Source organism: Pseudomonas sp. AU12215 (assembly GCF_001675465.2).
In the GTDB taxonomy this organism is placed as follows: domain Bacteria; phylum Pseudomonadota; class Gammaproteobacteria; order Pseudomonadales; family Pseudomonadaceae; genus Pseudomonas; species Pseudomonas nitroreducens.
The window spans coordinates 1-55,537 of the sequence record NZ_MACM02000165.1; the positions used below are offsets into that span (position 1 = coordinate 1).

The 55,537-nt window shown below is 64.5% G+C and carries 53 protein-coding genes and 5 tRNA genes (1 of these 58 cut by a window edge); 21 read left to right on the forward strand and 37 right to left on the reverse strand.

Annotation, left to right across the window (positions count from 1 at the left end; translation table 11 throughout):
* The 8 genes from A9513_RS26430 to leuC form a co-directional block, all read right to left on the reverse strand.
* A partial coding sequence (locus A9513_RS26430; protein ID WP_369690188.1) for a FimV family protein occupies nt 1-392 on the reverse strand: 392 nt, incomplete at its 3' end.
* Between the two features lie 167 nt (nt 393-559).
* The gene (locus A9513_RS26435; protein ID WP_065086050.1) at nt 560-1,570 is read right to left on the reverse strand and encodes an aspartate-semialdehyde dehydrogenase; all 1,011 of its coding nucleotides are present in this window, start codon (nt 1,568-1,570) and stop codon (nt 560-562) included.
* Between the two features lie 94 nt (nt 1,571-1,664).
* Nucleotides 1,665-2,852 carry a FimV family protein gene (locus A9513_RS26440; RefSeq protein ID WP_255302900.1) on the reverse strand — a complete coding sequence of 396 codons (1,188 nt, stop codon included), beginning with the start codon at nt 2,850-2,852 and terminating at the stop codon, nt 1,665-1,667.
* Nucleotides 2,853-3,109: 257 nt separating this feature from the next.
* A complete protein-coding gene (asd, locus tag A9513_RS26445) occupies nt 3,110-4,222 on the reverse strand; it encodes an aspartate-semialdehyde dehydrogenase (RefSeq protein ID WP_024766916.1) in 1,113 nt (370 codons plus the stop codon).
* Nucleotides 4,223-4,302: 80 nt separating this feature from the next.
* Complete coding sequence (gene leuB, locus A9513_RS26450; RefSeq protein WP_065086051.1) at nt 4,303-5,385, reverse strand: 3-isopropylmalate dehydrogenase; 1,083 nt, start codon at nt 5,383-5,385, stop codon at nt 4,303-4,305.
* An 87-nt stretch (nt 5,386-5,472) separates the two neighbouring features.
* Nucleotides 5,473-6,237 (reverse strand): class I SAM-dependent methyltransferase, encoded by a 765-nt coding sequence (locus tag A9513_RS26455; protein WP_065086052.1) that lies wholly within the window; start codon nt 6,235-6,237, stop codon nt 5,473-5,475.
* Nucleotides 6,238-6,272: 35 nt separating this feature from the next.
* Nucleotides 6,273-6,917, reverse strand: a complete 645-nt coding sequence (gene leuD / locus A9513_RS26460) for a 3-isopropylmalate dehydratase small subunit (RefSeq protein WP_054909166.1) — start codon at nt 6,915-6,917, stop codon at nt 6,273-6,275.
* Nucleotides 6,918-6,928: 11 nt separating this feature from the next.
* Nucleotides 6,929-8,356, reverse strand: a complete 1,428-nt coding sequence (gene leuC, locus A9513_RS26465; RefSeq protein ID WP_065086053.1) for a 3-isopropylmalate dehydratase large subunit — start codon at nt 8,354-8,356, stop codon at nt 6,929-6,931.
* A gap of 166 nt (nt 8,357-8,522) precedes the next feature.
* On the opposite strand from leuC, the gene A9513_RS26470 reads away from it, so the two are divergent.
* Both A9513_RS26470 and A9513_RS26475 read left to right on the forward strand, forming a co-directional pair.
* A complete protein-coding gene (locus A9513_RS26470) occupies nt 8,523-9,416 on the forward strand; it encodes a LysR family transcriptional regulator (RefSeq protein ID WP_024766911.1) in 894 nt (297 codons plus the stop codon).
* A 112-nt stretch (nt 9,417-9,528) separates the two neighbouring features.
* Nucleotides 9,529-12,402 (forward strand): EAL domain-containing protein, encoded by a 2,874-nt coding sequence (locus A9513_RS26475; protein WP_065086054.1) that lies wholly within the window; start codon nt 9,529-9,531, stop codon nt 12,400-12,402.
* A 6-nt stretch (nt 12,403-12,408) separates the two neighbouring features.
* On the opposite strand, the gene A9513_RS26480 is transcribed toward A9513_RS26475, so the two are convergent.
* Nucleotides 12,409-13,032, reverse strand: coding sequence for a helix-turn-helix domain-containing protein (locus tag A9513_RS26480; RefSeq protein WP_037014620.1), 624 nt, complete (start codon nt 13,030-13,032; stop codon nt 12,409-12,411).
* A 111-nt stretch (nt 13,033-13,143) separates the two neighbouring features.
* Here A9513_RS26480 and A9513_RS26485 point away from each other — a divergent pair, with 111 nt between their 5' ends.
* From A9513_RS26485 to A9513_RS26495, 3 genes are read left to right on the forward strand one after another with little or no spacing between them, the layout of a single operon-like run.
* Nucleotides 13,144-14,256, forward strand: coding sequence for an FAD-binding oxidoreductase (locus tag A9513_RS26485; protein WP_024766908.1), 1,113 nt, complete (start codon nt 13,144-13,146; stop codon nt 14,254-14,256).
* Nucleotides 14,257-14,276: 20 nt separating this feature from the next.
* Nucleotides 14,277-14,651 (forward strand): RidA family protein, encoded by a 375-nt coding sequence (locus tag A9513_RS26490; RefSeq protein ID WP_024766907.1) that lies wholly within the window; start codon nt 14,277-14,279, stop codon nt 14,649-14,651.
* Nucleotides 14,652-14,710: 59 nt separating this feature from the next.
* Nucleotides 14,711-15,772: a membrane protein gene (locus tag A9513_RS26495; protein WP_024766906.1), complete on the forward strand. Its 1,062-nt coding sequence runs from the start codon at nt 14,711-14,713 to the stop codon at nt 15,770-15,772.
* 84 nt (nt 15,773-15,856) lie between these two features.
* Here the strand turns inward: A9513_RS26495 and A9513_RS26500 are convergent, their stop codons facing one another.
* Nucleotides 15,857-16,303 carry an Hsp20 family protein gene (locus A9513_RS26500; RefSeq protein WP_024766905.1) on the reverse strand — a complete coding sequence of 149 codons (447 nt, stop codon included), beginning with the start codon at nt 16,301-16,303 and terminating at the stop codon, nt 15,857-15,859.
* A 147-nt stretch (nt 16,304-16,450) separates the two neighbouring features.
* Between A9513_RS26500 and A9513_RS26505 the strand changes: the two genes are divergently transcribed.
* The gene (locus A9513_RS26505; protein WP_065086055.1) at nt 16,451-17,197 is read left to right on the forward strand and encodes an SDR family oxidoreductase; all 747 of its coding nucleotides are present in this window, start codon (nt 16,451-16,453) and stop codon (nt 17,195-17,197) included.
* A 39-nt stretch (nt 17,198-17,236) separates the two neighbouring features.
* Here the strand turns inward: A9513_RS26505 and A9513_RS26510 are convergent, their stop codons facing one another.
* The 11 genes from A9513_RS26510 to A9513_RS26560 all read right to left on the reverse strand — a co-directional run bounded on the left by A9513_RS26510 (nt 17,237) and on the right by A9513_RS26560 (nt 24,307).
* Nucleotides 17,237-18,196 carry a tRNA-dihydrouridine synthase gene (locus tag A9513_RS26510; RefSeq protein WP_037014614.1) on the reverse strand — a complete coding sequence of 320 codons (960 nt, stop codon included), beginning with the start codon at nt 18,194-18,196 and terminating at the stop codon, nt 17,237-17,239.
* Nucleotides 18,197-18,272: 76 nt separating this feature from the next.
* A complete protein-coding gene (locus A9513_RS26515; RefSeq protein ID WP_024766902.1) occupies nt 18,273-18,728 on the reverse strand; it encodes a thioesterase family protein in 456 nt (151 codons plus the stop codon).
* On the reverse strand, nt 18,725-19,375 hold the full coding sequence (locus A9513_RS26520) for a bifunctional 4-hydroxy-2-oxoglutarate aldolase/2-dehydro-3-deoxy-phosphogluconate aldolase (RefSeq protein ID WP_024766901.1): 651 nt from the start codon (nt 19,373-19,375) through the stop codon (nt 18,725-18,727). Before A9513_RS26520 ends, A9513_RS26515 begins: the two co-directional genes overlap by 4 nt.
* Nucleotides 19,376-19,542: 167 nt before the next feature.
* Nucleotides 19,543-20,382: an alpha/beta fold hydrolase gene (locus tag A9513_RS26525; RefSeq protein WP_065086056.1), complete on the reverse strand. Its 840-nt coding sequence runs from the start codon at nt 20,380-20,382 to the stop codon at nt 19,543-19,545.
* Nucleotides 20,383-20,396: 14 nt separating this feature from the next.
* Entirely contained in the window at nt 20,397-20,936 is a 540-nt protein-coding gene (locus tag A9513_RS26530; protein WP_065086057.1) for a TetR/AcrR family transcriptional regulator, read from the reverse strand.
* Nucleotides 20,937-21,102: 166 nt separating this feature from the next.
* Nucleotides 21,103-21,178: transfer RNA gene (locus tag A9513_RS26535), tRNA-Glu, on the reverse strand.
* 58 nt (nt 21,179-21,236) lie between these two features.
* Nucleotides 21,237-21,312: transfer RNA gene (locus tag A9513_RS26540), tRNA-Ala, on the reverse strand.
* 44 nt (nt 21,313-21,356) lie between these two features.
* A tRNA-Glu gene (locus A9513_RS26545) sits at nt 21,357-21,432 on the reverse strand.
* 52 nt (nt 21,433-21,484) lie between these two features.
* A tRNA-Ala gene (locus A9513_RS26550) sits at nt 21,485-21,560 on the reverse strand.
* A 280-nt stretch (nt 21,561-21,840) separates the two neighbouring features.
* Nucleotides 21,841-23,325, reverse strand: coding sequence for a glutamate--tRNA ligase (gene gltX / locus A9513_RS26555; protein ID WP_024767344.1), 1,485 nt, complete (start codon nt 23,323-23,325; stop codon nt 21,841-21,843).
* Between the two features lie 61 nt (nt 23,326-23,386).
* Nucleotides 23,387-24,307 (reverse strand): LysR family transcriptional regulator, encoded by a 921-nt coding sequence (locus tag A9513_RS26560; RefSeq protein WP_024767345.1) that lies wholly within the window; start codon nt 24,305-24,307, stop codon nt 23,387-23,389.
* Between the two features lie 109 nt (nt 24,308-24,416).
* Between A9513_RS26560 and A9513_RS26565 the strand changes: the two genes are divergently transcribed.
* Both A9513_RS26565 and A9513_RS26570 read left to right on the forward strand, forming a co-directional pair.
* Entirely contained in the window at nt 24,417-25,451 is a 1,035-nt protein-coding gene (locus A9513_RS26565) for an HlyD family secretion protein (RefSeq protein ID WP_024767346.1), read from the forward strand.
* 49 nt (nt 25,452-25,500) lie between these two features.
* Entirely contained in the window at nt 25,501-27,000 is a 1,500-nt protein-coding gene (locus A9513_RS26570; protein WP_089285740.1) for an MDR family MFS transporter, read from the forward strand.
* A gap of 112 nt (nt 27,001-27,112) precedes the next feature.
* On the opposite strand, the gene uvrB is transcribed toward A9513_RS26570, so the two are convergent.
* Complete coding sequence (gene uvrB / locus A9513_RS26575) at nt 27,113-29,128, reverse strand: excinuclease ABC subunit UvrB (protein WP_065086058.1); 2,016 nt, start codon at nt 29,126-29,128, stop codon at nt 27,113-27,115.
* A 184-nt stretch (nt 29,129-29,312) separates the two neighbouring features.
* On the opposite strand from uvrB, the gene A9513_RS26580 reads away from it, so the two are divergent.
* Together A9513_RS26580 and A9513_RS26585 are read left to right on the forward strand one after the other, a co-directional pair.
* Complete coding sequence (locus tag A9513_RS26580) at nt 29,313-30,509, forward strand: amino acid aminotransferase (RefSeq protein WP_024767348.1); 1,197 nt, start codon at nt 29,313-29,315, stop codon at nt 30,507-30,509.
* A gap of 69 nt (nt 30,510-30,578) precedes the next feature.
* A tRNA-Asn gene (locus A9513_RS26585) sits at nt 30,579-30,654 on the forward strand.
* A gap of 249 nt (nt 30,655-30,903) precedes the next feature.
* Here the strand turns inward: A9513_RS26585 and A9513_RS26590 are convergent.
* The 9 genes from A9513_RS26590 to A9513_RS26630 all read right to left on the reverse strand — a co-directional run bounded on the left by A9513_RS26590 (nt 30,904) and on the right by A9513_RS26630 (nt 38,573).
* Nucleotides 30,904-31,251 (reverse strand): ComEA family DNA-binding protein, encoded by a 348-nt coding sequence (locus A9513_RS26590; RefSeq protein WP_024765976.1) that lies wholly within the window; start codon nt 31,249-31,251, stop codon nt 30,904-30,906.
* A 196-nt stretch (nt 31,252-31,447) separates the two neighbouring features.
* Nucleotides 31,448-33,436: a nucleoside-diphosphate sugar epimerase/dehydratase gene (locus A9513_RS26595; protein WP_037007446.1), complete on the reverse strand. Its 1,989-nt coding sequence runs from the start codon at nt 33,434-33,436 to the stop codon at nt 31,448-31,450.
* A 70-nt stretch (nt 33,437-33,506) separates the two neighbouring features.
* Nucleotides 33,507-34,532 carry a glycosyltransferase family 4 protein gene (locus A9513_RS26600; RefSeq protein ID WP_065086059.1) on the reverse strand — a complete coding sequence of 342 codons (1,026 nt, stop codon included), beginning with the start codon at nt 34,530-34,532 and terminating at the stop codon, nt 33,507-33,509.
* Nucleotides 34,529-35,491 (reverse strand): SDR family oxidoreductase, encoded by a 963-nt coding sequence (locus A9513_RS26605; protein ID WP_065086060.1) that lies wholly within the window; start codon nt 35,489-35,491, stop codon nt 34,529-34,531. The genes A9513_RS26600 and A9513_RS26605 overlap by 4 nt, the downstream gene beginning before the upstream one ends.
* A gap of 55 nt (nt 35,492-35,546) precedes the next feature.
* Nucleotides 35,547-36,698: a hypothetical protein gene (locus A9513_RS26610; RefSeq protein ID WP_024765973.1), complete on the reverse strand. Its 1,152-nt coding sequence runs from the start codon at nt 36,696-36,698 to the stop codon at nt 35,547-35,549.
* The gene (locus A9513_RS26615; protein ID WP_024765972.1) at nt 36,691-36,996 is read right to left on the reverse strand and encodes a lipopolysaccharide assembly protein LapA domain-containing protein; all 306 of its coding nucleotides are present in this window, start codon (nt 36,994-36,996) and stop codon (nt 36,691-36,693) included. The genes A9513_RS26610 and A9513_RS26615 overlap by 8 nt, the downstream gene beginning before the upstream one ends.
* Before the next feature lie 33 nt (nt 36,997-37,029).
* Complete coding sequence (gene ihfB / locus A9513_RS26620) at nt 37,030-37,314, reverse strand: integration host factor subunit beta (protein WP_003091441.1); 285 nt, start codon at nt 37,312-37,314, stop codon at nt 37,030-37,032.
* Nucleotides 37,315-37,511: 197 nt separating this feature from the next.
* Nucleotides 37,512-38,111, reverse strand: coding sequence for an FMN-dependent NADH-azoreductase (locus tag A9513_RS26625; RefSeq protein WP_037013416.1), 600 nt, complete (start codon nt 38,109-38,111; stop codon nt 37,512-37,514).
* A 147-nt stretch (nt 38,112-38,258) separates the two neighbouring features.
* Complete coding sequence (locus A9513_RS26630) at nt 38,259-38,573, reverse strand: hypothetical protein (protein ID WP_024765971.1); 315 nt, start codon at nt 38,571-38,573, stop codon at nt 38,259-38,261.
* A 55-nt stretch (nt 38,574-38,628) separates the two neighbouring features.
* Here A9513_RS26630 and A9513_RS26635 point away from each other — a divergent pair, with 55 nt between their 5' ends.
* From A9513_RS26635 to A9513_RS26650, 4 genes are all read left to right on the forward strand, one after another.
* Nucleotides 38,629-39,555, forward strand: coding sequence for a LysR family transcriptional regulator (locus A9513_RS26635; RefSeq protein WP_054907322.1), 927 nt, complete (start codon nt 38,629-38,631; stop codon nt 39,553-39,555).
* A 31-nt stretch (nt 39,556-39,586) separates the two neighbouring features.
* Complete coding sequence (locus tag A9513_RS26640; protein WP_065086061.1) at nt 39,587-40,378, forward strand: alpha/beta fold hydrolase; 792 nt, start codon at nt 39,587-39,589, stop codon at nt 40,376-40,378.
* A 28-nt stretch (nt 40,379-40,406) separates the two neighbouring features.
* Nucleotides 40,407-40,967, forward strand: coding sequence for a peptidylprolyl isomerase (locus A9513_RS26645; RefSeq protein ID WP_065086118.1), 561 nt, complete (start codon nt 40,407-40,409; stop codon nt 40,965-40,967).
* A 75-nt stretch (nt 40,968-41,042) separates the two neighbouring features.
* Nucleotides 41,043-42,875, forward strand: a complete 1,833-nt coding sequence (locus tag A9513_RS26650) for an ABC transporter ATP-binding protein (protein WP_065086062.1) — start codon at nt 41,043-41,045, stop codon at nt 42,873-42,875.
* 213 nt (nt 42,876-43,088) lie between these two features.
* On the opposite strand, the gene A9513_RS26655 is transcribed toward A9513_RS26650, so the two are convergent.
* Genes A9513_RS26655 through zwf form a run of 3 tightly spaced genes read right to left on the reverse strand, consistent with a single transcriptional unit; the run spans nt 43,089 to nt 45,926 of the window.
* On the reverse strand, nt 43,089-43,736 hold the full coding sequence (locus A9513_RS26655) for a bifunctional 4-hydroxy-2-oxoglutarate aldolase/2-dehydro-3-deoxy-phosphogluconate aldolase (protein WP_037013414.1): 648 nt from the start codon (nt 43,734-43,736) through the stop codon (nt 43,089-43,091).
* 17 nt (nt 43,737-43,753) lie between these two features.
* A complete protein-coding gene (gene pgl / locus A9513_RS26660) occupies nt 43,754-44,470 on the reverse strand; it encodes a 6-phosphogluconolactonase (RefSeq protein ID WP_024765965.1) in 717 nt (238 codons plus the stop codon).
* Nucleotides 44,457-45,926, reverse strand: coding sequence for a glucose-6-phosphate dehydrogenase (zwf, locus tag A9513_RS26665; RefSeq protein ID WP_024765964.1), 1,470 nt, complete (start codon nt 45,924-45,926; stop codon nt 44,457-44,459). The genes pgl and zwf overlap by 14 nt, the downstream gene beginning before the upstream one ends.
* A 186-nt stretch (nt 45,927-46,112) precedes the next feature.
* Between zwf and A9513_RS26670 the strand changes: the two genes are divergently transcribed.
* Nucleotides 46,113-46,970 (forward strand): MurR/RpiR family transcriptional regulator, encoded by an 858-nt coding sequence (locus tag A9513_RS26670; RefSeq protein ID WP_024765963.1) that lies wholly within the window; start codon nt 46,113-46,115, stop codon nt 46,968-46,970.
* A gap of 109 nt (nt 46,971-47,079) precedes the next feature.
* Here A9513_RS26670 and def read toward each other — a convergent pair whose 3' ends face one another.
* On the reverse strand, nt 47,080-47,619 hold the full coding sequence (gene def / locus A9513_RS26675) for a peptide deformylase (protein WP_065086119.1): 540 nt from the start codon (nt 47,617-47,619) through the stop codon (nt 47,080-47,082).
* 221 nt (nt 47,620-47,840) lie between these two features.
* On the opposite strand from def, the gene A9513_RS26680 reads away from it, so the two are divergent.
* The 3 genes from A9513_RS26680 to A9513_RS26690 all read left to right on the forward strand — a co-directional run bounded on the left by A9513_RS26680 (nt 47,841) and on the right by A9513_RS26690 (nt 50,485).
* A complete protein-coding gene (locus A9513_RS26680; protein WP_054907316.1) occupies nt 47,841-48,395 on the forward strand; it encodes a hypothetical protein in 555 nt (184 codons plus the stop codon).
* 189 nt (nt 48,396-48,584) lie between these two features.
* Complete coding sequence (gene arcD, locus A9513_RS26685) at nt 48,585-50,015, forward strand: arginine-ornithine antiporter (protein WP_065086063.1); 1,431 nt, start codon at nt 48,585-48,587, stop codon at nt 50,013-50,015.
* A gap of 56 nt (nt 50,016-50,071) precedes the next feature.
* Nucleotides 50,072-50,485 carry a DUF5064 family protein gene (locus A9513_RS26690; RefSeq protein WP_065086064.1) on the forward strand — a complete coding sequence of 138 codons (414 nt, stop codon included), beginning with the start codon at nt 50,072-50,074 and terminating at the stop codon, nt 50,483-50,485.
* A gap of 4 nt (nt 50,486-50,489) precedes the next feature.
* On the opposite strand, the gene A9513_RS26695 is transcribed toward A9513_RS26690, so the two are convergent.
* Together A9513_RS26695 and A9513_RS26700 are read right to left on the reverse strand one after the other, a co-directional pair.
* Nucleotides 50,490-51,326, reverse strand: coding sequence for a S1 RNA-binding domain-containing protein (locus tag A9513_RS26695; RefSeq protein WP_024765959.1), 837 nt, complete (start codon nt 51,324-51,326; stop codon nt 50,490-50,492).
* A 168-nt stretch (nt 51,327-51,494) separates the two neighbouring features.
* Nucleotides 51,495-53,267, reverse strand: coding sequence for an ABC transporter transmembrane domain-containing protein (locus A9513_RS26700; RefSeq protein WP_065086065.1), 1,773 nt, complete (start codon nt 53,265-53,267; stop codon nt 51,495-51,497).
* A 157-nt stretch (nt 53,268-53,424) separates the two neighbouring features.
* On the opposite strand from A9513_RS26700, the gene A9513_RS26705 reads away from it, so the two are divergent.
* The 3 genes from A9513_RS26705 to A9513_RS26715 all read left to right on the forward strand — a co-directional run.
* Nucleotides 53,425-53,625 carry a hypothetical protein gene (locus A9513_RS26705; RefSeq protein ID WP_024765957.1) on the forward strand — a complete coding sequence of 67 codons (201 nt, stop codon included), beginning with the start codon at nt 53,425-53,427 and terminating at the stop codon, nt 53,623-53,625.
* A gap of 191 nt (nt 53,626-53,816) precedes the next feature.
* Nucleotides 53,817-54,926 (forward strand): AI-2E family transporter, encoded by a 1,110-nt coding sequence (locus A9513_RS26710; protein ID WP_065086066.1) that lies wholly within the window; start codon nt 53,817-53,819, stop codon nt 54,924-54,926.
* Nucleotides 54,927-54,981: 55 nt separating this feature from the next.
* Nucleotides 54,982-55,537, forward strand: partial view of a DUF4893 domain-containing protein gene (locus A9513_RS26715; RefSeq protein WP_065086067.1) — the 5' portion only. Its footprint extends 53 nt past the window's final position; only the first 556 of its 609 coding nucleotides appear in the window; the start codon lies at nt 54,982-54,984; the stop codon falls past the right edge of the window.

The following is a 55,537-nucleotide window of genomic DNA, read 5'->3' on the forward strand; positions in this document are numbered from 1 at the left end:
GGGTCCAGCAGCACGGTGTATTCGCGCAGCAGTCGACCATTGGGCCAGAGCACTTCCACGAGGAAGTTCAGGTAGGGTTCCTGCACCGGCCGGTCGGAGGTCACGCGAATGACGCTCTTGCCGTTGGGCTTGACGATGGGGGTGAACTTCAGCCCGGTCAGGAAGTACTGACGGTCGACGCCGGCCTTGTTGAAGTCTTCCGGCGAAGCCAGCTTCGGGATCACCTCGGCCGCGGACAGGTCACGCACTTCAACCAGTTCGATTTCGGCATCCAGCGGCTGGTTCAGCGCCGAACGCAGGTGGATGTCTCCCAACCCCAGCGCATGCGCCATGCCCGAGGTCAGTGCCGAAGCAGCTGCGATTGCCTGCACCAGTTTGCGAAGCCGGACCATATATTAATCCCTTGTTTTAATAGCTTTTTTCTGGATTAGAACAACGTCTATCGGGCGCCGCTGCCCACTACACCCGCCGTTTTCACGGCAGTGCTTCCCCTGTCAGCGACGTTCCCGGCCAGTATTGCCAAGCTAGAATACTTCTTCAAATATTCGGTAAGTATCTTTTACAGATAGTGTTTTATCAACAATTCGCCCAAGTTCACAGCATTTAGGGCTGCGCCTTTTCTCACATTATCTGACGCAATCCACAAATTCAGTTCGCACGAATCTGTCAGACCAGTCCGTAGGCGACCGACGTAAACCCTATCCTGCCCCTGTGCATCGCCGATGACAGTCGGGTAATCGTCTTCCACCAGCTCAATGCCGTCAGCCGCCTCAAGAGCTGCACTGACGTCGGGCAGGGAAACCGGTGCCACAGTCTTGATGGTCAGCATCAGGGCATCACCGAAGAAAACCGGGGCCACGCTGCAGGTCACGCTCAGGCCATGCTCCAGCTCGGGGAACAGCCTTGCGAGCTCCGCCGCGATGCGACGCTCCACCGCGGAATGGCCCTGATCGTCGGCGCCACCCAACTGCGCGAGCATGTTGAAGGCGAACTGGCGATCCACCAGGCGTGGCTCCAGCGGGCGCGCATTGAGCAGCTCGGCAGTCTGCCGCGCCAGCTCCTGTACCCCCTCGCGCCCCAGCGCAGAGGCAGACAGGCAGGCAGCCACATTGACCTGGCGAAGCTCCAGCACGCCGCGCAGCGCGGCGAGCACCTCGGCCACCTCGGCGGCGGGCGCTGCCGGTGCCGCAATCAGGGCGGGGAGCTGCAGGGTTTCGATGGCATCGCCATTCACGCAGGCCTGGGCCAACAGTGCGGCGGTATTGTTCAACGCGGCACCACTGAGGTCGATCACACTGCAGCCTGCCTCGCCGGCGCGGGCGGCACAGTCGGCAGCAGCTTCGGCGCCCACGGAGAGGAAAGCCAGGCGCACCTTGGCGAAGTCGAACTCATCGAGCTTGCCGACCCGGATGTTGCGCCCACGGAAGCCTATCAACTTGCCGGCGGATTCGCCGCTGGCCAGCAGATACAGGTTGGCGACGGGGAAGTCGCGCTCTTCCAGCAGTTCGACCAAAGCCTCGCCAACGAGTCCTGTGGCGCCAACTACGGCGATGTCGAGTGTTTCAGGCATCGGGGTCTCACAATCGGTGGGAAAAGTAGCGCAGCACTTTACTGCCCCCACCGGCGGCGAAGCAATCGAGCGCCCCGCCGCCTATCGCCGCAGCTCAGGGGCGCGGCTCGCCCCCGGCGGCCTGAGCGGTCAACCCTGCCGATGCCTGGGCGACCTCGCCTGCCGTTGCCTGGGGATTGCCGGCTGGCGAGGCGGCCTGAGCCTTGGCGCGATCCTGCTCGGCCAGTCGCGCGATCAGGCCGGCGATCTGCGAGTCTTTCAGCTCGATCAGCTTGTTCAACTTCTGGGTCTGGCTTTCCAGGTCGGAAATCCGGCTGCGCAGCTCCTCGCCTTCGCGGCGTGCGCTGTCCAGGCCTTCCTGAGCAACGGCCAACTGCTCGGCCTCCACCTTGCCTTTATCTTTACCCGGCTGACCGGAGACCAGGCGCAGGTTGTCGCGCTCTTCGGCCTTCGCCGGCGCACTGCCAGCCTCGGCCTTGTGGGTCGCGTCCAGTTGGCGCTCCTGCTGCGCCAGTTGCGGATTGCGCTTGGCCTTCCACTGCGAGTTCTGGGTTTCCACGTGGGCCACTGCCTGGGCATGGCTCTGCTCGCGAACCTGTTGCTCGCTGGGCAGACGCAGTACCTGGCCGACCTTCAGGCGATTGATATTGCCGTCGACGAAGGCATCGGGGTTCATCCGCTGCATCGCCGCCATGGTCTGCATGACCGAGACGCTGCCGGATGGGCGATTGCGCGAGGCGATGTCCCACAGCGCGTCGTTGCGCTGGATGCGATAGCTGTCAGTCGGCGCATTGGCCACAGAAGGCGTCAACGGTTGCGCTTGCGGCGCGCGGACGGCAGCAACCGGCGCAATGGCCGGCGGCGTCACGGGGCTGGCTACATAGGACGGCGGATCCAGCAACAGGGTGAACTCACGAACCAGGCGCCCCTGCGGCCACACGACCTGCAGGACAAAGTTCACGTACGGCTCGCGAATCGGCCTGTTCGAGCTGACATGAATGACGCCACGGCCGTTCTTGCCGATATCAGGGGTGAATTTCAGCCCGCTGGTGACCACGTTGCGGTCCACCCCGAGGCGCTCGAAGTCCTCGGCCGAGGCCAGGCTCACCACGACGTCTTCGGAGCTCATGTCAGCCGCACCGCGCAGATCGATATTGGCCGAAAGGTTCTGCCCCAGCGCCGCCCGCGAGGATATGTCGCCCAGCTCAAGGGCGCCCGCCATGCCCGGCAGGAAAGCCGCCGCCACCGCCGTTGCCAACCACAATCTGTGTAACCGAGCCATCCTCTCCCCCGCTGCTTGCTTGCCGTCGGCCGGCGCGAAAGGGCGCGCCAGAACCTGTCCCCATGGACGGGCTGCGAGGATAGCGACTGGTTCCCGGTGGCTTTTGCGGGTGCGTCACAGAAACTGGCGCCAAAGAGCCGGCAGTAACACAGGCTGGCGTTTTTGTGCGGAGGTTCACCTACACAAGGCGAACTTCTCGTGCTCCAGAAAGCACAACGCCGGCACTGGGCCGGCGTTGCGAGGTCACGCAGAGCAGATCAACGCTCGAGCAGGATGCGCAGCATACGGCGCAGCGGCTCGGCGGCGCCCCACAGCAGCTGGTCGCCGACGGTGAAGGCACCGATGTACTGCGAGCCCATGTTGAGCTTGCGCAGACGACCCACCGGAACGCTCAGGGTGCCGGTAACGGCCGCCGGAGTCAGTTCGCGCATGCTGATCTCGCGCTGGTTGGGGATCAGTTTCACCCAGGGATTGTGCTGGCTGATCATGCCCTCGATATCGGCGATGGGCACATCCTTGTTCAGCTTGATGGTCAGCGCCTGGCTGTGGCAGCGCATGGCGCCGATGCGCACGCAGATGCCGTCGACCGGAATCGGGTTCTTGAAGCGACCAAGGATCTTGTTGGTTTCCGCCTGGCCTTTCCACTCTTCGCGGCTCTGGCCGTTGGGCAGTTCCTTGTCGATCCACGGGATCAGGCTGCCGGCCAGCGGTGCGCCGAAGTTCTCGGTCGGCATGGCGTCGCTGCGGATGGCCTCGGCGACCTTGCGGTCGATGTCGAGGATGGCGCTGGAAGGGTTGGCCAGGTCATCGGCAACGGAGGCGTTGATGGCGCCCATCTGCTTGATCAGCTCGCGCATGTTCTGCGCGCCGGCGCCGGAGGCCGCCTGGTAGGTCATGGCGGACATCCACTCGACCAGGCCAGCTTCGAACAGGCCGCCCAGGGCCATCAGCATCAGGCTGACGGTGCAGTTGCCGCCGATGTAGTTCTTGGTGCCGGCGTCCAGCGAGTTGTCGATGACCTTGCGGTTGACCGGGTCGAGGACGATGACCGCGTCATCCTGCATGCGCAGGCTGGAGGCGGCGTCGATCCAGTAGCCCTGCCAGCCGGCTTCGCGCAGCTTGGGGAAGACTTCGCTGGTGTAGTCGCCGCCCTGGCAGGTCAGGATGACGTCGAGGGTTTTCAGTTCCTCGATGCTGTAGGCGTCCTTGAGGGGGGCAATGTCCTTGCCAATGGACGGGCCTTCGCCACCCACGTTGGAGGTGGTGAAGAACACCGGCTCGATCAGGTCAAAGTCCCGCTCTTCCAGCATCCGCTGCATGAGCACCGAACCCACCATGCCACGCCAACCGATCAGACCTACACGCTTCATCGCTACTACACCTTCAAATATTTAGAGGGCCGTCGTTCCCGCTTTCCTACAAGAGCGCGGGAACGAGCGAGCCGGACAGATTACAGATTCCGCAGAGCCGCGACTACCGCATCGCCCATTTCGCGGGTACCGACCTTGGTGCAGCCTTCGGACCAGATGTCACCGGTGCGCAGGCCCTGATCGAGGACCAGGCTCACGGCCTTCTCGATGGCGTCGGCGGCGGCGCCTTCGTTGAAGGTGTAACGCAGCATCATCGAGACCGAGAGGATGGTCGCCAGCGGGTTGGCGATGCCCTTGCCGGCGATGTCCGGCGCGGAACCGTGGCAAGGCTCGTACATGCCCTTGTTGTTCGAATCCAGCGACGCAGAAGGCAGCATGCCGATGGAGCCGGTGAGCATGGAAGCCTCATCCGACAGGATGTCGCCGAACATGTTGTCGGTCACCATCACGTCGAACTGCTTGGGCGCACGGACCAGCTGCATCGCAGCGTTGTCCACGTACATGTGCGACAGCTCGATGTCCGGGTAGTCCTTGGCGACTTCCTCGACCACTTCGCGCCACAGCTGGCTGGACGCCAGGACGTTGGCCTTGTCCACCGAGCACAGCTTCTTGTTGCGCACGCGGGCCATGTCGAAACCGACGCGGGCGATGCGGCGGATTTCGTTTTCGCTGTACGGCAAGGTGTCGTACGCCTGGCGCTCGCCGTTCTCCAGTACGCGCTGCTCGCGCGGTTGGCCGAAGTAGATGCCGCCGGTCAGCTCGCGGACGATGAGGATGTCCAGGCCGGCGACCACTTCGGGCTTCAGGCTGGAGGCATCGGCCAGCTGCGGGTAGAGGATGGCCGGGCGCAGGTTGCCGAACAGGCCCAGTTGCGAACGGATCTTCAGCAGGCCGCGCTCGGGGCGGATGTCACGCTCGATCTTGTCCCATTTCGGGCCGCCCACGGCGCCCAGCAGGACGGCGTCGGAGTTGCGCGCACGCTCCAGGGTCTCGTCGGCCAGCGGTACGCCGTGCTTGTCGATGGCGGCGCCGCCGATCACGTCTTCGGTCAGTTCGAAGCCCAGGGCGAACTTGTCGTTGGCCAGCTCCAGCACCTTGACCGCTTCGGCCATGATTTCCGGGCCGATACCGTCGCCGGGGAGAACCAGAATCTGTTTGCTCATCTCTCTGCTCACTTTATAAAAGTCGCTTGGCAAAAAACGTAACGCTCCGGGCGGCTCGCGCCACCCGGAGCGGTCAAAAAGCTGAAATCAGCGCTCGGCCCAGAGCACCAGCACGTCGGTGCTGAAAGAGCCCTCGGCATCGATCTCGAAATACTCGCGCACCTCAATGCCCATCGAAAGCTGCAGGGCACGAATGGCCTGGCGCATCACGTCGGGCGTACGCATGCGCTCGACCCAGGACGTGAACTCCAGGCGCAGGCGCTGGCGTTTGGCAGCGGTCACCGCCAACCCCGCCTCGCCAACCAGGCGCGCCCACTCCGACGGCGAGTAGTCACGCACGTGGCTGGTGTCGCGCAGGACCTCGACAGTCTGCAGATAGGTGTCCAGCAGAGGCAAGCCCGGCGCCGCGACATCGATGAAGCAGGCCACGCCGCCCGGCTTGAGCACCCGGCGCACTTCGCGCAGCGCCTGGCCAACATCCCGCCAGTGGTGCGCGGAATAGCGGCTGAAGACGAAGTCGAACTCCCCCTCTTCGAACGGCAGCTGCTCGGCGGCGCCACAACGCGTGGCGATATTGCCCAGGCCGCGCTCGGCGGCGGCCGAAGCCACCACGTCGAGCATCTGCTGGGACAGGTCGTAAGCCACCACCTCGCCGGCCAGCGGCGCGACGTTGAAGCTGACGTGCCCTGCCCCGCAACCCAGGTCCAGCACACGCGCACCAGTGGTCGCCGACAGTCGCTCACGCAGTTGGGCGAATTCTTCGCCCTGGGCGTGGACGGCACTGGTCAGGTAAGCGTTGGCCTGGGCGCCGAACTGGCGCTGGACCACTTGCTCGTGGCGACTCTGGGTCATGGCTTTCTCCTTGGCTTGCGGTTGCTGCGGCGCCATCAGGCGTCGCGGAACAACCAGGGTTGCTGCTGTTTATAGCCACCTTCGAAACTGCGGATGGCGTCGGCGTCCTGCAGGGTCAGGCCGATGTCGTCCAGGCCGTTGAGCAGGCAGTGCTTGCGGAACGCGTCCACTTCGAAGCTGTACTGCTTGCCATCCGGACGGGTCACGGTCTGTGCGGCCAGGTCGACGGTCAGCTGGTAACCCTCGGTGGCTTCGCACTGGGCGAACAGTTCGTCCACTTCTTCGTCCTTCAGAATGATCGGCAGCAGGCCGTTCTTGAAGCTGTTGTTGAAGAAGATGTCAGCGAAGCTCGGCGCGATCACGGTGCGGAAGCCGTACTCGTCCAGCGCCCACGGCGCGTGCTCGCGGGAGGAGCCGCAGCCGAAGTTCTCACGGGCCAGCAGCACGCTGGCGCCCTGGAAGCGCGGGAAGTTGAGGACGAAGTCCTTGTTCACCGGACGCTTGGAGTTGTCCTGGTTCGGCTGGCCGACGTCCAGGTAGCGCCACTCGTCGAACAGGTTCGGGCCGAAGCCGGTGCGTTTGATCGACTTGAGGAATTGCTTGGGGATGATCTGGTCGGTGTCGACGTTGGCGCGATCGAGCGGCGCGACGAGACCGGTGTGCTGGGTAAAGGCTTTCATGTTCGGTCTCCTCAGGCCTGCATCAATTCACGTACGTCGATGAAACGACCGGTCACCGCAGCGGCAGCGGCCATCGCCGGGCTCACCAGGTGAGTACGACCACCGGCACCCTGGCGGCCTTCGAAGTTGCGGTTGGAGGTGGAAGCGCAATGCTCGCCACTTTCCAGGCGGTCCGGGTTCATCGCCAGGCACATGGAGCAGCCCGGTTCACGCCATTCGAAGCCGGCTTCGATGAAGATCTTGTCCAGGCCTTCCTGTTCGGCCTGGGCTTTCACCAGGCCTGAGCCCGGCACGACCAGCGCCTGCTTCACGGTGGCGGCAACCTTGCGGCCCTTGGCCACGGCGGCGGCGGCGCGCAGGTCTTCGATGCGCGAGTTGGTGCAGGAGCCGATGAACACGCGGTCCAACTGGATATCGGTGATCGCCTGGTTGGCGTTCAGGCCCATGTACTTGAGGGCGCGGGTGATGGAGTCGCGCTTGACCGCATCGGCTTCGGCCGCTGGGTCCGGCACGTTCTGGTCGACGGCCAGGACCATCTCGGGCGAGGTGCCCCAACTGACCTGCGGCTTGATGTCCTCGGCACGCAACTCGACGATGGTGTCGAAGTGCGCATCGGCGTCGGAAACCAGGTCGCTCCAGGCCTCCACGGCCTTGTCCCAGTTGCTGCCTTGCGGCGAGAACGGACGGCCCTTCACGTACTCGATGGTCTTCTCGTCGCACGCCACCATGCCGACGCGGGCGCCCGCCTCGATGGACATGTTGCAGATGGTCATGCGGCCTTCCATGGACAGGTCGCGAATGGCGCTGCCGGCGAACTCCAGGGCATGGCCATTGCCGCCCGCGGTGCCGATCTTGCCGATCACCGCGAGGACGATGTCCTTGGCGGTCACGCCGAAGGGCAACTTGCCCTCTACGCGAACCTGCATGTTCTTCATCTTCTTGGCGACCAGGCACTGGGTGGCGAGCACATGCTCCACCTCGGAGGTGCCGATGCCGTGGGCCAGCGCACCGAAGGCGCCGTGGGTCGAGGTGTGCGAGTCGCCGCAGACCACGGTCATGCCCGGCAGGGTCGCGCCCTGCTCCGGGCCGACTACGTGGACGATACCCTGGCGGACGTCGTTCATCTTGAATTCGAGGATGCCGAAGTCATCGCAGTTCTCGTCCAGGGTCTGGACCTGGATACGCGACACTTCGTCGGCGATGGCCTGGAGGCCGCCCTTGCGCTCGGCCTGGGTGGTCGGCACGTTGTGGTCCGGGGTGGCGATGTTCGCATCGATGCGCCACGGCTTGCGACCCGCCAGGCGCAGGCCTTCGAAGGCCTGCGGGGAAGTCACTTCGTGAAGGATGTGGCGGTCGATGTAGATGAGCGACGAACCATCGTCACGGCGCTTCACCTCGTGCATTTCCCAGAGTTTGTCGTAGAGCGTCTTGCCGGCCATCAGAGAGTCCTCATCAGCGTCTTTCTATGCCCCTAGGGCTTGTGAGGATGATGCTATGGGTTGTCGTCGAATAACTCAAATTCATATTTTTTATCCAAAGGATTCCCACGAGGAATACGGTGCGATATAAAAGTCTGGCGCCGTATCCAGAGCGCAGGGAGTCGACATGGACCTGACCAGCCTCAACACCTTCCTCGCCATCGCCGAGTCCGGCAGCTTCTCCGAAGCCGGCGAGCGCCTGCACCTGACGCAGCCCGCGATCAGCAAGCGCATCGCCGCTCTGGAGAACCAGTTGGGGGTGCGCCTGTTCGACCGCGTAGGCCGCGAGGTGACCCTGACCGAATCCGGTCGCGCCCTGCTGCCCCGTGCCTACCAGATCCTCAATGTGCTGGACGACACCCGCCGCGCCCTGACCAACCTCAACGGCGAGGTGAGCGGCCGGCTGGTCCTGGCCACCAGTCACCACATTGGCCTGCACCGCCTGCCGCCGCTGCTGCGCGCCTTCACCAAGGCCCACCCGCAGGTCGCGCTGGATATCCAGTTTTGCGACTCGGAAGTAGCCTACGAAGAGATTCTCCATGGCCGCGCCGAACTGGCCGTGATCACCCTGGCACCGGAAACCGCCGAGCCGGTGCGCGCCGTGCCGGTCTGGGATGACCCGCTGGACTTTGTCGCCGCCCCCGAGCACCCGCTGTCGGTACAGGGCCCGGTATTCCTCGCCGACGTGGCGCGGCACCCGGCGGTGTTCCCTGGCGGCAACACCTTCACCCACCACATCGTGCGGCGCATGTTCGAAGCCGAAGGCCTGACGCCGAACATCGGCATGAGCACCAACTACATGGAGACCATCAAGATGATGGTCTCCATCGGCCTGGCCTGGAGCGTACTGCCGCGTACGATGCTGGATGACAGCGTCGTACGCCTGCCGCTGCAGGACATCCAGCTCAGCCGTCAGCTCGGCTACATCCTGCATACCGAGCGCACCCTGTCCAACGCCGCGCGGGCCTTCATGCGCCTGCTCGACGCCCAGGCGGCGGGGCTTGCACCCGTCGCGGCCTAACCTCTATTGTTCTGACAGAATTAGAAGAAGGGGCCCGAATGCCCGTCCGCACGCCACCATGCGTTAGCCGGCCCCACTTGGCCGGTGCCGCCAGCTGCCGGGGAAGCGCCGCATGAGCCGCGTTCCGCGCACGCCCCCGTTCGCTACCGACGGCCAGGACCAGTTCGCCAAAGCCTTTCACACCGCGCCCGACGCCATGGTCATCACCGACCGGGACAGCGGAAAATTTCTCGAACTCAACGCCAGTTTTGTCGACCACTTCGGCTGGAGCCGCGAGGAAGCGCTCGGCCGCACCTCGGTGCAGCTCGGCCTGTGGCGCAGCCTCGACGAGCGCCAGCGGATGCTCGACAGGATCGCCGCCGAGCAACAGCTCGACGGCTTCGAAGTCACCCTGCTGACCCGTACCGGCGAAGTCCGTAGCGCTCGCGTCTACGGCTGCCAGATCGAACTGGACGACCATCCCTGCCTGGTCCTGACCGTCCGCGACATTACCCGTGTGCGCGCCCAGGAGCAGGCCCTGCGCGACAGCCAGGAGCGCCTCGACCTGGCGCTGGACTCCGCACAACTGGGCATCTGGGACTGGCATATTCCCAGCGGCCTGCTCTACGGCTCTGCGCGCGCCGCCGTTCTGCACGAATTGCCTGACCGGGATTTCCACGGGCCCTTCGGCGAATTCTTCGCCTGCGTCGACAAGACCGACCGCGCGCGCATGCGCCAGGCCTACGCCCGCCTCGCCCGCGGCCCGGAGAACGACTACCAGTTCACCTACCGCGCCCAGCTCGACTCCGGCGAAGTCCGCTACCTGGAGAGCCGCGCCCGCCTCTACCGCAATACCAGCGGCAAGCCGCTGCGCATGGCCGGCACCCTGCTCGACATCACCGAGCGCGTGCTCCGCGAGCGCAGCCTGCAAGCCTCGGAGGAGAAGTTCGCCAGTCTGTTCCAGGGCAGCCCGGACCCGATCTGCGTCTCACGAGTGCGCGACGGCGAGTTCGTGGAAGTGAACCCGAGCTTCTGCAGCACTTTCGGCTGGCTCGCCGAGGACATCATCGGCCGCTCGTCCCACCAGGTCACCTTCTGGGCCGATCATCACCAGCGCTCGCGCCTGTTCGAGCAACTGATGCGCGACCACGCGCTGCAGAATGTCGAAGTACAGTTCCTCACCCGCGAAGGCCAGACCATCACCTGCATGGTCGCCAGCCGGCTGATCTGGGTCGACCGCCAGTTGTGCATCCTCTCCAGCTTCCGTGACGTCACCCGGCGCCTGCAGGCCGAGGCCGCGCTCAAGGCCAGCCAGGAGAAGTTCGCCAAGGCATTCCACTCCAGCCCCGACGCCATCACCATCACCGAGCGCGACACCGGGCGCTACATCGAGGTCAACGAAGGCTTCCACCGCCTCACCGGCTACCGCACCGAGGAGGTTATCGGGCAGACGGCACTGGGCATCAATATCTGGGCCGACCCGGACGAGCGCCTGAACATGATCGCCGCGCTCAACCGCGACGGCTTCGTCCACCATCTGGAAATGCGTGGCCGCCACCGTGACGGCACGATCAAGACGGTCGACGTGTCGGTGGAACCGATCGAACTGGGCGGCGTGAATTGCCTGCTGCTCACCGCCCGCGACACCAGCGAGCTGCGCGAGGCCGAGGCGCGCATCCAGCACCTCGCCTACCATGACGCCCTGACCGACCTGCCCAATCGCGCCCTGCTGATGGATCGCCTCAAGCAGCAGATCGCCCTGCTGCAGCGCCACAGCCTGCGCGGTGCGCTGCTGTTCCTCGACCTCGACCACTTCAAGCACATCAACGATTCCCTCGGCCACTCCGTCGGCGACTCCATCCTGCAGATGGTCACCGCGCGCCTGGAGGCCAGCGTGCGCCAGGAAGACACCGTGGCCCGCCTGGGCGGCGACGAGTTCGTGGTGCTGATCACCGGTATCGAAGGCAGCCGACTGGAAACCGCCCAGCAGGTGCGCCAGCTGGCAGAAAAACTGCGCGACCTGCTGGCCGAGCCGATGCTGCTCGACGGCCACCGCCTGCAGATCACCCCGAGCATCGGCATCGCGCTGATCCCCGACGACGGCGCCACCCCGGACGACCTGCTCAAGCGCGCCGACATCGCCATGTACCGCGCCAAGGACGCCGGGCGGAACACCGTGCAACTGTTCCACGAATCCATGCAGCAGGCCGCCAGCGAGCGCCTGCGCCTGGAGAACGGCCTGCGCATGGCCCTCGCCCGGCGTGAATTCAACCTGCACTACCAGCCGCAGGTGGACGCCCGCGCTTCACGCATCGTCGGCGCCGAAGCATTGCTGCGCTGGCGCCACCCGACTCTCGGCCCGCAATCGCCGGCCAGTTTCATCCGCGTACTGGAAGACAGCGGGCTGATCGTCGAAGTCGGCCAGTGGGTCATCGAGGAAGCCTGCCGTACCGGCGCGCAGCTGCTCGCCGAAGGCCGCATCGACATCGAGAATTTCAGCCTGAGCGTAAACATCAGCCCGCGGCAGTTCCGCCAGAGCGATTTCGTCGAGCGCCTGCTGGCGCTGCTGCACAAGACCAGGCTGCCGCCCAGCCTGCTCAAGCTGGAGATCACCGAAGGCATCGTGATCCAGCAACTGGACGACACCATCGCGCGCATGCAGCGCCTGCGCGAGGCCGGCGTGCGTTTCGCCATGGATGACTTCGGCACCGGCTACTCATCGCTCACCTACCTCAAGCGCCTGCCGGTGGACAGCCTGAAGATCGACCAGAGCTTCGTGCGCGACGCGCCCAACGACAGCAACGATGCGGAAATCGTCCGCGCCATCATCGCCATGGGCCACAGCCTCGGCCTGGAACTGGTGGCCGAAGGGGTGGAAACCCCGGAGCAGCTGGCGCTGCTGGCCGAGCAGGGTTGCCACCTGTACCAGGGCTACCTGTTCAGCCGCCCGGTACCGCTGGAGGAGTTCATCGCGCTGCTGCCCGGCCGCGAGCAACAGGCGACCTGAAGCCCGCTACTCAGCGGGCCGCGACTCCGACATCACGACCATCACCTGCGCCTCGTCGGCCTCGCCATCGTTGAGATAGAGATGGCCGACGCTGCTGTCGAAATAGGCCGTCTCGCGCAGGCCGATGCTCACCGACTCGCCCGTCTCGAACTGGATCCGCACGCGGCCGGCCACCACCATGGCGAACTCCTGACCGGGGTGGCGAACGTAGTCGTCGAATTCGCCGACCTCGCGGGCAAAGATGCGCGCGTACAGCGGCGTCATATTGCGCTGTGGGAAATCGCCGGCAATCGGGTAGTACTCATACCCCCCAGTGTCGTAGCCGGCAGCATCGTCGACGCGAGTCTTCACGAAAGTCTTAAGACCCGCCAGGACGCCGACGGCCGGCAGCGGGCGGAACAACTGAGCGATATCCACCTGCAGCGCGCGGGCGGCGGCAGCCAGCTTGTCGTAGCTCACCGCGACCTGCGCCAGCTCCATCTTCGACAAGGTGGAAACCGCTACGCCAGACAGGTCGGAGAGCTGTTTCAGGGTCAGCTTCTGTTGCTTGCGAACTGCCCGCAGGCGCGCTCCGACTTCGTCTCGATCCAGCTGCTGGGGCTTGGGTAGTGCTTGGGCGGTTTCGCTCATGGGACTTCTCGTGAGGGGGCCGACGAAAGTTTACCGGGCCTTGCCTTTGTCGCAAAAATTCTCATATCTTAGATTTCTCACATAAGAGAAATCACTCAGAAGGCCCTTGCAGTGAGCCATTTCGATTTCGTCATCATCGGCGCCGGCATTGCCGGAGCCTCCCTCGCCTACCGCCTGAGCGAGACGCACAAGGTGCTGGTACTGGAACGCGAAGAACAGCCCGGCTACCACGCCACCGGGCGTTCGGCCGCCATGTTCATGGAGGCCTACGGCACGCCGCAGATCCAGGCGCTGACCCGTGCCAGCCGCGCCTTCTACGAGCATCCGCCGGCCGGTTTCAGCGAGCACCCGATCCTCACCCCGCGCGGCTGTCTGTACGTCGGCGGCCCCGAGCACATCGAGTTGCTGAACCAGGCCGAAGCTACGCCCGGCGTGGAGCGCATCAGCACCGAAGAGGCCCTGGAGCGCCTTCCCTGCCTTCGCGCGGACGCGATCATCGGTGCGCTCTACGAGCCCGACGCCCGCGATCTCGACGTACACGCCCTGCACCAGGGCTATCTGCGCGCGCTGCGCCAGCGCGGTGGCGAGCTGCGCTGCAACCGTGAGCTGCTGTCGGCTGACTATGCGGATGGCGCGTGGACGCTCGAACTCAGCCAGGCCGAAACCGTCCACGCCACGCAACTGGTCAATGCCGCCGGCGCGTGGGCCGACCATGTGGCCGAGCGCTCAGGCATCCGCCCAATCGGCCTGCAACCCTGCCGCCGTACCGCCTTCACCTTCCCGGCGCCCGACGGCGCGGACATCAGCCAGTGGCCGACGGTGATCGGCATCGACGAAAGCTTCTACTTCAAGCCCGATGCCGGCCAATTGCTCGGCTCCCCCGCCAACGCCGACCCGGTGGAAGCGCAGGACGTGCAGCCCGAGGAACTCGATATCGCCCTGGGCGTGTACCACATCGAGGAGCACACCACCCTGGCGATCCGTCGGCCGAACCATAGCTGGGCCGGCCTGCGCTCCTTCGTCGCCGACGGCGATCTGGTGATTGGTGCGGATGCACAGAACCCGGCGTTCTTCTGGCTGGCCGCCCAGGGCGGCTACGGCATCCAGTCCGCCGACGGCGTTTCGCGCCTGGCCCAATCGCTGCTGCTCGGCCAGCCGCTCCCCGAATCCCTGCGCCAGGAAGGCGTCGATCCCCAGCGCCTGGACCCGGCGCGCCTGCGTTGAATTCCCCCGGAGACTTACCCATGAGCGATATCCAGCGTTACCCCAGCAGCCTGCCCTTCCCCTTCTCCCGCGCGGTGAAAGCCGGCGGCTTCCTGTTCCTCTCCGGACAGGTGCCGATGACCGCAGACGGTCAGGTGGTGAAAGGCGACATCCAGACCCAGACCGAGGCAGTGATGACCCGCATCGCCGAGAGCCTGGAAGCCTGCGGCGCGAACTTCTCCCAGGTGGTGAAGGCCACCGTGTGGCTGTCGGACATGTCCCACTTCGCCGGATTCAACGAAGTCTACAAGCGCTACTTCGACCAGGGCCTGCCGGTGCGTTCCTGCGTGGCGTCCGCCCTGGCACTGGGCGTGGACGTCGAGGTGGAAATCCAGGCCTACGTCGGCCAGGCGTAAGCCCTTTTGAGGTCCGGCGCTGAGCCGGGCCGCCCCATAACAACAACAGAGTCTCGATCATGAAAACCAGTCTCAAGCTCGGCGGTGCGTACATCGGCCTGGTGGTGGGCGTCGGCTTCGCCTCGGGCCAGGAGATCCTCCAGTTCTTCGGCGGCTTCGGCATCATGGGCCTGGCCGGCGGCCTGGTGGCGCTGGCGCTGTTCGCCTTCCTGCTGATGAACCTCTACCAGATCGGCAGCCGCCTGCAGACCCAGTCGCACAAGGAAGCCATGGAGTTCATCTGTGGCAAGCCGCTGGGCCGTGTCGTCGACCTGATGCTGACCTTCTTCCTGTTCGGCACCATGGTGGTCATGTTCGCCGGGGCGAACTCGTCCTTCGAGCAGCAACTGGGCATCGGTCATTCCATCGGCGGGATCGTCCTCGGCGTGCTGACCATCATCACCGTGTGCATGGGCCTGAAGCGGGTGATCACCCTGATGAGCCTGATCACCCCGGTACTGATGATCATCGTCGCAATCATCGCCATCTACGCGCTGACACACATCCAGAAGCCGCTGGCGGAGCTGGAGCAGATCGCCCTCGCCGTGCCGCACCCGGCGCCCAACTGGCTGCTCGGCGCGTTGCTCTACGTCTCCTACAACGTCGCCGCCACCGCGGCCGCCGTGGTGGTGATGGGGGGCAGCGTGGCGAACCTGCGCACTGCCGCGCTGGGCGGCGTGTTCGGTGGTATCGGCGTCGGCGTGCTGATCCTCGCCATGGCGCTGGTCATGCTGGTGCAGATCGACGTGATCGGCGGCAGCGCCATTCCCACCCTGCTGCTGAGCAACAACATCGCCCCCTGGTTCGGCGACGTGATGCTCGCCCTGCTGCTGGTGAAGCTGTATTGCACCACCAGCGGTTTCGCCTACACCCTGGCCGCGCGCTGCGCTGCCTACGGCGTGCCCTTCCGCGTGGCGACCGTGGTCGCGGTGGTGCTCGCCTTCATCGCCAGCCAGGTCGGCTTCGTCAGGTTGGTGGGGCTGGTCTACCCGGCCATGGGTTACCTGGGCTTCGTGCTGATGGCAGCCATCGTCATCGCCTGGTGGCGCAATCGCTCGGCGCCGCTGGAGCAAAATGCCTGATCGAGGCACGAACGAAAACGCCCGTCTCTGTCGAGACGGGCGTTTTGCTTTGCGGCTACGAACCGGCTAGCGCCGGGGCGTTGCTCAGCCTTCGATGGCCGGGCGCTGGCCGTTGATGGCAATCCGCTTGGGCTTGGCTTCTTCCGGAACGATACGCACCAGCTCGACGCTGAGCAGGCCGTTCTTCAGCGACGCGCCCTGGACCTCGATATGGTCGGCGAGGCGGAACGACAGCTTGAAGGCGCGCTGGGCAATGCCCTGGTGCAGGTAGGTGACGCTCTCGGAAGCCTTTTCGCGCTTGCCACCGTTGACGGTCAGCACACCGCGCTCCACTTGCAGCTCCAGGTCTTCCTCCTGCAGGCCGGCAGCGGCGATGACGATACGGTACTGGTCGTCACCATGCTTCTCGACGTTGTAGGGCGGGTAGGAACTGCCGCTTTCACTGCGCAGGGCGGATTCGAACAGATCGTTGAAACGATCGAAACCGACGGACTGGCGGAACAGCGGGGCGAGGGAAAGGACGTTGCTCATTGCGAATCTCCTGAAAATTTCAGCAAGGTATGATCGGGAGCCTGTCTTCAGAACTCCGGTGCGGGACCCGTCTTCGGCCTCCCGCAGGAACATAGATTGGGCTGCTCGAATCCATTTCAAGCCCCCTTTGCCACAGGACGATTTTCCATGGACAAGGTCATGCTGATCACCGGCGCCAGTCGCGGCATCGGCGCCGCCACCGCCCTGCTCGCCGCCGCGCGCGGCTATGCCGTGGCGATCAATTATCGTCGCGAACGCGAGGCCGCCGAGGCGCTGGTGACACAAATCACAGGGGCTGGCGGCAAGGCACGCGCCTTCGCCGCCGACGTGGCGAACGAGAGCGATGTGCTGCAACTGTTCCGAGAAGTGGACGAAGCCTTCGGCCGCCTCGACGTGCTGGTGAACAACGCCGGCATCCTCGAGCGCCAGATGCGCCTGGAAGACATGGACGTGGCGCGCCTGCAGCGGGTATTCGCGGTGAATGTCACCGGCACTTTCCTCTGCTGCCGCGAGGCGATCAAACGCATGGCGCGCAAGCACGGCGGCAACGGTGGCAGCATCGTCAACGTATCGTCCATGGCCTCGCGCCTGGGCTCGCCCAACGAGTACATCGACTACGCCGCCGCCAAGGGCGCCGTGGACAGCCTGACCATCGGCCTGGCCAAGGAAGTGGCGGCAGAAGGCATCCGCGTGAATGCCGTGCGGCCTGGGCTGATCAAGACCGAAATCCATGCCAGTGGCGGCGAACCCGGGCGTGTGGAGCGCCTGCAAGCGGCGATTCCGCTGGGACGTGGCGGTGAGGCTGAGGAAGTGGCGCGGGCGATCCTGTTCCTCGCCTCGGACGAGTCCAGTTACAGCACCGGCAGCTTCGTCGACGTCAGCGGCGGCCGCTGATTCGGTGTAATCGTGGCGCTCGCTCCTGCGAAGAGCAGATCAGGCGGCCGCTTCGATCTCGACCTGCAGCATCCGATCCAGCACGTCGCAATCGTGCTCGCGGCGTACCTGGGCGAATAGCTCCACGGCCTCGGGATAACTGCGGGTAAGCATCCCCAGCCACTGCTTCAGGCGCCCGGGCGCATAGCGCGGTGCCAGCTTGCGCCGGGCCTGGCGCCAGAAGTCGTCGAGCAGCACGCGCACTTCCGACCAGGGCATCGGCACCACCTCGCGGCCGTCACGCCACGCGGCGATCTGCCGGGCCAGATCGGGGCGCGAAACCAGCCCGCGGCCGAGCATGATGTCCGCCACGCCGCTGATGGAACGGCAGCGATGGTAATCCTCGAGCGTCCAGACTTCGCCATTGGCGAACACCGGCACCTTCACCGCATCCGCTACTTTCGCCACCCACTCCCAATGCGCGGGCGGCTTGTAACCATCGGCCTTGGTCCGGGCGTGCACCACCACATGGGCGGAACCGGCGTCGGCCAGGGCGCGGGCGCAATCGATGGCGCCGTCCGGGCTGTCGTAGCCCAGGCGCATCTTCGAGGTCACCGGAATGTGCGCAGGCACCGCGCGGCGCACGGCCTCGATGATGCTGAACATCAGCTCGGGCTCCTTGAGCAGCACCGCACCGCCACGGGAGCGGTTCACTGTCTTGGCCGGGCAGCCGAAATTCAGGTCGATCACCGGCGCACCCAGTTCGCAGGCCTGCACGGCGTTCTCCGCCAGCAGTTGCGGGTCGGAGCCGAGCAGTTGCACACGCATCGGCACGCCGGCGCGCGTCTTGCTGCCGTGCGCCAGTTCCGGGGCGAGCGCCAGGAAGGACGACGGCGGCAGCAGTCGGTCATTGATGCGGATGAATTCGGTGACGCACCAGTCGATGCCGCCGACGCGGGTCAGCACATCGCGGAGGATGTCATCTACCAGCCCCTCCATCGGGGCCAGGGCGATCTGCACGGGGGAATCTCGGGCTATGGCGAAGGCCGCGGATTGTAGGGAATGCGCCGCGCCGGGAAAAGCGCGGCGCGACGGATCACGCGCCAGCGGCCAGGGTGTCCGGGGAGAGCAGAGCGCGGCCGTAACCTTCGATGAACTCCGCTGGCATGCGCTTGGGTTTGCCGGTGGATAGCTCGATGCAGACGAAGGTGGTCTGCGCGCGCAGCAGGGTCAGGGCGTCCGCCGGGCGCACCAACTGGAAATAGCGGGTCATCTTCAGGCGCTGGTCCGACTCGACGATCCAGGTCGCCAACTGCAACTGATCACCTTCGTAGGCGGCGGCCAGGTAGTCCACTTCGTGGCGGACCACGGCCATGGCGCGGTCCAGCCGGCGATACTCGGCCAGGTCCAGCCCGAGTTTCTGCGAATGCCGCCAGGCGCAGCGCTCCAGCCAGCTGACGTACACCGCGTTATTGGCGTGGCCGAGACCGTCGATGTCCTCGGACTTGACCTCGATATCGATGACGAACGGATCGGGTAACCGCCAACTCATGAAGCATGCTCCAGGCTTGCAGCCAGCGCGCGCGCCTCGCTGGCCAATTGGGTGATCTGATCCCAGGCGCGGGCGCGTACCAGGCTGGGCGGTGCGATCCAGGTGCCTCCGACGCAGGCGACATTGGGCAGCCGCAACACGTTGAGCAGGTTTTCCTGGGTAATCCCGCCGGTCGGGCAGAAGCGGATGCCGGCGAAGGGTGCCTTGAGGCTCTTGAGCATCTTGATCGCGGCATTGCCGTCGGCGGGGAAGAGCTTCAGCGAGCGATATCCGTACTCCAGCGCCACCAGCACCTCGGAGGGCGTCATCACGCCCGGCAGGAACGGCAGCTTCGCATCGTCGGCGGCGGCTACCAGGCGCGGCGTGCAACCGGGGCTGACGGCGAACTGGGCGCCGGCATCGCGGGCTTCCTGGAATTGCTCGGTGTGGATCAGGGTGCCGGCACCGACGATCATCTCCGGAAGCTCGCGGCGGATCTCCGCGACCGCATCCAGCGCCTGCGGCGTGCGCAGGGTCACTTCCAGCACCCGCACACCCCCGTCATACAGTGCACGGGCCAGGTCGGCGGCCAGCGCCACATCGTCGATCACCAGCACCGGCATGACAGGGCGTGCCTTCTGCAGTACCCAATCCAGCGACAGATTCATGCATTCCCCCCATCGACCACCCGCGTACGCAAGACCTCGCGCCCAGGCCGGGGCGGCCGGAAATGCCCGAAAGTCTACGCCAGCGCGCCGGGCCTGACGACCCGCAAGGGGCCATCACGAAACGAAAACGGCGGCCTGTAGCCGCCGTCATCACCAGGGTGAATGACTCAGGAAACCAGGGCCAGGGGCAGCGGCTCCTCGACCGCTTCCAGCAACTCGAGGATCGCGTCGATAACGGCTGCGTCCGCCATCACCCGGTGATGTCCGCCAGCGGGCAGGCGCAGCAGCCGGCTTTGCGGCCAGGCTTCATGGATGGCCGCAGCCTCGCTCACGCGCACGTAGCGGTCATCCTCGGCGTGAACCACCAGGCCAGGAAAGTCCAGCTGATAGCGCGCCACATCCAGTTGTCTGGCGGCAATCCCCGCGCGGCTTTCGATCATCCGGATGAAGCGCGAGCGCGCTACCGGCGGCAAGCCGACGACGCTGGAGAAACCCCGCAGGACGCCGAGCACATTGCTGGGCGCACCGATGGTGACCAGCGTTTCGGTACGCAAGCCCATCTGGGTGGCCAGCAAGGCGCTGGCGCCGCCCATGGAATGGCCGATCACGGCGCGCAGCGGAGGCAGCTCGCCAGCCGCCTCAAGGAGCGCACGGGCGAACAGCACGATATCCGCTTCCCGACCGGGCGAGCGCCCATGCCCCGGTCCGTCCAGGGCGATCACGCCATAACCGGCCCCCGCCAGATTCTCGATCAGCGTGGCGAACTGGGTCGGCCGCCCTTCCCAACCGTGCATCAGCAACACAGCCGGCCCTTCTCCCCAGCGCAACGCGGACAAACCAAAGCGCAGGGTCACGCGCTCCGAGCTGGCCAGCAGCGGCAGCTCCCAGTCACGCGGCGCATGTTCATTAGGCGTCACGAACAGCTCACGCATGCGCCCCGCCGCCCATTGCGGCGCCACGCGCCCCAGGGTGGCATTGATGCCTCGAACCCAGCTCAGGCTATTCATTTTTTCGCACCTCCTCAGACCACCGCTTTCTTCGCGGCACGCAGGACGCGATCGGACAGGTCGCCGTCGCCCAGGGCCCGTGCCAGCGCCAAGCCACCAATCATCAGGGCCATGTCGCTGAGCACCGTGTCGACCTCTTCAGGACGTCCGGCCAAAGCCGCGACCATCAATTCCACGTGCTCTTCCAGGGTCTGGCGGAAAGCTTCCGGCAGGTTGGCCACCTCGTTGAGCGAACTGGGAATCGGGCAACCCTCCTCCTCGGTATCGCGATGCTTGCGCGACAGGTAGAACTGCGCCGTCAGCGCGCGGCGCTCGGCGAAGCTCAACTTCGGATCGAAGCGCTTGAGCCCTTCGCGACGCTTGGCAAGCAGTTCGCGGAAGGCTTCCAGCATCAGCGCATCCTTGCTCTCGAAGTGCGAATAGAAACCGCCCACCGTCAGCCCCGCCGCCGACATCACCTCGCCCACGCTCGGGCCGACCGGGCCACGCTGCAGCAGCGCGCTGGTGGCGGCAGAGAGGATGCGTTCGCGGGTCTGGGCTTTCTTGTCGCTCATGGCGGGCCTCCGGCTGAAATATTATGGATAGAATATTATTCACATAATAAAAATCGGCAAGCAGAAGTTGCGACCGCCGGTCGGGAGAAATCTTTCAGAGAGGGATAAAAACAAAAGGGCCACTGAAAGTCTCAGTGGCCCTATAGGCATCGCAGAGCGATAAAAATGGCGTCCCCTAGGGGACTCGAACCCCTGTTACCGCCGTGAAAGGGCGGTGTCCTAGGCCACTAGACGAAGGGGACATATCCTTCGAAGAAACCCACCAGGCGGTGGATTCTGGCTTCATCCCGTATGGGAATTTGGTGGAGCTAGACGGGATCGAACCGTCGACCTCTTGCATGCCATGCAAGCGCTCTCCCAGCTGAGCTATAGCCCCAGATGACTCTGGCTGACGACGCGAACGCATCGTCGCTGGAATAGTGGCGTCCCCTAGGGGACTCGAACCCCTGTTACCGCCGTGAAAGGGCGGTGTCCTAGGCCACTAGACGAAGGGGACGCAAAACCTTCGATTTCAGCTCCGCTCGGACAAACGAAGCTTACTGGTAATTTGGTGGAGCTAGACGGGATCGAACCGTCGACCTCTTGCATGCCATGCAAGCGCTCTCCCAGCTGAGCTATAGCCCCAAAGTACCGCTGGATCTACCGTTCCGCTTCGCTCTGTCAGTTCAGTTCGTCGCTGGAACGGGGCGCATCTTAGGGGCGAGGCGAACCCCTGTCAACAACATTTTTTCAGATTTCTTATTTTTTTCTCCCACAGAACAATCACTTAAGTGACCACCGCGGTTTCCGGCCGGCGAAATCCGCGGCTCGCCTGCCCTCCCCCGGTACGTCCGCAATCAACGACGCCGGTGTGAAAAAGGCCGGAGCTTTGCAGCGTCCGGCCTTTTTCAGTGGAGGAAAGAACTCAGGAGCCGATGGCGTCGCGAATCTTTTCCCACTCCTTGGCTTCTTTCTTCGACGCACCACCCAGCAGTTCCAGGGCCTGGCGCAGGCGATAGCGCGACAGGTCGGCACCGAGTATTTCCATGGCGTCGAGCACCGACACCGAACTGGCCTGACCGGTGATGGCCGGGAACATCAGCGGCATCACGTCACGCAGCTTGAGACCCAGGTGTTCGGCCACCGCCTGGATGGTCGCGGTGATGCGATCCTTTTCCCACTGGCGCAGCGCTTCGAGCTTCCACAGGACCAGTTGCAGCACCTGGCGAACCTGGGTGGCATCGAGTTTCTTGTGCTCGAACAGCTTGGCGTCCAGCGGCACGCCGCCGCTGAAGAAGAAACCGGCCAGCGGAGCGATCTGGCTGAAGTTCTCCACGCGGCCTTGCACGTGCGGGGCGATCTTCATCAGGTACTCGGGGTTGAGCGCCCACTTCTGCACTTCCTTCGCGAAGTCCTCGACGGACAGCTCGCGGATCCACTGGCCGTTCAGCCAGGAGAGCTTCTCGATATCGAAGATCGGCCCGCCCAGCGACACGCGGGACAGGTCGAAATGCTCGATCATCTCCGCCAGGCTGAATTTCTCGCGCTCGTCAGGCATGGACCAGCCCATGCGGCCGAGGTAGTTCAGCAGCGCCTGGGGCAGCAGGCCCATGCGCTCGTAGAAGGTGATGGAGGTAGGATTCTTGCGCTTGGACAGCTTGCTCTTGTCCGGGTTGCGCAGCAGCGGCATGTAGCACAGCACCGGCTGTTCCCAGCCGAAGTACTCGTAGAGCTTGATCAGCTTGGGCGCCGAAGGCAGCCACTCTTCGCCGCGCAGGACGTGGGTGATGCCCATCAGGTGGTCGTCGACCACGTTGGCGAGGAAGTACGTGGGCAGGCCGTCGGCCTTCATCAGCACCTGCATGTCCATGCGGTCCCACGGGATTTCCACGTCGCCACGGAGCATGTCCGGCACCACGCAGACGCCCTCGGTCGGCACCTTCATGCGCACCACGTGGGACTCACCGGCGGCGATGCGCTTGGCCGATTCCTCTTTCGGGATGTGCATGCAATGGCCGTCGTAGCGCGGGGTTTCCTTGCGCGCCTGCTGCTCGGCACGCAGCGCGTCGAGGCGCTCGGAGGAGCAGAAGCAGGGGAAGGCGTGGCCCTTGTCGACCAGCTCGTCGCTGTACTGCTTATAGATGGCGCCGCGCTCGCTCTGCCGATACGGGCCGTGCGGGCCGCCGACGTCCGGGCCCTCATCCCACTCGATACCCAGCCAGCGCAGTGCGTCGAAGATCTGCTGTTCCGACTCGCGGGTCGAACGCACCTGGTCGGTGTCCTCGATACGCAGGATGAACTGACCGCCGTGCTGGCGGGCGAAGCAGAGGTTGAACAGCGCGATATACGCGGTGCCGACGTGCGGGTCACCGGTGGGAGACGGCGCGATACGGGTGCGGACTGTGGTCATGAAGGCTCTCGTGTGCAGCAATTCTTCGTGTGAAGCGGACAGCGCGCGACGGCGCACGCGCTCATGGGTGCGATGGTATCAGGCGGGCCGCCTTCGGCTCCAGCCAGCGACCGGGATCGATGGGCAGGTTGTTGATCAGGAAGTCGAGGAAGGCCTTCACCTTCATCGCCTGGAAGCGCCGCGACGGGTACACCGCGTACAACTCGCCCACCGGCAGCTGGATCTGCGGTAGCACCCGAACCAGACGCCCGCTGGCCAGCTCCTCGTCGACGATGAGTTCCGGCAGCGAGGCGATTCCCGCCCCCGCCAGCACGGTTTCGCGGGCGAAGGTGATGTTGTTGCAGGACAGCACCCGGTGGCACGGCACGGTTTCCCCACGCAGTGGCCAATAGCGCTGGGAGTCCGCCTGCAACAGCACGGCGCGGTGGCCGGCGAGCTCCTCGACGGTCTCGGGGCGGCCGTGCAGCTCCAGGTAATCCGGGCTGGCGCACAGGCAGCGGTTGGTGGTGAGCATGCGCCGGGCGATCAGCGTCGAGTCTTCCGGCTGGCCGACCATGATGACGATGTCCACGCCCTCCTCCAGCGGATCGACGTTGCGCGAGGTCAGCTCGACCTCGGCGGTGATCTGTGGATAAAGGTTCATGAAATCGCCCAGCACCTTGGCCAGGTACATCTGGCCGAACTCGATGGGCGCGGTGATTCGCAACAATCCCGAAGGGGCCTGCTGCAACTGCATCACCGCCTGCTCGGCCTCGGCGAAGTCGTGCATGATCTGCCGGCAGCGGTCGTAGTAGGCCTGGCCCACCTCGGTCAGGCGCAGCTTGCGGGTGGTGCGGTTGATCAGGCGCACGCCCAGGCGCTCTTCCAGCAGCGCGATACGCCGGCTCACCGTCGACTTCTGCATGCCCAGGCTGTGCGCGGCCTGGGTGAAACTGTGCAGCTCCACGACGCGGGTGAAGATCAGCGCATCATCCAGCCCCATGATTGTTCCCTATAAGCAACAAAGTTTCCGAAGTGTAGCGGCTACGTGCTGCCACGGAACACTGTTACATTGGCAAACATTTTTTGGCCAACCAAACGCTCGTTTACCTATGCCCGCACAATTACAACGCCGCCTGACCGTGTTCTTCGTCATCCTCGCCGTGGTCGCCCTCGCCTTCCTGGCGCGCTGGTACTTCATCGGCCGCTTCGTCGAGACCACCGACAACGCCTACGTGCAGGGCGAGATCACCCGCATTGCCAGCCAGCTCGGCGCCCGCGTCGACGAGGTACTGGTGCAGGACAACCAGCACGTGGAGAAAGGTCAGTTGCTGGTGAAGCTGGAAGCTGCTGATTTCCAGCTCGCCCTGGACCGCGCCAAGGCCACCCTGGCCACCCGCGAGGCAGAGCTGGAGCAGGCGCGCAGCAAGCTCAAGGGCCAGACCAGCATGATCGCCGCCAGCGCGGCCGACGTGAACGCCAGCCAGGCCACCCTCGGCCGCACCGAAGTCGATCTCGGCCGCGCCCAGGCGCTGCGCAAGCCCGGCTACGTGTCGGAAGAACGCGTCACCACCCTGGCCGCCGACTCCAACGTCGCCCGCTCCCAGGTGGCCAAGGCCCAGGCCGACCTGCAGGCCCAGCGCGTACAGCGCGAAACCCTGGGCACCGATGTCCAGCGCCTGCAGGCGCAGATCGAAAGCGCCCGCGCCGACATCACCCAAGCCGAGATCAACCTCGCCCGCACCGAAATCCACGCGCCGGTCAGCGGCCTGGTCGGCCAGCGCGGCGCCCGTGTCGGCCAGTACGTGCAGGTTGGCAGCCAGTTGCTGTCGCTGGTGCCGGACGACGGCATCTGGGTCCAGGCCAACTTCAAGGAAACCCAGATCGGCAAGATGCGCCCCGGCCAGACCGCCAGGCTGGTGTTCGACTCCTTCCCCGACCAGCCCATCGAAGGCCAGGTACAGAGCCTGTTCGCCGCCTCCGGCGCGCAGTTCAGCCTGCTGCCGCCGGACAACGCCACCGGCAACTTCACCAAGGTGGTGCAGCGCATTCCGGTCAAGATCACCTTCGCCGACGACAACCCGCTGAAGGGCCTGATCCGCCCAGGCATGTCCGTCGAGGCCGAGGTCGAGCTGCGTGTCCGCTGATGCCCTGGTGCGGCCAGTCGGGGAGCCGACCCGCCGCGACTGGATCGCCGTGTTCAGCGCCATGCTCGGCGCGTTCATGGCGGTCCTCGACATCCAGATCACCAACTCCTCGCTGAAGGATATCCAGGGAGCGCTGGCCGCCACCCTGGAAGAAGGCTCGTGGATTTCCACCTCCTACCTGGTGGCGGAAATCATCATGATCCCGCTCACTGCCTGGCTGGTGCAGTTGCTCTCGGCGCGCCGGCTGGCGTGGATGATCTCGGTCGGCTTCCTGTTCTCCTCGCTGCTCTGCTCGTTCGCCTGGAACCTGGAGAGCATGATCGTGTTCCGCGCCATGCAGGGCTTCACCGGCGGCGCGCTGATCCCGCTGGCCTTTACCCTGGCGCTGATCAAGCTGCCGGAACACCACCGTCCCAAGGGCATGGCGCTGTTCGCCATCACCGCTACCTTCGCGCCCTCCATCGGGCCAACCCTGGGCGGCTGGCTGACTGAGAACTTCGGCTGGGAGTACATCTTCTACATCAACATCCCGCCGGGCCTGTTGATGATCGCCGGCCTGCTCTACGGCCTGGAGAAGAAGCCGCCGCACTGGGAGCTGCTGAAAAGCACCGACTACGCCGGCATCGTCACCATGGCCATCGGCCTGGGCTGCCTGCAGGTGTTCCTGGAAGAAGGCCACCGCAAGGACTGGCTGGAATCGAACCTGATCGTCAGCTTGGGCAGCATTGCCCTGGTCAGCCTGATTCTGTTCGTGATTCTGCAGACCTCGCGGCCCAACCCGCTGATCAACCTGGGCATCCTGCGCAACCGCAACTTCGGCCTGTCGAGTATTTCCAGCATCGGCCTGGGGATGGGGCTGTACGGATCGATCTACGTGCTACCGCTGTATCTCGCGCAGATCCAGGGCTACAACGCCATGCAGATCGGCGAGGTGATCATGTGGATGGGCGTGCCGCAGCTGTTCCTCATCCCGCTGATCCCCAAGCTGATGAAGATCATCGAGCCGCGCCTGCTCTGTGCCATGGGCTTCGGCCTGTTCGGCATGGCGAGCTTCTTCTCCGGCGTGCTCAACCCGGACTTCGCCGGCCCGCAGTTCAATCAGATCCAGCTGTTGCGCGCCCTTGGCCAGCCGATGGTGATGGTCACCATCTCGCTGATCGCCACCGTCTATCTGCAACCGCAGGACGCCGGTTCGGCCTCCAGCCTGTTCAACATCCTGCGCAACCTCGGCGGCGCCATCGGCATCGCGCTGCTGGCAACCCTGCTGGATAGCCGCGCCAAGGTCTATTACGACTACCTGCGTGAAGCGGTGGTGCCGGTGAACGGTGCAGTGGACGAGCGCCTGGCGCAGCTGACCTCGCAACTGGGAACGCAGCAGGCGGCGCTGGGCAAGATCAGCGAGATCGTCCACCAGCAGGCGGCGATCATGGCCTACAACGATGCCTTCCATGCCATTGGCATTGTGCTGGCAGTCAGCATGGTGGCGGTGTTGCTGACGCGCCCGCTGCCGGCGGGCGTGGGTTCTGGAGCTGCGGCCGGGGCGCACTGAGTCCCAAGCCTCGCAAAATTCTGTAGGAGCGAGCTTGCTCGCGAAAGCTCAATCAGCCGGCCACACCGGCATCAGGCAGTTCGCGAGCAAGCTCGCTCCTACAAAGAGTCGATCAGCCCATCGACACGATGCGGTCGCGCAACTTGCCGATCTCGTCGCGCACGCCAGCGGCGGCCTCGAACTCCAGGTCGCGGGCCAGTTGGTACATGCGCTCTTCCAGCTGCTTGATGCGCTTGCCGATCTCCTCCGGCGTACGCGGCTCGTTGTCGTAGCGGCCGCTCTCCTCCGCGACTTTCGCCAGGCTGCGGCGCTTGCCCTTGGCGCCCGGCACCACGGCACCTTCGAGGATGTCCTTGATATCCTTGGTGACGCCCTTGGGCACGATGCCGTGCGCTTCGTTGAAGGCCACCTGCTTGGTGCGGCGGCGCTCGGTCTCGTTGATCGCCCGCTGCATCGAGCCGGTGATGTTGTCGGCGTAGAGGATCGCCTTGCCGTGCAGGTTCCGCGCGGCGCGGCCGATGGTCTGGATCAGCGAGCGCTCGGAACGCAGGAAGCCCTCCTTGTCCGCATCAAGGATGGCCACCAGCGCCACTTCCGGCATGTCCAGCCCCTCACGCAGCAGGTTGATGCCCACCAGTACGTCGAACTTGCCCAGGCGCAGGTCGCGGATGATTTCCACCCGCTCCACGGTGTCGATGTCCGAGTGCAGGTAGCGCACGCGCACGTCGTGGTCGCCCAGGTAGTCGGTCAGATCCTCGGCCATGCGCTTGGTCAGGGTGGTGACCAGTACGCGCTGATCCAGTGCCACACGCTTGCCGATCTCAGAGAGCAGGTCGTCCACCTGGGTGGTCGCCGGGCGGATTTCCACCTCCGGGTCGACCAGTCCGGTGGGGCGCACCACCTGCTCGATCACACGACCAGCGTGCTGTTCTTCATACGGGCCGGGCGTCGCCGAAACGAAGATGGTCTGCGGGCTGATCGCCTCCCACTCCTCGAAGCGCAGCGGCCGGTTGTCCAGCGCCGATGGCAGGCGGAAGCCGTATTCCACCAGGGTTTCCTTGCGCGAGCGGTCGCCCTTGTACATGGCGCCGACCTGGGGAACGCTGACGTGGGACTCGTCGATCACCAGCAGGGCGTTATCAGGCAGATAGTCATAAAGAGTCGGCGGCGGCTCGCCAGGACCACGCCCGGAGAGGTAGCGCGAGTAGTTCTCGATACCGTTGCAGTAGCCCAGTTCGAGGATCATCTCCAGATCAAAGCGCGTGCGCTGCTCCAGGCGCTGGGCTTCCACCAGCTTGTTGTTGGTGCGCAGGTATTCCAGGCGCACCTTCAGTTCGGCCTTGATCTGCTCCACCGCCTCCAGCAGCGTCTCCCGCGGGGTCACGTAGTGGCTCTTGGGGTAGAAGGTGAAGCGCGGCAGCTTGGTGAGCACTTCGCCGGTCAATGGGTCGAAGGCGGCGATGTTCTCCACTTCGTCGTCGAACAGCTCGACGCGGATGGCCTCCAGGTCCGACTCCGCCGGGAAGATATCGATCACGTCGCCGCGCACGCGGAAGGTCGCGCGGGCGAAATCCATGTCGTTGCGGGTGTACTGCAGGCTGGTCAGGCGGCGCAACAGCTCGCGCTGATCCATCTTGTCGCCGCGATCCAGGTGCAGGACCATCTTCAGGTAGGACGCCGGGTCGCCCAGGCCATAGATCGACGACACGGTGCAGACGATGATCGCGTCCTCGCGCTCCAGCAGCGCCTTGGTCGCCGACAGCCGCATCTGCTCGATGTGGTCGTTGATCGAGGAATCCTTCTCGATGTAGGTGTCCGAGGACGGCACATAGGCCTCGGGCTGGTAATAGTCGTAGTAGGAGACGAAGTACTCCACCGCGTTGTTCGGGAAGAAGGTCTTGAACTCGCCGTACAACTGCGCGGCCAGGGTCTTGTTCGGCGCCAGCACCATGGTCGGGCGCTGTACCTGGGAAATGACGTTGGCGATGCTGAAGGTCTTGCCGGAGCCGGTCACCCCCAACAGCGTCTGGTGCGACAGGCCCGCTTCCAGCCCCTCAACCATCTGTCGGATGGCTTCTGGCTGATCGCCAGCGGGCTTGAAGCGCGAATCCAGCTGGAATAACGACATGGGAACCTCGCTTTGACGTGTGACGCTTCGGTCGCCAAAGCGTCATACCAGTCGAAAAGCATGCGCGACAACTCGCCGCCTGCCATAGAGGCCTATATAATACCGGCCCGTCGACGCAACCCCCAGCGCCGTGAGCGGGCGGGTTGCAATTGCACTTCACTCCCGCCTTAGAGCTGCTGCCAAAATGAGTCTGTTCTCCGCTGTCGAAATGGCCCCCCGCGACCCGATCCTGGGCCTGAACGAAGCTTTCAACGCCGATACCCGTCCGGGCAAGATCAACCTGGGCGTGGGCGTGTATTACAACGAGGAAGGTCGCCTCCCGTTGCTGCGCGCCGTCCAGGCCGCGGAGAAGGCCCGCATCGAAGCCCACGCTCCGCGCGGCTACCTGCCGATCGAAGGCATCGCCGCCTACGATTCGGGCGTGCAGAAGCTGCTGTTCGGCGCTGATTCCGAGCTGCTGGCCGAAGGCCGCGTGGTCACCACCCAGGCCGTCGGCGGCACCGGCGCGCTGAAAACCGGCGCCGACTTCCTCAAGCGCCTGCTGCCCAACGCCACCGTCGCCATCAGCGACCCGAGCTGGGAAAACCACCGCGCCCTCTTCGAAGCCGCCGGCTTCCCGGTGCAGAACTACCGTTACTACGACGCCGCCACCCACGGCGTGAACCGTGCCGGCCTGCTGGAAGACCTCAACGCCCTGCCCTCGCAATCCATTGTCGTTCTGCACGCCTGCTGCCACAACCCGACCGGCGTCGACCTGACCCTGGACGACTGGAAGCAGGTGCTGGACGTGCTCAAGGCCAAGGGCCACGTGCCGTTCCTCGACATCGCCTACCAGGGCTTCGGTGACGGCATCGACGAAGACGCCGCCGCTGTACGCCTGTTCGCCCAGTCGGGCCTGAACTTCTTCGTCTCCAGTTCCTTCTCCAAGTCGTTTTCGCTGTACGGTGAGCGCGTTGGTGCCCTGTCGGTCGTGACCGATAGTCGTGAGGAATCCGCCCGCGTCCTGTCCCAGGTCAAGCGCGTGATCCGCACCAACTACTCCAACCCGCCGACCCACGGCGCCAGCGTCGTCGCTTCCGTCCTGAACAGCCCGGAGCTGCGTGCGGTATGGGAAGAAGAACTGGGTGAGATGCGCACCCGCATTCGTGCCATGCGCGAAGCCATGGTCGCCCAACTGGCAGCCCAGGGCGCCAAGCGCGACTTCGGCTTCGTTGCCCAGCAGCGCGGCATGTTCTCCTACTCCGGCCTGACCGCCGAGCAGGTTGAACGCCTGAAGAACGAATTCGGCATCTACGCCGTCGGCACCGGCCGCATCTGCGTGGCCGCGCTGAACAACGGCAACCTGGACACCGTCACCCGCGCCATCGTCCAGGTGCTGTAAAAAATTAAGGGGAAGTCATCGCCTGATTGTTGACTTCCCCTTCTTAATCAGTAAGATACGCACCGTTGTTCCGCGATAGCTCAGTCGGTAGAGCAAATGACTGTTAATCATTGGGTCCCTGGTTCGAGTCCAGGTCGCGGAGCCAAATTCGAAGCCCTCGGCACATGCCGGGGGCTTTTTTATTGGGCCTCCGGACTCTCTCCAGGCACTGAGTCCCAGGTGGTGCCCCCTTCGGAGCCGCGCTGAGGCGCGTTCGGCTGACGCCGTCGAGTCCAGGTCGCGGAGCCCAAATTCGGAGCCCTCGGCACATGTCGGGGCTTTTTCTTTGGACTCGAAAAAGTCCTCAATGAAAAAGCCGGTCGACGACCGGCTTTTTCATTCCAACTGGCAAAGCTCAGAGCGAAATCTTGTCGCGATTCTTGTCCAGCGTACCCTTGCCGATGCCCTTCACTTCCAGCAATTGATCGACCGTGGTGAACGGCCCGTTGGTTGTGCGGTAGTCAACGATGGCCTGTGCTTTCACCTTGCCGATGCCTTTCAGGGAATGCTGCAACTCTTCAGCCGATGCAGTGTTGATATTCACGGCCGCCACCTGGGCAATAGGCGCCTTCTCGGCCGAAACTGTGGTTTCGGCTGAGGGTTTTACGGCCGGAGCCCCATTGGTGGCTGCCAGAGCGGCTCCACCGAACGAGAGGCCCGCCAACAGAATCAGACTTGTAACGGAAAGCAGACTCTTCTTCATGGATCGTTCCTTGATGCAACAGGTTTCGAGGCAGGCGCGATTGCGCTGCCTGGAAAACATATCGCCAGGAACACCGGTGAAAACGCCTGTTTAGAGAGTCGGCGGCAGATTCCGGCGCCGCCGACAGTTCACCAAGAAAGGACTGACATGACTCGCAGACGCAGCAGCGGCGCTGTCTGCTAGGTAGCCCACCGACTCAGGGCTCCATTCGCCGCTGCTGATGGATCAGGTCGACGATCTCGCCCTCGGGGCAATAGCCGCTGACGGTTTCCCGCAGTAGTTGCCGCACACGTGCGTAATTGCCCTGCTCTACCGCCTTGAGCAGATCAGCCAGGACGAGCTTGAAGCCCTCCCAGTGCATCAGCTCCTCGTTGGCCTTCATGATCATGGGATGCTCGGTGGCGCTGACGTTGTCGCCGATCAGCAACTCCTCGTAGAGCTTTTCGCCAGGCCGCAGGCCGCTGAACTCGATGGAAATGTCACCCTGGGGATTGCGCTCGGAGCGGACGCTCAGGCCGGACAGGTGGATCATCCGCTCGGCCAGCTCGAGAATCTTCACTGGCTGCCCCATGTCCAGCACGAAAACGTCGCCGCCGCGCCCCATGGAGCCCGCCTGGATCACCAACTGGGCCGCTTCCGGGATGGTCATGAAGTAGCGGGTGATGCCCGGATGGGTCACGGTAACCGGACCACCGCGCTTGATCTGCTCGCGGAACAGCGGAATGACCGAACCGGAGGAGCCCAGCACATTGCCGAAGCGAACCATGGTGAACCGGGTCTTGTTGACCTGGTGCACGCCGGACTTGTCGCCGAACAGCACCGGCGCGGACTCCTGGCTCAATGCCTGCAGAATCATCTCCGCCAGGCGCTTGGTGCTGCCCATCACATTGGTCGGGCGCACTGCCTTGTCGGTGGAAATCAGCACGAAGTGCTCGACGCCGGCCTGCACCGCCACCTGGGCGGTATGCAAGGTGCCCATCACATTGTTCAGGACGCCTTCGGAGATATTGTGCTCGACGATGGGCACATGCTTGTAGGCCGCGGCGTGATAGACCGTCGCGACCTTCCAGGTGCGCATGACATCGAGCAGGCGCTCAGCACTGCGCACGGAGCCGAGGATCGGCACCAGCTGCACCGCGAGGGACTCGCGCTTGACGCGGTTCTCCAGCTCCTGGTGCACCCGGTAGAGGTTGTATTCGCTGTGTTCGAACAGCACCAGCACGGTAGGCGACGAGCCCAGGATCTGTCGGCAAAGTTCGGAGCCGATGGAGCCGCCTGCGCCAGTGACCATCACCACTTCGCCGCGAAGACAGTGTTCGAACAGCTCCTTGCGCGGCTCGACCGGGTCACGCCCGAGCAGGTCGGCGATATCCACTTCCTGGATGTCGTCTACCCGCACCCGGCCGTTCGCCAGCTCGATGAATCCAGGCACGCTTCGCACGTGGACCGGGTAGGGCTCGAGCAAGCCGAGAATTTCGCGGCGGCGGGCGCGCGTCGCAGAGGGAATCGCCAACAGCACTTCCTGCACGCCGGTTTCGTCGATCATCTGCTGAATATGCTTGGGCTTGTAGACGCGCAGGCCAGCAATGATACGGTTGGCTATCTCGTCATCGTCATCGATGAAAGCGACCGGACGCATCGCGCGACCGAGACGCAAGGCGGCAACTAATTGGTTGCCGGCAGAGCCCGCGCCATAGACGGCAACCTTCGGCAAGCCGTCCTGTTGTTTGAGGAACGGGACCGCCTGCACGGTGCTGTACCAGTCCCCCATGAAATACTGGCGCATAGCCAGGCGTAGTCCGCCGATCATCAGCAGGCTCAGCCACCAGTAGTTCAGGACCAGCGAACGCGGAACCGCCTCGATTACCGAGCGGTTCCAGTAAACCACCAGCGACAACAGCAGCGCCGAGATGGTCACCGCCTTCCAGATCGCGATCAGCGCGTCGTTGCCGAGGTAGCGCATGACCGCGCGGTACATGCCGAAACGGATGAACAGCGGAATCGCCACCGCCGGGGCAGCAAAGAACAACCAGCCGTGCACGCGGAACGGGTACTCCAGATCGTCCGTACCCAGTCGCACGATGAACGCCAGCCACAGCGCAAACCACACCAGGCAAATATCGGTGGTGACCTGCAGTAACCGTTTGTTTCGTCTCGGAAGCCTCAGCAGGCGTTCTCGAAGCATCAGCGCTTGTCCTTATCCCGAGCAGAGGAAGTTTTCCACCCGCTACATTGACCACCCAATCCGGCGGAGTTCAGCTCACATCCTGTTCATCCGGACGACCTGCACCCAGATGAGCTACGACAAGCACCAATGGAGCATAGGCGACAATCAGCGCCAGCAAACCTGAAACATGCCCCAGCGCGACCAGCAGCGCCAGCGGCAGGAGCCAGAACACGTTGATCGCACTTACCGCCAGCGATACCCGCAGATGACTGCCGTAGCGTCGCGAAGCGCGTTGGTAGGCATGGCTGCGATGCGCTTCGTAGACGCGTTCGCCGCGCATCAGCCGATGAATCAGGGTGAACGTCGCGTCGACGATGAAAACGCCCAGGAGAATCAACCAGCTCCAGATCAGCGGCGGGGCCACCGAGGAGGCCTGCAGCGCCAGACCGCCGAGGATCAACCCGAGGAAACCACTGCCCGCATCGCCCATGAAAATTCGCGCGGGAGGGAAATTCCAGACCAGGAAGCCCGTCGCCGCCAGGCCCAGCAGCAACGGCAGCCAGACCTGCTCCACCGCCCCGAACGCCCAGCCGCAGAGGGCTCCACCCAAACAGACGCTGATGGCCTCCAGGCCGGCAATACCGTCGATGCCGTCCATGAAGTTGTACAGGTTGAGCAGCCAAACCAGGAACACCAGCCCCAGGAGGTCACCTGCCAGGCCCAGGTCCAGCGCGCCCCAGGGCAACGGCAACACGGGCACGCCACCCAGCCAGCAGAGCAGCCAGAGCGCCGCGACAAAATGCCCCAGAAGCCGCCAGCGTGCCGGAATATGGCGGTGATCGTCGAGGAAGCCAATGGCCGCAACCAGAGCGCCGGCCGGCAGCAGGGCCACCAGGCTGGCTCCGCCGACCATCCCGAGCACGGCCGCCAAGGGCAAGCCGCCGAGAAAACCCAGTACAATCGCAACACCACCACCGCGCGGCGTGGGAATCCGGTGCGAACTGCGGGCGTTCGGAATATCCATGATGCTGCGCGCCAGCGCGTAGCGACGAACACCCGCCGTCATGGCCCAGGACGCAATGAACACTGCCAGAAGCAGCAATGCCGCACTCATCTTCTCTGCTCCTGACCGTATCCCTGCACTGTTTCCAGCAGGGCCTGTTCGACGCTCACGGGGGGAGCCCAACCCAGCCGGCTGCGGGTTGCGGAAATATCCACCTGCAGGCATCCCAGCAGGCGCTGGATCTGTTGGCCTCGCCCGGCCAGCAGCCCCAGCAGGCGCAACAACCCCGCGGGAACCGGCAGAAGTCGAGGCTGCAAGCCCATGGCCCTGCTCAGGCCGCGACACAACTGGGCCGTGGACAGGTCTTCTCCATCACTGACCAGGAACACCTGCCCCGCCGCTGCGGGGTGGCGCGCGCACAGCACCAACAGGTCGACCAGATTATCCCGGGCCACCAGGCTACGGCGATTGTCGATGGAGCCGAAGGGCAGCGGCAGACGGCGCTGCAAGGCGCGCATCAGACTGGCGAAGTTGGCCTTGACCCCGGGGCCATAGACCAGTGGCGGGCGCACCACCACGACCTCCAGTCCCGTCTGCCGGGCAATCTCGAACAAGGCTCGCTCGGCCTCGAGCTTGGATTGACCGTAAGGGTCCTGCGGCTGCGGCTCGGCATCGGCCGTGAACGGCCGACCAGGCGTGGTTTCCTCGCCATTGACCTTGATCGAACTGACAAAGACAAAACGCCTCACGCCCGCCGCCGCAGCCTGCTGCGCCAGATGCCGGGTCGCCTCGACATTCACCGCGCGAAACTCGGCGAGTGGATCGGCAGCCAGCTCGTCCATGACGTGAACCCGGGCAGCGCAATGAATCACGGCATCGATCCCTTGCAGGGCCGGCGTCCAGGATTGCGCCACGCTCAACCCGTCGATGAGCGCCACCTCGACACCTTCCGGAAACTGCGCAACGGCGCCACGCTGGGCGACGCGAATCTGCACATCATCTTCCTGGCACAAGCGAGCCAGCACGCCTCGGCCGACAAAACCGCTCGCGCCCGTGAGTAGAACCTTCAATCCAGCACCTGCAGAACCTGACGCCAGCGGCGCCTTCCATGTTTGAGCGAACGCGTCAGAGCGGCGAGATGACCGGTCGCAGCGCATTCCAAGCGTGACAGCTGGGACATTGCCAGTGCAGTTCGCGGCCGGCGAAACCACACTTGCCGCATCGATAGCGCGGCATTGTCTTATACAAACCGATGATTATTGGAGCGATTTTTCCGGCTGCCGAGTCTTTTTCGCCATCGTTTCCGACTACTTCAAGGTACTCGCCGACTCCTTGCCAGGAAGGATGACGCTCCACCCGCTCCAGCAGGCTCTCGCGCCAACCGGACGCTCCCGCTGGCAGCTCGTTTTGCGCCAGTAGGGCGAGGATTGCCGGCGGCACTTCCTCGCCAGCGGCCAACCCCCGCAAGCACGCCAGCAACTCGGGCCGGGCAAGGCCATCATGGCGACGCAACAGCGGCACGATCTCGCCCAGGAAGGCCTTGGCATCGCTCGCCAACTCGCCGACGGTAGCCACGGCAGCGACCTGATCCTTGCGCCACAACTCGCAGTCCAGCCGCATCAGCAGAGCGCGCACGCAGCGCTTGTCCACACGGCGAGCCTCACGCAGCAGCTCCTGCATGGCACTGCGATCGCCGGTCCTGCCCTTCTCCTGGGCGAGTTCGCAGTAGTAGTTGGCCAACGCCGCGCTCAGTTCGGGGCGACTTGCGACCAGGCGCGAGGCCAACTCGATGGCGCGCGACCAGTTCTTCTCGCGTTCGCAGATCAGCCGTTGTTCATCCAGCGCTTCGAGGGAGATGGGTTCATCGCGCTGCTGCGTCAGCTCGTCCAGCAGTTCCTCGGCGCTACCCAACAGGCCGCCAGCGATGTAATCGCGCGCCAGTTCCAGGCGCACCTGTGCCACCAGCGAACCATCTTCGCCGGCGCGGCCCAGCAGTTCCTGGTGAATGTGGATGGCTTTCTCGATATCGCCGCGACGGCGAAACAGGTTGCCGACGTGCAGGTGGCTTTCGAGAGTCTCCGGGCTGACGACCAAGCCCTGGGACAAGCTTTCCAGCGCATCGTCGGAGTGTCGCTCCAGCAGGTTGTGCATGCTGTGGACACGGCTCCGAAGGTGGGTTTCGGAGGCTTCCCGGGGTCGGGAAAGAGAACGACGCCCCATCCACCAGCCGATGGCCAGGGCGCAGAAGAAGAACAGCGTGGCGATGACGCTAGGCATGGTCCGTCAGCGACTTTTCACGCAGCGCGTCATTCTCCTTGCGGAAACGAGTGACTTCGGAGCGCAGGCCGCTCATGCGGGCATGCGCCTTTGCCCGGAAGGGAATGCTCAGCAGCAGGCCGATCACGCCACCGACGATGAAGGCAAGGGAAATGAAGACCACCAGCGGCCACTGCGGCGATTGCCAGCCGAGGAAGGTCAGCTGTGCGGACTGCAGGTTCTCCAGGACGAAAACCACAACGATGGCGGCCAGGACGACCAACGCCAGAATCAGCAGGAAACGTTTTGCCCGAAGCATGGACACTCCTTCTTGAAGACGGATACCCCGGGGTCACTCGGGTTCGTTGACGCGGTCGCGCAGCTCCTTGCCGGGCTTGAAGTGCGGGACGAACTTGCCGTCCAGGCGCACGGACTCGCCGGTTTTCGGATTACGCCCCACGCGCGGTGCGCGGTAGTGCAGAGAGAAGCTGCCGAACCCCCGGATTTCGATGCGATCCCCCGTCGCCAGAGCCTGGGACATTTGCTCAAGCATGGTCTTGATCGCCAGCTCCACATCCTTTGCGGAAAGCTGCCCCTGATGGGTGACGATTCTCTCGATCAACTCCGACTTGGTCATGGTTTTCCCTTCTTTTTCAAGCGGCTAGATCAGCTCTAGGTTCTTTTAGCATGCTGATCATGCTTTGAACAGCCCGAACGGAAAGGATGTGTTTTCTGCCGGTCAAGTAGCCGGCGAATAAAAAATGGCCGACTCCCAGGCAGGGAATCGGCCACGGTCGCGTCCAGGAGCGGTAGGACGCGCAAGGGGGAAGTGGATCAGGCGATGGCGGCGAGCTGCGCCTTGGCCTTGGCCAGGCCTTTCTCGGCGAATTCACCGCCCATGTTCAGGCCTTCGGCGTGGATGAAGGTCACGTCATGGATGCCGACGAAGCCCAGCGCCTGGCGCAGGTAGGGTTCCTGGTGATCCAGCGCGCCACCGGCGTACACGCCGCCACGGCTGGTCAGGACGAAGGCGCGCTTGCCGGTGAGCAGGCCCTGCGGGCCGGTCTCGGTATATTTGAAGGTAACGCCGGCGCGCAGCACATGGTCGAGCCAGGACTTCAGCGTGCTGGGGATGGCGAAGTTGTACATCGGCGCGGCCAGCACCAGCACATCGGCGGCTTGCAGTTCGGCCGTCAGCTGGTTGGAGCGCTCCAGCGCGATGCGCTCGATCTCGCTGTGCTCTTGGGCCGGCTTCATCCAGCCACCCAGCAGGTTGGCATCCAGGTGCGGCACCTGCTCGATGGCCAGGTCGCGAACCTGGATCTCGTCCGCCGGGTGCGCCGCCTGCCACTGCGCGATGAAATCGCGGGTCAACTGGCGGGAAACGGAACCTTCCTGGCGGGCACTGCTTTCGATGACGAGAACGCGGGACATGGACTGGACCTCCATCGGTCATTGAATGTGTCGATGGAGGCCATCCTAGAGATGAATAAATCGATAAAAAAGCGCAAATAATCGCTTCTAATTATCGAATTAATTGATTTCTCGCAAAACTGCTTCTAGTCTTGTCCGGCAGAGTACTCAACCCGGCACGCAGGTGAGCTTGATGCGCAGCTTGATCACTGCGCGACTGAAGCTGGAAGTCAGGTTCGCTTCCTTGCCCGGCGCGATGGAAGCCTTGCGGACATGCGGAGTTTCCGGGCCATTGACGAAGACTGCGGTGCAGGTCGCCTGTTCCTGACCATTGTTGCGCAGGATGATGGCACCCATCTGGTCGCCTATGTCCTGGGTGTCATAGTCCACCTGGGTGCCCTTGAGGGATTTCTCCACTTCAATGGGATAGGCCAGGGCGGTCAGCGGCAACAGTGCCAGAACGGCACAACAGAATTTTTTCATGGCGGTCTCTTGTTGGTCTTCTGCGGACCGCCAGATTAGACAAGAGGAAGCGAGGATGAAAGCGCCCCGCGTTACCCTGGATCAGTGGAGAACCCTGCAGGCCGTGGTCGATCACGGCGGCTTCGCCCAGGCGGCGGAAGCCCTGCATCGCTCACAGTCGTCGATCAGCTATACCGTGGCGCGCATGCAGGAGCAACTCGGCGTACCGTTGTTGCGCATCGACGGGCGCAAGGCGGTGCTCACCGAGGCCGGTGAAGTGCTGCTGCGTCGCTCCCGGCAGTTGGTGAAATCCGCCGGCCAGCTGGAAGAGCTTGCCCATCACATGGAGCAGGGCTGGGAGCCGGAAGTACGCCTGGTGGTCGACGCCGCCTACCCCACCGTGCGCCTGGTGCGCGCCCTCTCCGCCTTTATGCCGCAGAGCCGCGGCTGCCGCGTGCTGTTGCGCGAGGAAGTGTTGTCCGGCGTGGAAGAAGCGCTGGTGCAAGGTCACGCCGACCTCGCCATCAGCGGCCTGAACATCCCCGGCCACCTGGGCGCCGACCTCTCCATCGTCGACTTCGTCGCCGTCGCCCATCCCGATCACCCGCTGCATCGCCTGCAACGCGAAGTCACCCACCAGGACCTGGAAACCCAGATGCAGGTGGTGATCCGCGACTCCGGTCGCCTGCAGCCGCGCGACGTCGGCTGGCTGGGCGCCGAGCAGCGCTGGACGGTGGGCAGCCTGGCCACCGCCGCCACCTTTGTCAGCAACGGCCTGGGCTTCGCCTGGCTGCCGCGGCACATGATCGAGCGCGAGCTGCGCGACGGCCAGGTCAAGCCACTGCCGATGAAACAGGGCGGCGTGCGCGAGAGCCGGTTCTATCTTTACCCGAACAAGGAAAAGCCCCTGGGCCCGGCCACGCAGATCCTCGTGGAACTGCTGACCACCTTTGCCAATGTGCCACTCGACGCCCATTTCGCCGCCCCCGAAAGCCCGGCCTGAGCATATAGGCCGCACGAAAAAGGAGCCCGTCATGCCGTTCTTCGACCACGCCGGCCACCGCCTGCACTATGAGGAAAGTGGTTTCGGCACGCCGGTCCTGCTGGTGCACGGGCTCGGCTCCAGCACCCGCGACTGGGAGTTTCAGGTGCCGGAACTGGAAAAGCGCCACCGGGTGATCGCCCTCGATGTACGCGGCCATGGCCAGTCGGACAAGCCTCGCCAGCGCTACAGCATCGGCGCCTTCGCCGAGGATGTGATCGCCCTGCTCGACCACCTGCGCCTGGGCCGCGTGCACCTGGTGGGCATCAGCATGGGTGGCATGATCGGCTTCGAACTGGCCACCCGCTGGCCGGAGCGGCTGAACAGCCTGACCATCGTCAACAGCGCGCCGGAGGTAAAGCCACGCAGCCCTCGCGAGTACCTGGAAGTGGCGCGCCGGCTGTTCCTCGCCCATGTGCTGGGCCTGGATACCGTGGGCAAGGCACTGGGCAAGATGCTCTTCCCCAAGCCAGAACAGGGCGACCTGCGCCGCAAGATCCAGCAGCGCTGGCCGCAGAACGACAAGCGCGCCTATCTGTCCAGCCTGCATGCCATCATCGGCTGGGGTGTGCAGGAACGCCTGGCGCGCATAACCTGTCCAACCCTGGTGATCAGCGCCGACCGCGACTACACCCCGGTTTCGCTCAAGCAGGCCTATGTCGGGCAGATGCCCAACGCACGCCTGGTGGTAATCGAGGATTCGCGCCACGCGACGCCGCTGGACCAGCCCGAACGCTTCAACACCACCCTGCTCGACTTCATCGAGCAGGTCGACCATCCCTAGAACCTCAGGAAACATCCACCAAATGACCCTGTTCAAACGCTTACTGCTCGCTGCCTGCTCCCTGGTCCTGGCCGGCTCGGTGTTCGCCGCCGACAGCAAGAACCCGCATGTGCTGTTGTCCACCACTTCGGGCGAAATCGAAATCGAGCTGTACGCCGACAAGGCGCCGATTTCTGTGAAGAACTACCTGTCCTACGTCGACAGCGGCTTCTACAACGGAACCATCTTTCACCGCGTCATCCCCAACTTCATGATCCAGGGCGGCGGTTTCACCGAGGCCATGAAGGAGAAGGACACCCAGGCGCCGATCAAGAACGAGGCCGACAACGGCCTGCTCAACGAACGCGGCACCCTGGCCATGGCACGCACCAGCGACGTGAACTCCGCCACCAGCCAGTTCTTCATCAACCTGACCGGCAACGACTTCCTCAACCACGGCGCGCGCGACTTCGGCTACGCCGTATTTGGCAAGGTCGTACGCGGCATGGGCGTGGTCGACCAGATCGCCGGAGTGAAGACCGGCAACCGCGGCATGTTCCAGGACGTACCGACCACCCCGGTGGTCATCCTCTCCGCCAAGCGTCTGTGATTCTGCGCAATCACGGCTGACGGAGGCCATTCAAGGCGGGGCCAGGACGGCCCCGCCGACAACCCGAGAGCTATCATGCTTTACCGTCGTTTCGAGCGTCTGATCGATCCCTTCCGCGACGTCCCCGAGCGCATGCCGCCGTCCGATGTCATCCGCTTCTACGTCTATTACCTGCGCCAGGTCTGGCCGGTCTTCCTCGCCCTGCTCTTCGTCGGCCTGATCGTCGCCCTGATCGAAGTCGCGCTATTCAGCTACCTGGGGCGCATCGTCGACCTCGCGCAAGGCACCGTGCCCGCGGACTTCTTCACCCTGCACGGCCGCGAGCTGATCTGGATGGCCGTCGTCGCGCTCATCCTGCGCCCGGTGTTCAACGGCCTGCACGACATGCTGGTGCACCAGAGCATCAACCCCAGCATGACCAACCTGATCCGCTGGCAGAACCATCGCTACGTGCTCAAGCAGAGCCTGGGCTTCTTCCAGAACGACTTCGCCGGGCGCATCGCCCAGCGCATCATGCAGACCGGCAACTCCCTGCGCGATTCCGCCGTGCAAGTGGTGGATGCCATCTGGCACGTGGTGATCTACACCGTCAGCGCCCTGGTGCTGTTTGCCGAGGCCGATTGGCGCCTGATGATCCCGCTGCTGCTGTGGGTCGTCGGCTACGTCGGCGCGCTGGGCTACTTCATTCCCCAGGTGAAGCATCGCTCGGTGGTCGCCTCGGACTCGCGCTCCAAGCTGATGGGCCGGATCGTCGACGGCTACACCAACATCACCACCCTCAAGCTGTTCGCCCACACGCGCCAGGAAGAGGACTACGCCCGCGAAGCCATCGACGACCAGACCCGCAAGGCCCAGCAGGCCGGACGCGTGGTGACCTCGATGGACGTCACCATCACCGTCTTCAACGGCCTGTTGATCGCCGGTACCACCGGCCTGGCCCTGTGGCTGTGGACCCAGTCGTTGATCTCGGTCGGCGCAATCGCCCTGGCCACCGGCCTGGTCATCCGCATCAACAACATGTCCGGCTGGATCATGTGGGTGGTCGGCGGCATCTTCGAGAACGTCGGCCAGGTGCAGGACGGCATGCAGACCATCGCCCTGCCCCGCCAGGTGAACGACCAGCCCGGCGCCAAGCCGTTGGTGGTGAGCCATGGCGAAGTGCGCTTCGACCAAGTGGATTTCAGCTACGGCAAGGGCGGCGGCCTGATCAGTGGGCTGGACCTGACCGTACGCCCCGGCGAGAAGATCGGCCTGGTCGGGCCGTCCGGCGCCGGCAAATCCACCCTGGTGAACCTGCTGCTGCGCCTGTACGACCTCGAGGGCGGGCGCATCCTGATCGACGGCCAGGACATCGCCCACGTGACCCAGGAAAGCCTGCGCGCGCAGATCGGCATGGTCACCCAGGACACTTCGCTGCTGCACCGTTCGATCCGCGACAACCTGCTCTACGGTCGCCCGGATGCCAGCGAGGCGGAGTTGCAGGACGCCATCCAGAAGGCGCGCGCCTCGGAGTTCATTCCGCAACTGAGCGACGCCGAAGGCCGTACCGGTCTCGACGCCCACGTCGGTGAGCGCGGCGTGAAGCTTTCCGGCGGGCAGCGCCAGCGCATCGCGATCACCCGCGTACTGCTCAAGGACGCGCCGATCCTGATCCTCGACGAGGCCACCTCGGCGCTGGACTCCGAGGTGGAAGCGGCGATCCAGGAAAGCCTGGAAACCCTGATGCAGGGCAAGACGGTAATCGCCATCGCCCACCGGCTTTCCACCATCGCCCGCATGGACCGGCTGGTAGTGCTGGAGCACGGCCGCGTGGTCGAGAGCGGCAGCCATGCCGAGTTGCTTGCCCATGGCGGGCTCTACGCGCGGCTGTGGCGGCACCAGACGGGCGGCTTCGTCGGGGTGGATTGAAGCCCGAGGGTCACGCGCGATCCTTTCGCGAACAGCCCCGCGTCGGGGTTTGTTCGCGAGCAAGCTCGCTCCTGCTGGGAGTAGTCCTGCACCGGGCGCGTTTTTCTGTAGGAGCGAGCTTGCTCGCGAACCCGCACGGCAACTCTGCACAGCCGCAGAAGCCCCCATAAAAAAGCCCGGCACAAGGCCGGGCACGTCCAAATCCAGGACAGCTCAGTGTGTGTCCAGTAGCGCTAGCGCCTCACGACTCAGGCGTTCGACCGTCGACCAGTCGCCGCTGTCGACGGCGGCCTTGGGCAGCATCCAGCTGCCGCCCACGCACATCACGTTGGCCAGGCGGTAATAGTCATTCAGGTTGTCCGGGCCGACGCCGCCGGTAGGGCAGAAACGGATGTCCGGGAACGGGCCGCCGAAAGCCTTGAGCGCTTCCACGCCGCCGGCGACCTTCGCCGGGAACAGCTTGAAGCGGCGCAGGCCATGGCGATAAGCGGCCATGATTTCCGACGCGGTGGCAACGCCCGGCAGCAACGGCACAGGGCGAGTCACCGCGTACTGCAGCAACTCCTCGGTGCAGCCGGGCGTGACGATGAACTTCGCCCCCGCCTCTTCCGCCTGGGCGAAAGTTTCCGGGTCGAGCACGGTGCCGGCGCCGACGATCAGCTCCGGGCGTTGCTCGCTCAACTGGCGGATCGCGGTGAGACCCAGCGCCGTCCGCAAGGTCACTTCCAGAACGGTGATGCCGCCGGCTGCCAGAGCATCCGCCATGGGCAGGATGTCTGCCTCGCGGTCGATGGTGATCACCGGCAGGATGCGCGCACGCTGCGCCAGGGCATCGATCTGCTGGATGTGTTGTTCAGGCATAGCGGTAACTCCGTGCTTCAGGGGCACCAGTGGATCGAAAGAGGTGAACGCAGGAACGCATTGACCGGCATGCGCTGGTCGTCGTTATCGCTGAGCGCCTGACTCAGCGTGGCCAGCTTGGACTCGCCCTGGATGGCCAGGATCTGCACCCGCGCGCCCTGCAACACGGCTCGGGTGAGGGTCAGGCGCTGGTGCGGCACGGTCGGCGCCCACATCGGCAGGCATCGGCGTGTGCCGGCAGGGTCGAGCGCCTCGACCAGGTTGGTGCTGCCAGGGAACAGCGAAGCCGTGTGGCCATCGTCGCCCATGCCCAGCACCAGCACATCGATGGGCAGCGTCAGCTCGTGGAGGAAGCGATCGGTCTTGTCGGCCGCCTCCTCAAGGCTGCTCGCCGGCTGATACAGGCCGATGAACTGCGCCTTGCCCGCCTCGCCCTTGAGCAGATGGCGGCGCAGCAGGCCTGCATTGCTGTCAGGGTGCGACTCAGGCACCCAGCGCTCGTCGGCGAGGCTGACGGCCACTTTCGACCAGTCCAGTACCGCGCCGCTCAGGGCCTCTAGGAAAGCCACCGGACTGCGCCCGCCGGACACCACCAGCAATGCGCGACCGCGTTCGATCAATGCCTCACGCAGCGCGTCGGCTACCGCTTCGGCGAGGCCGCGGGCCTGCTCGGCGGCGTTGTTCCAGGTCTTCCAGGCCATGCCTTCTTTCAGTGTCGGTTCAAAGATCGCCATACCAGTCCCTCCCGTCGCGAGCGATCAGGGCAACCGACGCCTGCGGTCCCCAGCTTCCGGCCGGGTAGGGCTTGGGCTCCTCGCCCAGGCGGCCCCAGCCGTCGATCAGGCCATCGCACCATGTCCAGGCGGCCTCGATCTCGTCCTTGCGGACAAACAGGTTCTGGTTGCCTTGGGTGACTTCCAGCAACAGTCGCTCATAGGCATCCGGCGTACGGGCGGTCTGGAAGGTTTCGGAGAAATTCAGTTGCAGCGGGCCGGTGCGCAGTTGCATGCCCTTGCCCAGGCCCTGGTCCTTGGTCATCACCTGCAGGGAAATGCCCTCGTCCGGTTGCAGGCGGATGATCAGCCGGTTGCTGATCAACGAGCGCTGCTCCGGGGCGAAAATGTAGTGCGGCGGTTCCTTGAAGTGGATGACGATCTGCGAGTGCTTCTGCGGCATGCGCTTGCCGGTACGCAGGTAGAACGGCACGCCGGACCAGCGCCAGTTGCGGATATCCACCCGCAGGGCGACGAAGGTCTCGGCGTCGCTGTTGGGGTTGGCATTTTCCTCGGCGAGATAGCCCGGCACGGGCTTGCCGTCGATGTAGCCGGCGGTGTACTGGCCGCGCACCACGCGGGTCGCCAGTTGCTCGGGAGCGATGGGCTCCAGCGCGCGCAGCACCTTCACCTTCTCGTCGCGAATGCTGTCGGCGGTGAGGTTGGCCGGCGGGTCCATGGCGATCAGGCAGAGCAGTTGCAGCAGGTGGTTCTGCACCATGTCGCGCAGCTGGCCGGCCTTGTCGAAGTAGCCCCAGCGGCCCTCGATGCCGACCTTCTCGGCCACGGTGATCTCCACGTGGGAGATGTGGTTCTGGTTCCACTGGGTCTCGAACAGGCTGTTGGCGAAGCGCAGCGCGATGAGGTTCTGCACCGTCTCCTTGCCCAGGTAGTGATCGATCCGGTAGATGCGGTTTTCCGGGAAGAAACGTGCCACGGCGTCATTCACCGCGCGGGACGATTCCAGGTCGTGGCCGATGGGCTTCTCCAGCACCACCCGGGTGCGTTCGGCGAGGCCGGCAGCGGCAAGGTTCTCGCAGATGCCGCCGAACACCGAGGCGGCGGTGGCGAAGTAGGCGACCAGGGTCTTCTCGTCGCCCACCAGCTCGGCCAACGCCTGGTAGGAGCCGGCGTCGAGGAAGTCCATGCTCAGGTGATGCAGGCGCGCCTGGAAGCGGGCCCAGACCTGTTCATCCCACTCTTTCGCCGGGACATACTGGCGCAGACGGCGTTCAATGGTTGCCAATGGCGCTTCCGTGGCGCCGTCATCGCGGGCCAGGGCAAGAATGCGGGTATCGCGGTGCAGCAGGTCTTCGCGGTCGAGCTGGTAGAGCGCCGGCAGCAGTTTGCGCAGGGCGAGATCACCCAGGGCGCCGAACAGCGCAAGGGTGCAGGGCAGAACGCGGACTTCAGGCATTTGTTGTTACCAACCAAATTTTGAACGATAGTTAGCCTTCTACGCTGGCATTAAGACAAATATGTAGTAATTAAACAACATATTTCTGCCGTCTCGCGCCGTTGTTGGTCGCTTGCCAGCCTGACGTTAGGATAGCGCCGCTGGCCGCACCTACCCGGTCAACCGTCGATTGCCCAAGGAGCACGGATGAAAAACCTGCTGGAGCAGATCCAGAGCCGTCTGGAAGAGCTGAACAAGGCCGAGCGCAAGGTCGCCCAGGTGATCCTGCACGACCCGCAGCAGGCCACGCGCTTCAGCATCGCCGCGCTGGCCCAGGCATCGAGTGTCAGCGAGCCGACGGTGAATCGCTTCTGCCGCTCCTTCGGCATGAGCGGCTATCCGGAGCTGAAGATCCAACTGGCGCAGAGCCTGGCCAGCGGCGCAGCCTTCGTGACCCAGGCCGTGGCGGCCGACGACGGCCCCGAGGCCTACACGCGCAAGATCTTCAGCAGCACCATCGCCTCGCTGGACAGCGCCCACAAACTGCTCGACCCGAAGGTGATCGACCGCGCCGTGGACCTGTTGATCCAGGCCCGGCAGATCCACTTCTTCGGCCTTGGCGCGTCCAGCTCGGTGGCCCTCGACGCGCAGCACAAGTTCTTTCGCTTCAACCTGGCGGTGTCAGCGCAGAGCGATGTACTGATGCAGCGGATGATCGCCTCGGTAGCACACACCGGCGACCTGTTCGTGGTGATTTCCTACACCGGGCGCACCCGCGAGCTGGTGGACGTGGCCCACCTGGCGCGACAGAACGGCGCCTCGGTACTCGGCCTGACCGCCGCGGACTCGCCGCTGGCCCGCGCCAGCACCTTGAGCCTGGACATCCCGCTGCCCGAGGACACCGACATCTATATGCCGATGACCTCAAGGATCATCCAGCTCACCGTGCTCGACGTGCTCGCCACCGGCGTGACCCTGCGCCGCGGCGTGGATTTCCAGCCGCACCTGCGCAAGATCAAGGAGAGCCTGGTGCCGACCCGTTACCAGCTCGACGAGGAAAGTTGAGGGCGGCGCCGCCCTCGGCTCTGGAAAAGCCCGCTCCTGCAATCGCGCGCAGAACCATCACCTGCTGTAGGAGCAAGTTCACTCCTACGGAGAACAGCTCAAGCTGCCGTCAGTCATCCGAGTTCGGATCGAGCCCGGGGAACAGCACCTCGGTGAAGCCGAATTTGCTGAAATCGGTGATACGCGACGGATACAGCCGGCCGATCAGGTGGTCGCACTCGTGCTGCACCACCCGCGCATGAAAGCCTTCCACCGTGCGGTCAATGGGCAGGCCCTGGGGATCGACGCCCTGGTAGCGGATAGCCCGGTAACGGTCCACCGCACCACGCAGGCCGGGGACCGAGAGGCAGCCTTCCCAGCCCTCCTCCAGCTCGTCGCCGACAGGCGTGATCAGCGGGTTGAGCAGGATGGTCGGTGGCACCGCCGGTGCATCCGGGTAGCGCTCGCTGCGCTCGAAACCGAAGATCACCAGCTGCAGGTCCACGCCGATCTGCGGCGCGGCCAGGCCAACTCCACCAACGTGATGCATGGTCTCGAACATGTCGTCGATCAGTTGCTGCAACTCGGCGCTACCGATCATCGACTCGGGCACTGGCGGGGCGATGCGCAGCAGGCGCTCGTCGCCCATCCTGAGAATCTCGCGGATCATCTTGGCCTCGTCGCCAGGGAGTGAGACCGGCATCCTCTGCCCTCCCACGCCGCATGGCAAGCCCGCGACCGCCCGGCAGCGCCCCGCGAGCCACGCCCCCCCCGGTGTTAGACTGGTGCATGACGACATTCTTCGAACGCCGGAGATTTGCCGGGAAACGCGGCAGATCACGGACGAAACCCTGGGGGGATCTTTTATTTCCGAGGGGCGCGAGGTTCGTCATGAACAGGCATTACTACATCAGCGACAACCTGGACGACCTGGAACAGGTCGAGCAGGAGCTTTCCGAAAGCGGCATCGGCATCGAGCAGATGCATGTGCTCAGCGACAGCGACGCGGAACTGGAAGAGCACCGCCTGCATGAAGTGCCGTCGGTGATGAAGAAAGACGTGGTGCACTGGGGCAAGATCGGCCTGGTGATCGGTGCCGCACTGGCCGTGCTGGTACTGGTGGTCGGCTACCTGAGTGGCTGGACGCAGACGGCGGCAGGCTGGATCCCCGTGGTCTTTCTCGCCGCGGTGCTGCTGGGCTTCAGCCTGTGGGAAAGCAGCTTCTTCGGCCTGCAACGCCCCAGTGGCGACGTGCGCCGCTTCCAAGGCAACCTGCAGCAAGGCCGCCACGTGTTCTTCGTCGACGTGAAGCCCGAGCAGGAACCGGTGCTGGACATGGTGGTGCGCCACCACCCGCGCCTGGAGATCGCCGGCTTCGGCAGCGCCATGCCGGCCTGGTGGCTCTCCGTCGAGCAGGCCTGGAATCGCTTCCGCCACATGATGTAGCGGCAAGCGCCAGCCTCTTCTCCGCGGCTCTGGTGACCCGCGGCCTTAGCCCTGCGCGCTGTTGAACCGCAACAGAACTCGTTCAGGGTCGGTTCAGAAACCGTTAGCCTGCTATTGATATACATCAGCCGAGTGCCTCCGAGCGGATTCGAAAATATGCGAATCCATTCACATTCAGGAGGCTGGGAAATGCCCACATCGCCCAACCAGAAACTCGGCCTGGCTGCACTCACCGCCCTGGTGGTCGGCTCCATGATCGGTGGCGGCATCTTCTCGCTGCCGCAGAACGTCGCGAAAAGCGCCAGCCCCGGCGCTGTTCTCATCGGCTGGGCCATCAGCGGTATCGGCATGCTGATGCTCGCCTTCGTCTTCCAGAGCCTGTCCAACCGCAAGCCGGAACTCGATGCCGGCGTCTACGCCTACGCCAAGGCCGGCTTTGGCGACTACATCGGCTTCAATTCGGCATGGGGCTACTGGCTCAGTTCCATGCTCGGCAATGTCAGCTACTTCGTGCTGATCTTCAGCGCGCTGGGCTACTTCTTCCCGGTGTTCGGCGAGGGCAATACCGCCATTGCCTTCGTCTGCTCATCCCTGCTGCTGTGGAGCCTGCACTTCCTGATCCTGCGCGGGATCAAGCAAGCGGCCTTCATCAACCAGATCACCACGGTCGCCAAGGTCGTACCCATCGTCCTGTTCATCCTGATCGGCCTGGTGGCGTTCGACATGGACCTGTTCACTGCCGATTTCTGGGGCCACGGTCATGTCGATTTCGACAGCGTGATGAGCCAGGTACGCAACATGATGCTGATCACCGTCTGGGTGTTCATCGGCATCGAGGGCGCCAACCTGTACTCAGGCCACGCGAAGAAGCGCTCGGATGTCGGCACCGCCACGGTGATCGGCTTCGTCTCGGTGATGGCGCTGCTGGTGCTGGTGAACGTGCTGTCCATGGGCATGATGAACCAGGCGCAACTGGCCGGCTTGCCCAACCCGTCCATGGCCTACGTACTGGAACACGTGGTCGGTCACTGGGGCGCCGTGCTGATCATCGCCGGGCTGGTCGTCTCGCTGTTCGGCGCGCTACTGGCGTGGATTCTGCTGAGCGCGGAAATCATGTTCGCCGCTGCCCAGGACCACACCATGCCCAGGTTCCTCGCCCAGGAGAGCAAAGCGGACGTGCCGGTCAACGCGCTGTGGCTGAGCAACGCCACGGTGCAGGTATTCCTGATCGTCACCCTGTTCGCCGCCAGCACCTACACCAGCCTGGTGCACCTGGCCGCATCCATGGCGCTGCTGCCTTACCTGTTCTCCGCCGGCTACGCCGTACTGCTGTGCCTGCGCGGGGAAAGCTATGAAGGTCTGCTGCGCGAGCGCCGCAAGGACCTGGTAATCGGCGCCATCGCCCTCATCTACAGCCTGTGGCTGGTGTATGCCGGCGGCATGGATCACCTGCTGCTCTCGGCGCTGCTCTACACCCCGGGCGTGGTGCTGTTCATCATGGCCAAGCGCGAGCGCGGCGAACGCGTGTTCAGCAAGGCGGAAGGGCTGATCTTTGCCGTCCTACTGGCCGCAACACTGGGCGCCGGCTACGGTCTCTATTCCGGACAGCTGAGCCTCTGAGCCCAATATCGAACGCCCGCGGCTTCGGTCGCGGGCTGGCGTTACCAGGAGAAAAAATGACCGTTCCCGCTCAGGTCACCATCCACTCCACCGCCGGCCTCGATCGGCAGCAGTACCGTATTCGCATGAGCTACGTCGTGGAAAATGCCGCCAGCCGTGATGCGACAGTGAAATTCGAGCTGGATGGCGAAATCGACGGCCAGCCCTTCAATGACGGCTTCGAACTCCCCGGCGATCTCGCCTTCAACTTCGCCGGCAGCGCCACGCGCATTTTGCGACGGCACGGCCTGCGGGTCTGCAGCGGGCCGGTGCTGCGCTTTCGCAAGGAGCATGACCAGGTATTCGACGACCTGCGTCGCCAGCTGAAGGCCGAGCCGGGCACGCCGGTCGACCTGCAGCGCATGGGCTCGCTGGCCCCGGCCGAGCCGCGTTGCGCAGTGGCCGAATCCATCGTCCGCGGGCGCGGCTGAGCCGTCAGGCCAGCTCGATGCGATCGTCGTGGATGACGATCAGGCCCTGTTTGAACAGGCCGCCGATGGCCTTCTTGAAGTTGCCCTTGCTGACGCCGAACTGCTGGGCGATCAGCTCCGGCGGGCTCTTGTCGCTGATCGCCAGCTTGCCGCCGGCATCGCGCAGAGCCTGGAGGATCTTCTCGCTCAGGGCATCCGAGAGCCCCGCGCCGGCGGGTTGCAGGCTCAGGCTGATCTTGCCGTCGGCGCGCATCTCCTTGATGTAGCCCTTCTCACGCAGGCCACCCCGGAGGAACTTGAACGCTTCGTTCTTGTGGATGAGCCCCCAGTGTTTGCCTTCGATGATCGCCTTGTAGCCCAGGTCGGTGCGCTCGACGACCAGCAGGTCGACTTCCTGGCCGGCCTTGTAGTTCGCCGGGGTGTTGTCCAGGTAGCGGTCCAGGCGCGCGGTGGCGGTGATGCGGCGGCTGCGCTCGTCGAGGTAGACGTAGACCACGCAGTAATCGCCAACCTGCAGCGGACGTTTCTCTTCCGAGTGCGGCAGGAGCAGGTCCTTGGGCAGCCCCCAGTCGAGGAACAGACCGATGCGATTGACCTCCACCACCTTGAGGCTGGCGAAACCGCCGACCTGCACCTTGGGCTTCTGGGTGGTGGCGATCAGGCGGTCTTCGCTGTCCAGGTAGATGAACACGTTCAGCCAGTCGCCCACCTCGGTGGGTTCGTTCTTCGGCACGTAGCGCTTGGGCAGCAGGATTTCGCCGTGGCTCTCGCCATCCAGGTAGAGACCGAAATCGGTGTGCTTGGCCACCTGCAACGAATTGAACCGACCTATGACTGCCATGACGCTTACCTCGTGAACGGGGCGGGTATTCTACGCGCATTGGCGCAAGGATGCGCCTCAAGCCGCCGAACGCCGGCTTCATGTAGGACCGAGGGGGCGCCCAGCCCTTGCTCGCGAACCAGGCTGTGCGGCAGCTCCGGAGTTAAGCAGTCGCGAGCAAGCTCGCTCCTAAAGGCTATGTTCCTTCTGGCCGAACTGGAGTTCGGCCAGGCGCGCATACAGGGGACTGCTTACAACCAACTCGGCGTGCCGCCCCAGCGCCACCAGGCGACCGTGCTCGATCACCGCGATACGGTCGGCATTGAGCACCGTGGCCAGGCGGTGGGCGATCACCAGCGTGGTGCGGTCACGCATCAGCCCCGGCAACGCCTGCTGGATCAGGTGTTCGCTCTCGGCATCCAGCGCGCTGGTGGCTTCGTCCAGCAACAGGATCGGCGCGTCCACCAGCAACGCACGGGCAATCGCCAGGCGCTGGCGCTGCCCCCCGGAAAGCCCCTGGCCGCTCTCCCCCAGATGAGCCTGATAACCCTCGGGCAGACGCAGGATAAATTCGTGGGCGTGGGCTGCACGGGCGGCAGCCTCCACTTCAGCATCGCTGGCGCCGGGGCGGCCGTAGCGGATGTTCTCCTCCACCGTGCCGAAGAACAGCGCCGGGTTCTGCGAAACCAGCGCGAAGCTGCGGCGCAGGTCCGTCGGATCGAGTTGGGCGATGGGCTGGCCGTCGATCAGGATGCGCCCCTGCTGCGGGTCGTAGAAGCGCAAGAGCAGGTCGAACAGAGTGGACTTGCCCGCGCCCGACGGCCCCACCAGCGCCAGGGTTTCGCCCGGCTCCACGTGCAGGTCGATGCCATCGATGGCCCATTGCTCCGGGCGCGACGGATAGGCGAAATGCACGCCCTGCAGATCGATACTGCCGACGATGCGCTCGGGCAAACGCAGCAAGTGGCTGGCCGGTGCGTGGATTTCACTGCGCGCCCGCAATAGCTCGGCGATGCGCTCGGCCGCACCGGCGGCGCGCTGCAACTCTCCAATCACCTCGCTCAGCGTGCCGAAGGCCATGCCGACGATCAGGCTGTAGAACACAAAGGCAGCGAGGTCGCCGGGGCTGATGCGCCCGGCGATCACGTCCATGCCGCCGACCCAGAGCATCACGCCCACTGCGCCAAGTACCAGCAGGATCACCACGCTGACCAGCCAGGAGCGCTGCATGATGCGCTTGCGCGCGGTGTCGAAGGCGTCTTCCACCGTGCGCCCGAAGCGTGCGCGGTCCTGCGCCTGGTGGTTGTAGGCCTGTACCGTCTTGATCTGGCCGAGGGACTCGCCGACGTAGCTGCCGACATCCGCCACGCGATCCTGGCTGAGCCGCGACAGGCTGCGCACGCGGCGGCCGAACAGCAGGATCGGCGCAATCACCAGCGGCAGCGAAGCAACCACGATGCTGGTCAACTTGGCGTTGGTGAAGAACATCAGGATCACCCCGCCCAGCAGCATCAGAACATTACGCAGCGCCATCGACAGCGAGGAGCCGATCACCGACTGCAGCAGCGTCGTGTCGGCGGTCAGCCGCGACTGGATTTCCGAGGCGCGGTTGTTCTCGTAGAAGCCGGGGTGCAGTTCGATCAGGTGGTCGAACACGCGCTGGCGGATGTCCGCGACGAACCGCTCGCCAATCCACGACACCAGGTAGAAGCGCACGAAGGTACCCACCGCCAGGCACAGCACCAGGGCGAAGAAGATACCAATGGCGCGGGTGAGCAGCTGTTCGGACTGGGTGATGAAGCCCTGGTCCACCAGCAGGCGGATGCCCTGCCCCAGGGACAGGGTGATGGCGGCGGTGAACAGCAGCGCCAGCAACGCGCCAAGGGCACGCCAGCGGTAGGGAGCGAGGAACGAGCGAGCCAGGCGCAAGGCATTGCGCTGGCGGGACGACAGCAGGGACATGGCGGGCTCTGAAAGGCCGGAGTGCGCACAGGGTAGCACTGCCGCCACACCGCGCGCGAAGGACGATTCAGGCAGCCGAATGAGACCGTTCGTTCCATGACCGCCCCGAAACCTGCTCGTTTGATGTACAATGGGCGGCCAATTTGCGCAGACAGGTATGGCAGATATGACTACCAAGCCCTCCACCCGCCAGAAAGCCGCCCCCAAGGCTCCCGCCGCTACCGCGACCAGCGAAGCCCTGGAAGCCCAGATCGCCGCCTTCCTGAACTCCGGCGGTGAGATCCAGCAGATCGCCAAGGGCGTGACCGGTCAGAACTACGGCGCACCGAGCCGCCACATCAGCCTCGGCAAGAAGTAATACCCGCTGGCAAGCCTGCCGAACCTCGGCAGGCTGCCCGCCTCCCCCCGCTTCACCTCCGCGCTTTTCACGCTTTTCACGATCTCCCCGCAATACCGAACTTCCTTTATTGCCTGAATACCTTGCACTCGGGCAGAGTCCGCCGATAGTTAAGGACTGGGCCACGTCGCGCCCGCTGCAAGGAGCCCCCCATGCTGCCCTCCCCGGAAAAGCTGCTGTCGCGCAACCTGCTCGATGTGCTGATCCGCGCCGGCCTGATCCTGTTGCTGGCCCTGTTCTGCTTCCGCATCTTCCATCCCTTCCTCGACCTCATGCTCTGGTCGGTGATCCTCGCCATCACCCTCTACCCGTTGCATCAGTTGCTCAGCGGCTGGCTGGGCGGACGGCCCAACAGCGCGGCGACGCTGATCGTGATCCTCGGCCTGGTGATCCTGCTGGTGCCGGTGGTGGTGATCGGCATGTCGATGGCCGATTCGGTGCGCGACCTGGTGCACGCGATCCAGAACCGCACCCTGCAGATACCTCTGCCACCCGACTCGGTGCAGACCTGGCCGGTGATTGGGCAGTACATCTATCCCTTCTGGACACGCGTGGCCACCGACTTCATGGGCGTGGTGCACCAGATGGCCCCGCACCTGCAGGGCGTCGCCAAGACCCTGGCGGGTCAGGCGGCGGGTGCGGGCATGGGCCTGATGCAGTTCCTCGCCGCGTTCGTCATTGCCGGGGTGATCATGGCCTACGGCGAACTGGGCAGCCGAACCTCCTGCGATATCGCCATCCGTATCTCCGGCCCGGAGCGCGGACCGGGGCTGGCCGAGCTGTGCACCGGCACCATCCGTGCGGTAGCCCAGGGCGTGGTCGGCGTGGCCTTCATCCAGACCATGATCCTCGGCCTGGGCTTCGTCGTCATGGGCATCCCCGGCGCCGGCCTGCTGGCCCTGGGCGTCCTGTTGCTGGGCATCACCCAGTTGCCGGTGGTGCTGATCACCATCCCGGCGATCATCTATGTATTCATGACCAACGATTCGCTGCTGGTCGCCATCCTGTTCACGATCTGGACCATGGCCGGCGGCCTCTCCGACAACGTCCTCAAGCCGCTGATGTTCGGCCGCGGCGGCAAGGTGCCGATGCCGGTGATCCTGATCGGCGCCCTGGGCGGCATGCTCAGCAATGGCATCATCGGCCTGTTCGTCGGCCCGGTGGTACTGGCGCTGGGCTACGAGCTGTTCATGTCCTGGGTCCACGAGCGCGAGGCGCCCGTCGCTCCACCCATCGAGCCAACAGTTCGGGACTCCCCCTGAAACCTCTCGCCCGCGGCGCGCGCCGCGGGATTTCCCCTGCAATGGAATGCACAAGATGTCGAAACGCTGCTCCCTCACCGCTGCCCTGCTCACCGCCGGCCTGCTGCTCTCCCCGTTGGCCTTCGCCGACGACACCGCGACCGTCTGGCCCGCCGCGGTCAACGCTGCCGACCAGCAGCGCCTGACGACCCTCGATGGCGAGGTCAAGCGCCTGCTCGACCAGCTCCAGCAGAGTGAAGACGAGACCACCCGCAACGAAGCGCTGAATCTGTACCGCATCGTGCTGGAAGATCCCGAACCACTGGCCGACGCGGCCCTGACCGGGAACTGGAAATGCCGCTCGGTGCAGATCGAAACGGAAGCACTGTACGGCTACCCGAATTTCAAATGCTCGGTGCGGCAAACGCCCAAGGGCCTGTACCTGGAGAAGACCAGCGGTTCGCAGCGCATCAGCGGCTATCTGCAACGCCTGGACGACAAGCGGCTGGTATTCGTCGGCGGCGCTTCGGTGAACGACGACCCGCAGGTGGGCTACAGCGGCCTGGAGCAGGCGGCGGCGCGCGAGACCGACGTGGTCGGCGTGGTGCGCAACTCGCACGACGGTTTCGTGC

Excerpts from the sequence above, each read along its gene's own strand:
- uvrB (WP_065086058.1), bottom strand. The coding sequence starts at position 29,128 with ATGTCGTTATTCCAGCTGGATTCGCGCTTCAAGCCCGCTGGCGATCAG.
- A9513_RS26625 (WP_037013416.1), bottom strand. The coding sequence starts at position 38,111 with ATGTCCCGCGTTCTCGTCATCGAAAGCAGTGCCCGCCAGGAAGGTTCC.
- A9513_RS26490 (WP_024766907.1), top strand. The coding sequence starts at position 14,277 with ATGAGCGATATCCAGCGTTACCCCAGCAGCCTGCCCTTCCCCTTCTCC.
- A9513_RS26680 (WP_054907316.1), top strand. The coding sequence starts at position 47,841 with ATGAACAGGCATTACTACATCAGCGACAACCTGGACGACCTGGAACAG.
- pgl (WP_024765965.1), bottom strand. The coding sequence starts at position 44,470 with ATGGCGATCTTTGAACCGACACTGAAAGAAGGCATGGCCTGGAAGACC.
- A9513_RS26700 (WP_065086065.1), bottom strand. The coding sequence starts at position 53,267 with ATGTCCCTGCTGTCGTCCCGCCAGCGCAATGCCTTGCGCCTGGCTCGC.
- A9513_RS26655 (WP_037013414.1), bottom strand. The coding sequence starts at position 43,736 with ATGCCTGAACAACACATCCAGCAGATCGATGCCCTGGCGCAGCGTGCG.
- A9513_RS26630 (WP_024765971.1), bottom strand. The coding sequence starts at position 38,573 with ATGAAAAAATTCTGTTGTGCCGTTCTGGCACTGTTGCCGCTGACCGCC.
- A9513_RS26530 (WP_065086057.1), bottom strand. The coding sequence starts at position 20,936 with ATGAGCGACAAGAAAGCCCAGACCCGCGAACGCATCCTCTCTGCCGCC.
- A9513_RS26525 (WP_065086056.1), bottom strand. The coding sequence starts at position 20,382 with ATGAATAGCCTGAGCTGGGTTCGAGGCATCAATGCCACCCTGGGGCGC.
- A9513_RS26705 (WP_024765957.1), top strand. The coding sequence starts at position 53,425 with ATGGCAGATATGACTACCAAGCCCTCCACCCGCCAGAAAGCCGCCCCC.
- A9513_RS26505 (WP_065086055.1), top strand. The coding sequence starts at position 16,451 with ATGGACAAGGTCATGCTGATCACCGGCGCCAGTCGCGGCATCGGCGCC.
- asd (WP_024766916.1), bottom strand. The coding sequence starts at position 4,222 with ATGAAGCGTGTAGGTCTGATCGGTTGGCGTGGCATGGTGGGTTCGGTG.
- A9513_RS26610 (WP_024765973.1), bottom strand. The coding sequence starts at position 36,698 with ATGCCTAGCGTCATCGCCACGCTGTTCTTCTTCTGCGCCCTGGCCATC.
- A9513_RS26565 (WP_024767346.1), top strand. The coding sequence starts at position 24,417 with ATGCCCGCACAATTACAACGCCGCCTGACCGTGTTCTTCGTCATCCTC.
- A9513_RS26480 (WP_037014620.1), bottom strand. The coding sequence starts at position 13,032 with ATGAGCGAAACCGCCCAAGCACTACCCAAGCCCCAGCAGCTGGATCGA.
- A9513_RS26670 (WP_024765963.1), top strand. The coding sequence starts at position 46,113 with ATGAAAAACCTGCTGGAGCAGATCCAGAGCCGTCTGGAAGAGCTGAAC.
- A9513_RS26455 (WP_065086052.1), bottom strand. The coding sequence starts at position 6,237 with ATGACCCAGAGTCGCCACGAGCAAGTGGTCCAGCGCCAGTTCGGCGCC.
- A9513_RS26440 (WP_255302900.1), bottom strand. The coding sequence starts at position 2,852 with ATGGCTCGGTTACACAGATTGTGGTTGGCAACGGCGGTGGCGGCGGCT.
- A9513_RS26695 (WP_024765959.1), bottom strand. The coding sequence starts at position 51,326 with ATGGCAGTCATAGGTCGGTTCAATTCGTTGCAGGTGGCCAAGCACACC.
- A9513_RS26495 (WP_024766906.1), top strand. The coding sequence starts at position 14,711 with ATGAAAACCAGTCTCAAGCTCGGCGGTGCGTACATCGGCCTGGTGGTG.
- A9513_RS26600 (WP_065086059.1), bottom strand. The coding sequence starts at position 34,532 with ATGAGTGCGGCATTGCTGCTTCTGGCAGTGTTCATTGCGTCCTGGGCC.
- def (WP_065086119.1), bottom strand. The coding sequence starts at position 47,619 with ATGATCCGCGAGATTCTCAGGATGGGCGACGAGCGCCTGCTGCGCATC.
- A9513_RS26500 (WP_024766905.1), bottom strand. The coding sequence starts at position 16,303 with ATGAGCAACGTCCTTTCCCTCGCCCCGCTGTTCCGCCAGTCCGTCGGT.
- A9513_RS26475 (WP_065086054.1), top strand. The coding sequence starts at position 9,529 with ATGAGCCGCGTTCCGCGCACGCCCCCGTTCGCTACCGACGGCCAGGAC.
- arcD (WP_065086063.1), top strand. The coding sequence starts at position 48,585 with ATGCCCACATCGCCCAACCAGAAACTCGGCCTGGCTGCACTCACCGCC.
- leuD (WP_054909166.1), bottom strand. The coding sequence starts at position 6,917 with ATGAAAGCCTTTACCCAGCACACCGGTCTCGTCGCGCCGCTCGATCGC.
- A9513_RS26435 (WP_065086050.1), bottom strand. The coding sequence starts at position 1,570 with ATGCCTGAAACACTCGACATCGCCGTAGTTGGCGCCACAGGACTCGTT.
- leuC (WP_065086053.1), bottom strand. The coding sequence starts at position 8,356 with ATGGCCGGCAAGACGCTCTACGACAAACTCTGGGAAATGCACGAGGTG.
- A9513_RS26520 (WP_024766901.1), bottom strand. The coding sequence starts at position 19,375 with ATGAATCTGTCGCTGGATTGGGTACTGCAGAAGGCACGCCCTGTCATG.
- A9513_RS26710 (WP_065086066.1), top strand. The coding sequence starts at position 53,817 with ATGCTGCCCTCCCCGGAAAAGCTGCTGTCGCGCAACCTGCTCGATGTG.
- ihfB (WP_003091441.1), bottom strand. The coding sequence starts at position 37,314 with ATGACCAAGTCGGAGTTGATCGAGAGAATCGTCACCCATCAGGGGCAG.
- A9513_RS26470 (WP_024766911.1), top strand. The coding sequence starts at position 8,523 with ATGGACCTGACCAGCCTCAACACCTTCCTCGCCATCGCCGAGTCCGGC.
- A9513_RS26690 (WP_065086064.1), top strand. The coding sequence starts at position 50,072 with ATGACCGTTCCCGCTCAGGTCACCATCCACTCCACCGCCGGCCTCGAT.
- A9513_RS26615 (WP_024765972.1), bottom strand. The coding sequence starts at position 36,996 with ATGCTTCGGGCAAAACGTTTCCTGCTGATTCTGGCGTTGGTCGTCCTG.
- zwf (WP_024765964.1), bottom strand. The coding sequence starts at position 45,926 with ATGCCTGAAGTCCGCGTTCTGCCCTGCACCCTTGCGCTGTTCGGCGCC.
- A9513_RS26560 (WP_024767345.1), bottom strand. The coding sequence starts at position 24,307 with ATGGGGCTGGATGATGCGCTGATCTTCACCCGCGTCGTGGAGCTGCAC.
- A9513_RS26580 (WP_024767348.1), top strand. The coding sequence starts at position 29,313 with ATGAGTCTGTTCTCCGCTGTCGAAATGGCCCCCCGCGACCCGATCCTG.
- A9513_RS26640 (WP_065086061.1), top strand. The coding sequence starts at position 39,587 with ATGCCGTTCTTCGACCACGCCGGCCACCGCCTGCACTATGAGGAAAGT.
- A9513_RS26515 (WP_024766902.1), bottom strand. The coding sequence starts at position 18,728 with ATGAGTTGGCGGTTACCCGATCCGTTCGTCATCGATATCGAGGTCAAG.
- A9513_RS26635 (WP_054907322.1), top strand. The coding sequence starts at position 38,629 with ATGAAAGCGCCCCGCGTTACCCTGGATCAGTGGAGAACCCTGCAGGCC.
- A9513_RS26595 (WP_037007446.1), bottom strand. The coding sequence starts at position 33,436 with ATGCTTCGAGAACGCCTGCTGAGGCTTCCGAGACGAAACAAACGGTTA.
- A9513_RS26650 (WP_065086062.1), top strand. The coding sequence starts at position 41,043 with ATGCTTTACCGTCGTTTCGAGCGTCTGATCGATCCCTTCCGCGACGTC.
- leuB (WP_065086051.1), bottom strand. The coding sequence starts at position 5,385 with ATGAGCAAACAGATTCTGGTTCTCCCCGGCGACGGTATCGGCCCGGAA.
- A9513_RS26590 (WP_024765976.1), bottom strand. The coding sequence starts at position 31,251 with ATGAAGAAGAGTCTGCTTTCCGTTACAAGTCTGATTCTGTTGGCGGGC.
- gltX (WP_024767344.1), bottom strand. The coding sequence starts at position 23,325 with ATGACCACAGTCCGCACCCGTATCGCGCCGTCTCCCACCGGTGACCCG.